Source organism: Sulfurisphaera tokodaii str. 7, from assembly GCF_000011205.1.
Lineage (GTDB): Archaea > Thermoproteota > Thermoprotei_A > Sulfolobales > Sulfolobaceae > Sulfurisphaera > Sulfurisphaera tokodaii.
On the sequence record NC_003106.2, the window covers coordinates 402845 to 458362 of the forward strand.

General features: G+C 31.9%; 74 protein-coding genes, 3 tRNA genes and 2 pseudogenes (1 of these 79 running past the window's edge). 18 read left to right on the plus strand and 61 right to left on the minus strand.

Annotated features, from left to right (window positions below):
* Nucleotides 1-1164, plus strand: partial view of a cobyrinate a,c-diamide synthase gene (locus STK_RS02210; RefSeq protein ID WP_010978353.1) — the 3' portion only. The gene continues 150 nt to the left of window position 1, outside the view; the window shows 1164 of its 1314 coding nt (coding positions 151-1314); its start codon lies beyond the left edge, outside the window; its stop codon occupies nucleotides 1162-1164.
* Here STK_RS02210 and STK_RS02215 read toward each other — a convergent pair.
* Nucleotides 1135-1902, minus strand: coding sequence for a DUF2208 domain-containing protein (locus STK_RS02215; RefSeq protein WP_010978354.1), 768 nt, complete (start codon nucleotides 1900-1902; stop codon nucleotides 1135-1137). The two genes, STK_RS02210 and STK_RS02215, sit on opposite strands and share 30 nt — an antisense overlap.
* A 597-nt stretch (nucleotides 1903-2499) precedes the next feature.
* Here STK_RS02215 and STK_RS02225 point away from each other — a divergent pair.
* The 5 genes from STK_RS02225 to STK_RS02245 are packed head-to-tail and all read left to right on the plus strand — an operon-like array spanning nucleotide 2500 to nucleotide 5829.
* Nucleotides 2500-3156: a 3,4-dihydroxy-2-butanone-4-phosphate synthase gene (locus STK_RS02225; protein WP_010978356.1), complete on the plus strand. Its 657-nt coding sequence runs from the start codon at nucleotides 2500-2502 to the stop codon at nucleotides 3154-3156.
* On the plus strand, nucleotides 3153-3617 hold the full coding sequence (gene ribC / locus STK_RS02230) for a riboflavin synthase (protein WP_010978357.1): 465 nt from the start codon (nucleotides 3153-3155) through the stop codon (nucleotides 3615-3617). The genes STK_RS02225 and ribC overlap by 4 nt, the downstream gene beginning before the upstream one ends.
* The gene (gene ribH / locus STK_RS02235) at nucleotides 3598-4065 is read left to right on the plus strand and encodes a 6,7-dimethyl-8-ribityllumazine synthase (RefSeq protein WP_052846879.1); all 468 of its coding nucleotides are present in this window, start codon (nucleotides 3598-3600) and stop codon (nucleotides 4063-4065) included. The genes ribC and ribH overlap by 20 nt, the downstream gene beginning before the upstream one ends.
* Nucleotides 4062-4739, plus strand: a complete 678-nt coding sequence (locus tag STK_RS02240; protein WP_010978359.1) for a GTP cyclohydrolase IIa — start codon at nucleotides 4062-4064, stop codon at nucleotides 4737-4739. The genes ribH and STK_RS02240 overlap by 4 nt, the downstream gene beginning before the upstream one ends.
* On the plus strand, nucleotides 4720-5829 hold the full coding sequence (locus STK_RS02245) for an amidohydrolase family protein (protein ID WP_052846293.1): 1110 nt from the start codon (nucleotides 4720-4722) through the stop codon (nucleotides 5827-5829). Before STK_RS02240 ends, STK_RS02245 begins: the two co-directional genes overlap by 20 nt.
* Here the strand turns inward: STK_RS02245 and STK_RS02250 are convergent.
* Genes STK_RS02250 through STK_RS02260 form a run of 3 tightly spaced genes read right to left on the minus strand, consistent with a single transcriptional unit; the run spans nucleotide 5796 to nucleotide 8560 of the window.
* Entirely contained in the window at nucleotides 5796-6542 is a 747-nt protein-coding gene (locus STK_RS02250; RefSeq protein ID WP_010978361.1) for a DNA polymerase sliding clamp, read from the minus strand. The genes STK_RS02245 and STK_RS02250 overlap by 34 nt on opposite strands.
* Nucleotides 6539-6886 carry an RNA polymerase subunit Rpo13 gene (locus STK_RS02255; RefSeq protein ID WP_010978362.1) on the minus strand — a complete coding sequence of 116 codons (348 nt, stop codon included), beginning with the start codon at nucleotides 6884-6886 and terminating at the stop codon, nucleotides 6539-6541. The genes STK_RS02250 and STK_RS02255 overlap by 4 nt, the downstream gene beginning before the upstream one ends.
* 12 nt (nucleotides 6887-6898) lie before the next feature.
* On the minus strand, nucleotides 6899-8560 hold the full coding sequence (locus tag STK_RS02260; RefSeq protein ID WP_010978364.1) for an ATP-binding protein: 1662 nt from the start codon (nucleotides 8558-8560) through the stop codon (nucleotides 6899-6901).
* Nucleotides 8561-8596: 36 nt separating this feature from the next.
* Between STK_RS02260 and STK_RS02265 the strand changes: the two genes are divergently transcribed.
* The 6 genes from STK_RS02265 (at nucleotide 8597) to STK_RS02290 (ending at nucleotide 13378) form a co-directional block, all read left to right on the plus strand.
* Nucleotides 8597-11332: a DEAD/DEAH box helicase gene (locus tag STK_RS02265; protein WP_010978365.1), complete on the plus strand. Its 2736-nt coding sequence runs from the start codon at nucleotides 8597-8599 to the stop codon at nucleotides 11330-11332.
* Between the two features lie 42 nt (nucleotides 11333-11374).
* On the plus strand, nucleotides 11375-11665 hold the full coding sequence (locus STK_RS02270; RefSeq protein WP_010978366.1) for a 50S ribosomal protein L14e: 291 nt from the start codon (nucleotides 11375-11377) through the stop codon (nucleotides 11663-11665).
* A gap of 1 nt (nucleotide 11666) precedes the next feature.
* Complete coding sequence (locus STK_RS02275) at nucleotides 11667-11921, plus strand: tRNA pseudouridine synthase A (RefSeq protein WP_010978367.1); 255 nt, start codon at nucleotides 11667-11669, stop codon at nucleotides 11919-11921.
* A 49-nt stretch (nucleotides 11922-11970) separates the two neighbouring features.
* Nucleotides 11971-12711, plus strand: a complete 741-nt coding sequence (locus STK_RS02280; protein WP_420825187.1) for an RNA-guided pseudouridylation complex pseudouridine synthase subunit Cbf5 — start codon at nucleotides 11971-11973, stop codon at nucleotides 12709-12711.
* Nucleotides 12704-13258, plus strand: coding sequence for a class I SAM-dependent methyltransferase (locus tag STK_RS02285; protein WP_052846295.1), 555 nt, complete (start codon nucleotides 12704-12706; stop codon nucleotides 13256-13258). Before STK_RS02280 ends, STK_RS02285 begins: the two co-directional genes overlap by 8 nt.
* 25 nt (nucleotides 13259-13283) lie before the next feature.
* Nucleotides 13284-13378: transfer RNA gene (locus STK_RS02290), tRNA-Ser, on the plus strand.
* A 143-nt stretch (nucleotides 13379-13521) separates the two neighbouring features.
* Here the strand turns inward: STK_RS02290 and STK_RS02295 are convergent.
* A complete protein-coding gene (locus STK_RS02295) occupies nucleotides 13522-14727 on the minus strand; it encodes a glycosyltransferase (RefSeq protein ID WP_010978370.1) in 1206 nt (401 codons plus the stop codon).
* Nucleotides 14724-15386: a DUF5752 family protein gene (locus STK_RS02300; protein ID WP_010978371.1), complete on the minus strand. Its 663-nt coding sequence runs from the start codon at nucleotides 15384-15386 to the stop codon at nucleotides 14724-14726. The genes STK_RS02295 and STK_RS02300 overlap by 4 nt, the downstream gene beginning before the upstream one ends.
* A 132-nt stretch (nucleotides 15387-15518) precedes the next feature.
* Here STK_RS02300 and STK_RS02305 point away from each other — a divergent pair.
* A tRNA-Gly gene (locus tag STK_RS02305) sits at nucleotides 15519-15594 on the plus strand.
* Between the two features lie 31 nt (nucleotides 15595-15625).
* On the opposite strand, the pseudogene STK_RS14735 reads toward STK_RS02305, so the two are convergent.
* Nucleotides 15626-15784, minus strand: a pseudogene (locus tag STK_RS14735) (putative integrase); the annotation flags it as partial.
* A gap of 436 nt (nucleotides 15785-16220) precedes the next feature.
* Here STK_RS14735 and STK_RS02310 point away from each other — a divergent pair.
* Nucleotides 16221-16311, plus strand: a tRNA-Phe gene (locus tag STK_RS02310).
* 23 nt (nucleotides 16312-16334) lie between these two features.
* Entirely contained in the window at nucleotides 16335-16868 is a 534-nt protein-coding gene (locus tag STK_RS02315; protein WP_052846297.1) for an archaemetzincin family Zn-dependent metalloprotease, read from the plus strand.
* Here the strand turns inward: STK_RS02315 and STK_RS02320 are convergent.
* The 36 genes and pseudogenes from STK_RS02320 to STK_RS02490 form a co-directional block, all read right to left on the minus strand.
* A complete protein-coding gene (locus STK_RS02320) occupies nucleotides 16845-17264 on the minus strand; it encodes an archease (RefSeq protein WP_010978373.1) in 420 nt (139 codons plus the stop codon). The two genes, STK_RS02315 and STK_RS02320, sit on opposite strands and share 24 nt — an antisense overlap.
* Nucleotides 17265-17378: 114 nt before the next feature.
* Nucleotides 17379-17534 (minus strand): Ced DNA import system-associated protein CedA2, encoded by a 156-nt coding sequence (gene cedA2, locus STK_RS15130; RefSeq protein WP_198429729.1) that lies wholly within the window; start codon nucleotides 17532-17534, stop codon nucleotides 17379-17381.
* Nucleotides 17535-17539: 5 nt separating this feature from the next.
* Complete coding sequence (cedA, locus tag STK_RS02325) at nucleotides 17540-18298, minus strand: DNA import protein CedA (protein WP_010978375.1); 759 nt, start codon at nucleotides 18296-18298, stop codon at nucleotides 17540-17542.
* 3 nt (nucleotides 18299-18301) lie between these two features.
* Nucleotides 18302-18535, minus strand: coding sequence for a DNA import protein CedA1 (gene cedA1, locus STK_RS02330; protein WP_052846299.1), 234 nt, complete (start codon nucleotides 18533-18535; stop codon nucleotides 18302-18304).
* 41 nt (nucleotides 18536-18576) lie between these two features.
* Nucleotides 18577-19119 carry a (d)CMP kinase gene (gene cmk, locus STK_RS02335; protein ID WP_010978376.1) on the minus strand — a complete coding sequence of 181 codons (543 nt, stop codon included), beginning with the start codon at nucleotides 19117-19119 and terminating at the stop codon, nucleotides 18577-18579.
* Entirely contained in the window at nucleotides 19116-19379 is a 264-nt protein-coding gene (locus tag STK_RS02340; RefSeq protein WP_010978377.1) for a 50S ribosomal protein L34e, read from the minus strand. The genes cmk and STK_RS02340 overlap by 4 nt, the downstream gene beginning before the upstream one ends.
* A 23-nt stretch (nucleotides 19380-19402) precedes the next feature.
* On the minus strand, nucleotides 19403-19837 hold the full coding sequence (locus STK_RS02345; protein ID WP_010978378.1) for a hypothetical protein: 435 nt from the start codon (nucleotides 19835-19837) through the stop codon (nucleotides 19403-19405).
* A 6-nt stretch (nucleotides 19838-19843) separates the two neighbouring features.
* A complete protein-coding gene (locus STK_RS02350) occupies nucleotides 19844-20428 on the minus strand; it encodes an adenylate kinase (protein WP_052846302.1) in 585 nt (194 codons plus the stop codon).
* A 1-nt stretch (nucleotide 20429) separates the two neighbouring features.
* Nucleotides 20430-21821: a preprotein translocase subunit SecY gene (gene secY / locus STK_RS02355; RefSeq protein WP_010978380.1), complete on the minus strand. Its 1392-nt coding sequence runs from the start codon at nucleotides 21819-21821 to the stop codon at nucleotides 20430-20432.
* Nucleotides 21822-21837: 16 nt separating this feature from the next.
* On the minus strand, nucleotides 21838-22272 hold the full coding sequence (locus STK_RS02360; protein ID WP_010978381.1) for an uL15 family ribosomal protein: 435 nt from the start codon (nucleotides 22270-22272) through the stop codon (nucleotides 21838-21840).
* Entirely contained in the window at nucleotides 22273-22749 is a 477-nt protein-coding gene (locus tag STK_RS02365) for a 50S ribosomal protein L30 (RefSeq protein ID WP_010978382.1), read from the minus strand.
* A 1-nt stretch (nucleotide 22750) separates the two neighbouring features.
* A complete protein-coding gene (locus tag STK_RS02370) occupies nucleotides 22751-23395 on the minus strand; it encodes a 30S ribosomal protein S5 (RefSeq protein WP_010978383.1) in 645 nt (214 codons plus the stop codon).
* Complete coding sequence (locus STK_RS02375) at nucleotides 23395-23985, minus strand: 50S ribosomal protein L18 (protein WP_010978384.1); 591 nt, start codon at nucleotides 23983-23985, stop codon at nucleotides 23395-23397. Before STK_RS02375 ends, STK_RS02370 begins: the two co-directional genes overlap by 1 nt.
* Nucleotides 23986-23988: 3 nt before the next feature.
* Nucleotides 23989-24444, minus strand: coding sequence for a 50S ribosomal protein L19e (locus STK_RS02380; protein WP_010978385.1), 456 nt, complete (start codon nucleotides 24442-24444; stop codon nucleotides 23989-23991).
* Nucleotides 24445-24451: 7 nt separating this feature from the next.
* Nucleotides 24452-24847, minus strand: a complete 396-nt coding sequence (locus STK_RS02385; protein WP_010978386.1) for a 50S ribosomal protein L32e — start codon at nucleotides 24845-24847, stop codon at nucleotides 24452-24454.
* On the minus strand, nucleotides 24831-25391 hold the full coding sequence (locus tag STK_RS02390) for a 50S ribosomal protein L6 (protein WP_010978387.1): 561 nt from the start codon (nucleotides 25389-25391) through the stop codon (nucleotides 24831-24833). The genes STK_RS02385 and STK_RS02390 overlap by 17 nt, the downstream gene beginning before the upstream one ends.
* 9 nt (nucleotides 25392-25400) lie before the next feature.
* A complete protein-coding gene (locus STK_RS02395; protein ID WP_010978388.1) occupies nucleotides 25401-25802 on the minus strand; it encodes a 30S ribosomal protein S8 in 402 nt (133 codons plus the stop codon).
* Between the two features lie 6 nt (nucleotides 25803-25808).
* Nucleotides 25809-25973: a 30S ribosomal protein S14 gene (locus STK_RS02400; protein WP_010978389.1), complete on the minus strand. Its 165-nt coding sequence runs from the start codon at nucleotides 25971-25973 to the stop codon at nucleotides 25809-25811.
* Nucleotides 25974-25978: 5 nt separating this feature from the next.
* The gene (locus STK_RS02405; RefSeq protein WP_010978390.1) at nucleotides 25979-26515 is read right to left on the minus strand and encodes a 50S ribosomal protein L5; all 537 of its coding nucleotides are present in this window, start codon (nucleotides 26513-26515) and stop codon (nucleotides 25979-25981) included.
* Nucleotides 26512-27243: a 30S ribosomal protein S4e gene (locus STK_RS02410; RefSeq protein ID WP_010978391.1), complete on the minus strand. Its 732-nt coding sequence runs from the start codon at nucleotides 27241-27243 to the stop codon at nucleotides 26512-26514. The genes STK_RS02405 and STK_RS02410 overlap by 4 nt, the downstream gene beginning before the upstream one ends.
* Before the next feature lies 1 nt (nucleotide 27244).
* Entirely contained in the window at nucleotides 27245-27658 is a 414-nt protein-coding gene (gene rplX, locus STK_RS02415) for a 50S ribosomal protein L24 (RefSeq protein WP_052846306.1), read from the minus strand.
* A complete protein-coding gene (locus STK_RS02420; RefSeq protein WP_052846308.1) occupies nucleotides 27659-28075 on the minus strand; it encodes a 50S ribosomal protein L14 in 417 nt (138 codons plus the stop codon).
* A gap of 5 nt (nucleotides 28076-28080) precedes the next feature.
* Nucleotides 28081-28422 (minus strand): 30S ribosomal protein S17, encoded by a 342-nt coding sequence (locus tag STK_RS02425; RefSeq protein ID WP_052846880.1) that lies wholly within the window; start codon nucleotides 28420-28422, stop codon nucleotides 28081-28083.
* Nucleotides 28422-28655: a ribonuclease P component 1 family protein gene (locus STK_RS02430; protein WP_052846311.1), complete on the minus strand. Its 234-nt coding sequence runs from the start codon at nucleotides 28653-28655 to the stop codon at nucleotides 28422-28424. Before STK_RS02430 ends, STK_RS02425 begins: the two co-directional genes overlap by 1 nt.
* Entirely contained in the window at nucleotides 28652-28918 is a 267-nt protein-coding gene (rpmC, locus tag STK_RS02435; RefSeq protein WP_010978395.1) for a 50S ribosomal protein L29, read from the minus strand. The genes STK_RS02430 and rpmC overlap by 4 nt, the downstream gene beginning before the upstream one ends.
* Complete coding sequence (locus tag STK_RS02440) at nucleotides 28915-29592, minus strand: 30S ribosomal protein S3 (RefSeq protein ID WP_010978396.1); 678 nt, start codon at nucleotides 29590-29592, stop codon at nucleotides 28915-28917. The genes rpmC and STK_RS02440 overlap by 4 nt, the downstream gene beginning before the upstream one ends.
* Nucleotides 29593-29595: 3 nt before the next feature.
* Nucleotides 29596-30066: a 50S ribosomal protein L22 gene (locus STK_RS02445; protein ID WP_010978397.1), complete on the minus strand. Its 471-nt coding sequence runs from the start codon at nucleotides 30064-30066 to the stop codon at nucleotides 29596-29598.
* Between the two features lie 3 nt (nucleotides 30067-30069).
* Complete coding sequence (locus tag STK_RS02450) at nucleotides 30070-30492, minus strand: 30S ribosomal protein S19 (protein ID WP_010978398.1); 423 nt, start codon at nucleotides 30490-30492, stop codon at nucleotides 30070-30072.
* A 37-nt stretch (nucleotides 30493-30529) separates the two neighbouring features.
* Nucleotides 30530-31246, minus strand: coding sequence for a 50S ribosomal protein L2 (locus tag STK_RS02455; RefSeq protein WP_010978399.1), 717 nt, complete (start codon nucleotides 31244-31246; stop codon nucleotides 30530-30532).
* Between the two features lie 10 nt (nucleotides 31247-31256).
* Complete coding sequence (locus tag STK_RS02460) at nucleotides 31257-31505, minus strand: 50S ribosomal protein L23 (protein WP_010978400.1); 249 nt, start codon at nucleotides 31503-31505, stop codon at nucleotides 31257-31259.
* Nucleotides 31502-32302: a 50S ribosomal protein L4 gene (gene rpl4p, locus STK_RS02465; RefSeq protein WP_052846313.1), complete on the minus strand. Its 801-nt coding sequence runs from the start codon at nucleotides 32300-32302 to the stop codon at nucleotides 31502-31504. The genes STK_RS02460 and rpl4p overlap by 4 nt, the downstream gene beginning before the upstream one ends.
* A gap of 5 nt (nucleotides 32303-32307) precedes the next feature.
* Complete coding sequence (locus STK_RS02470; RefSeq protein WP_010978402.1) at nucleotides 32308-33339, minus strand: 50S ribosomal protein L3; 1032 nt, start codon at nucleotides 33337-33339, stop codon at nucleotides 32308-32310.
* 50 nt (nucleotides 33340-33389) lie between these two features.
* Nucleotides 33390-34133, minus strand: a complete 744-nt coding sequence (locus tag STK_RS02475) for a putative RNA uridine N3 methyltransferase (RefSeq protein WP_010978403.1) — start codon at nucleotides 34131-34133, stop codon at nucleotides 33390-33392.
* A pseudogene (gene ileS, locus STK_RS02480) lies at nucleotides 34066-37276 on the minus strand (isoleucine--tRNA ligase). The gene STK_RS02475 and the pseudogene ileS overlap by 68 nt, the downstream one beginning before the upstream one ends.
* A gap of 68 nt (nucleotides 37277-37344) precedes the next feature.
* Complete coding sequence (gene leuB / locus STK_RS02485) at nucleotides 37345-38358, minus strand: 3-isopropylmalate dehydrogenase (RefSeq protein WP_010978405.1); 1014 nt, start codon at nucleotides 38356-38358, stop codon at nucleotides 37345-37347.
* 17 nt (nucleotides 38359-38375) lie between these two features.
* On the minus strand, nucleotides 38376-38966 hold the full coding sequence (locus tag STK_RS02490) for a DUF447 domain-containing protein (protein WP_010978406.1): 591 nt from the start codon (nucleotides 38964-38966) through the stop codon (nucleotides 38376-38378).
* 3 nt (nucleotides 38967-38969) lie between these two features.
* Between STK_RS02490 and STK_RS02495 the strand changes: the two genes are divergently transcribed.
* Nucleotides 38970-40316 carry a M28 family peptidase gene (locus tag STK_RS02495; RefSeq protein ID WP_010978407.1) on the plus strand — a complete coding sequence of 449 codons (1347 nt, stop codon included), beginning with the start codon at nucleotides 38970-38972 and terminating at the stop codon, nucleotides 40314-40316.
* On the opposite strand, the gene STK_RS02500 is transcribed toward STK_RS02495, so the two are convergent.
* A complete protein-coding gene (locus STK_RS02500) occupies nucleotides 40299-41024 on the minus strand; it encodes an HAD family hydrolase (protein WP_010978408.1) in 726 nt (241 codons plus the stop codon). The two genes, STK_RS02495 and STK_RS02500, sit on opposite strands and share 18 nt — an antisense overlap.
* A 6-nt stretch (nucleotides 41025-41030) precedes the next feature.
* The gene (locus STK_RS02505; RefSeq protein WP_052846316.1) at nucleotides 41031-43244 is read right to left on the minus strand and encodes an elongation factor EF-2; all 2214 of its coding nucleotides are present in this window, start codon (nucleotides 43242-43244) and stop codon (nucleotides 41031-41033) included.
* Nucleotides 43245-43377: 133 nt separating this feature from the next.
* Here STK_RS02505 and STK_RS02510 point away from each other — a divergent pair, with 133 nt between their 5' ends.
* Nucleotides 43378-44385 carry an NAD(P)/FAD-dependent oxidoreductase gene (locus STK_RS02510; RefSeq protein ID WP_010978410.1) on the plus strand — a complete coding sequence of 336 codons (1008 nt, stop codon included), beginning with the start codon at nucleotides 43378-43380 and terminating at the stop codon, nucleotides 44383-44385.
* Here the strand turns inward: STK_RS02510 and xpf are convergent.
* The 14 genes from xpf to STK_RS02580 form a co-directional block, all read right to left on the minus strand.
* Nucleotides 44371-45072 (minus strand): 3'-flap repair endonuclease Xpf, encoded by a 702-nt coding sequence (gene xpf / locus STK_RS02515; protein WP_198429778.1) that lies wholly within the window; start codon nucleotides 45070-45072, stop codon nucleotides 44371-44373. The genes STK_RS02510 and xpf overlap by 15 nt on opposite strands.
* Nucleotides 45073-45118: 46 nt before the next feature.
* Complete coding sequence (locus STK_RS02520) at nucleotides 45119-45496, minus strand: prefoldin subunit beta (protein ID WP_010978412.1); 378 nt, start codon at nucleotides 45494-45496, stop codon at nucleotides 45119-45121.
* Entirely contained in the window at nucleotides 45474-45719 is a 246-nt protein-coding gene (locus STK_RS02525; protein ID WP_010978181.1) for a KEOPS complex subunit Pcc1, read from the minus strand. The genes STK_RS02520 and STK_RS02525 overlap by 23 nt, the downstream gene beginning before the upstream one ends.
* Complete coding sequence (locus STK_RS02530) at nucleotides 45694-46224, minus strand: Brix domain-containing protein (protein ID WP_198429731.1); 531 nt, start codon at nucleotides 46222-46224, stop codon at nucleotides 45694-45696. The genes STK_RS02525 and STK_RS02530 overlap by 26 nt, the downstream gene beginning before the upstream one ends.
* Complete coding sequence (locus tag STK_RS02535; protein WP_010978414.1) at nucleotides 46205-46417, minus strand: 50S ribosomal protein L37ae; 213 nt, start codon at nucleotides 46415-46417, stop codon at nucleotides 46205-46207. Before STK_RS02535 ends, STK_RS02530 begins: the two co-directional genes overlap by 20 nt.
* 15 nt (nucleotides 46418-46432) lie before the next feature.
* On the minus strand, nucleotides 46433-47260 hold the full coding sequence (gene rrp42, locus STK_RS02540) for an exosome complex protein Rrp42 (RefSeq protein ID WP_010978415.1): 828 nt from the start codon (nucleotides 47258-47260) through the stop codon (nucleotides 46433-46435).
* Between the two features lie 2 nt (nucleotides 47261-47262).
* On the minus strand, nucleotides 47263-47994 hold the full coding sequence (rrp41, locus tag STK_RS02545; protein WP_052846320.1) for an exosome complex exonuclease Rrp41: 732 nt from the start codon (nucleotides 47992-47994) through the stop codon (nucleotides 47263-47265).
* A complete protein-coding gene (gene rrp4, locus STK_RS02550) occupies nucleotides 47960-48703 on the minus strand; it encodes an exosome complex RNA-binding protein Rrp4 (protein ID WP_010978417.1) in 744 nt (247 codons plus the stop codon). Before rrp4 ends, rrp41 begins: the two co-directional genes overlap by 35 nt.
* Nucleotides 48704-48710: 7 nt before the next feature.
* A complete protein-coding gene (locus STK_RS02555) occupies nucleotides 48711-49412 on the minus strand; it encodes a ribosome assembly factor SBDS (RefSeq protein ID WP_010978418.1) in 702 nt (233 codons plus the stop codon).
* A gap of 19 nt (nucleotides 49413-49431) precedes the next feature.
* The gene (psmA, locus tag STK_RS02560; RefSeq protein ID WP_052846326.1) at nucleotides 49432-50160 is read right to left on the minus strand and encodes an archaeal proteasome endopeptidase complex subunit alpha; all 729 of its coding nucleotides are present in this window, start codon (nucleotides 50158-50160) and stop codon (nucleotides 49432-49434) included.
* 93 nt (nucleotides 50161-50253) lie between these two features.
* Nucleotides 50254-50676, minus strand: coding sequence for an Rpp14/Pop5 family protein (locus tag STK_RS02565; protein ID WP_052846328.1), 423 nt, complete (start codon nucleotides 50674-50676; stop codon nucleotides 50254-50256).
* A complete protein-coding gene (locus tag STK_RS02570; protein ID WP_052846330.1) occupies nucleotides 50663-51208 on the minus strand; it encodes an RNase P p30-like protein in 546 nt (181 codons plus the stop codon). Before STK_RS02570 ends, STK_RS02565 begins: the two co-directional genes overlap by 14 nt.
* On the minus strand, nucleotides 51183-51626 hold the full coding sequence (locus tag STK_RS02575; protein WP_010978422.1) for an RNA-binding domain-containing protein: 444 nt from the start codon (nucleotides 51624-51626) through the stop codon (nucleotides 51183-51185). Before STK_RS02575 ends, STK_RS02570 begins: the two co-directional genes overlap by 26 nt.
* On the minus strand, nucleotides 51623-52270 hold the full coding sequence (locus tag STK_RS02580; RefSeq protein ID WP_010978423.1) for a 50S ribosomal protein L15e: 648 nt from the start codon (nucleotides 52268-52270) through the stop codon (nucleotides 51623-51625). Before STK_RS02580 ends, STK_RS02575 begins: the two co-directional genes overlap by 4 nt.
* Nucleotides 52271-52331: 61 nt before the next feature.
* On the opposite strand from STK_RS02580, the gene STK_RS02585 reads away from it, so the two are divergent.
* On the plus strand, nucleotides 52332-53534 hold the full coding sequence (locus tag STK_RS02585) for a redox-regulated ATPase YchF (protein ID WP_010978424.1): 1203 nt from the start codon (nucleotides 52332-52334) through the stop codon (nucleotides 53532-53534).
* Here STK_RS02585 and spn read toward each other — a convergent pair.
* Both spn and STK_RS02595 read right to left on the minus strand, forming a co-directional pair.
* A complete protein-coding gene (gene spn, locus STK_RS02590; RefSeq protein WP_010978425.1) occupies nucleotides 53524-54729 on the minus strand; it encodes a bifunctional sugar-1-phosphate nucleotidylyltransferase/acetyltransferase in 1206 nt (401 codons plus the stop codon). The genes STK_RS02585 and spn overlap by 11 nt on opposite strands.
* 206 nt (nucleotides 54730-54935) lie before the next feature.
* Nucleotides 54936-55517: a 30S ribosomal protein S3ae gene (locus tag STK_RS02595; RefSeq protein WP_010978426.1), complete on the minus strand. Its 582-nt coding sequence runs from the start codon at nucleotides 55515-55517 to the stop codon at nucleotides 54936-54938.
* Nucleotide 55518 lies beyond the last annotated feature (1 nt).

The following is a 55518-nucleotide window of genomic DNA, read 5'->3' on the forward strand; positions in this document are numbered from 1 at the left end:
CTAGCTGCTAGAGTTCCTTCGATTAATTTAGACTTATGGTTAATGGGAATTGAGGGAGTAAAGAAGAGTTTAATAAGATATGGGAAAGGCTATGATATTGGAATAATTGAGGGAGTAATGGGATTATATGATGGAATTAACGTGAATTATAGCACTTATGAACTTTCTGAAGTTACTAAGACCCCGATAATTCTAGTAGTAAACTGTAGTAACGTTAGTAGTACTGTAGGAGCTATAGTAAAAGGATTAAAAGATTATAGAAACGCAAGAATTAGAGGAGTAATTTTCAATCAAATAGGGTCTGAAACGCATTATAATTACTGTAAGAGTTCTATAAAAGAAGTTCAAGTTTTAGGTTATATAAAATACGATAGAAATTTCTCTGTCCCTTCACGGCATTTAGGGCTTTTTACAACTGAGGATTTCAAAGAGACTGAAAATGTTTTACAATCCGTATCTAAAGCTATAGAAGAGTCTGTTGACATAGATAAAATTATTGAAATTGCTAACTCAGCAGAAGAATTACAGGAAGTAGATGAGGCTATATCTAATGATGAATTAGATACTAAAAAAGGAATAGCTGCAATAGCATATGATTCAGCATTTAATTTTTATTATTCAGAAAATATAGATTTATTAAGATATAAATATCAAATAGAATTTTTCAGTCCTTTATTAAATGAAAAAATTGATAATCCAAGTTTAATTTATGTTGGTGGCGGCTATCCAGAATTACATCTAAATGAACTTGAGAAATCTAGTAGTACCATAAGATGGATTAAAAAAGAAGCCGAAAAAGGTACAAAAATTTTGGCAGAGTGTGGGGGTCTAATGTATTTATCGAAAGAAATTATAGCTGATAAAAGCTATAAAATGGTTAATTTGTTTGATATTAGCATTAAGGCTAAGGACAAACTCACGATTGGTTATACGGAGCTAGATGTTTTATCAGATAATATACTAGGAAGGAAAGGAGAGGTTCTTAGAGGTCACGAATTTCATGTATCTAAAGCTATTAATTTAGGTAACGATGTAAAATTCTCTATGAAAAATAGAATAGGGAAAGGAATATGGGAAAACAAAGATGGAGCCATTGTCTATAATACATTAGCGTCTTATTCTCATTTTCATTTTTCAAGTGCTAGAGGATTGTTGTCTTTTTAATTCAAGTTTCTTTACTCTATCTAGTACTTCTAATAACCTATCTATTTCTGTGGTGTATAGTCTAATTCTGTATGGCAATTTAGATGTTTGAGAATGAATTTCTATATATCTCTTTTCTCTATTTTCTTTTATCTCTGCATTAACTAGATGCCTAGAGTGTAAAAATATTCCACTTTTATCCGTTGATAATATACCCTTTTCTGTAATTTTATAACTTTGTGGTGCCATTACTTCCATAGCTTGGAATTTTACTAATCTTCTATACACGAACATATTGAACAAGAATAATGCTTCAAAATAAATAATGTATACTAAGAGTCTTTCATATCCAGATATACTTCCAACTATTTTAAGCAAAACTTCATCATAAAACACAAATATTGCAATAATATATATTATCATATACATAAAGGATTTGAAACTAGCCATAGCAAACTCTTGCATTTTCTTCATATATTCTTCATCTTTCTGGACAAGTTCTCCTGCTTTTTTCTCCTCAAAAAGGGTTCTTGAGTTCGATATATCTGATAAATATTTTCTTTCACTAAGTATAGGATTACTTCTCATTGTCATAACGCTAGTAATTCCGAGAATTACTATGATATAAAGAATATAAACGGGGAGGAAATATTGAGGATATAGTGATAATACAAAAGACATTAAAATCATTAGTGCTTGTGAGATCAGTATCATTTTCCAGTTATATGGATTAGGATATCCTTGGGGATAGGTAGACATGACTAATATTAATATCTCTAAAACCTTAATAAATATGTGTTTGATTTTACTAGTCCTAACATCTTTAGTATCATATTCCTTTACATTAACAAGCCGATATACTTATGTATTACCATCAACTAATTGTGAGTTAAACATTTATATAATACAAACTTATCAGAAGACTCCTCTAGAAATTAATATAAGTTTTAATTTAACTTACTCTCCTTATATTTATGTTTACATACATAATAGCTCTTTTTTAAATATATCATTTAGTAACAATTCTGAGATCTTTGTACCTATAATTGTATATAACTCTTCTAAGAAAATAACTTTGATAGAAATTAATTATTTATATGTAAGTAATATGACTATATTTATATTATCTTCTAAAGGACAATATATAAAAATTGTTGGAAATGTAAGTTATATAAATGATACTCGTACTGATATCAGTAACTTTATATCTAATAGTAATTCTTTCTCTAAATATAATTTGATGTACATTTTATATATACTAATATTACTAATTTCAGTAATCGTATTTATTACATTGAAAAGATATAAAGGCCATTAGTACATACGCTTTTATATTTTTGATTAAAATTCTATCTGATGATTCAAAAGTCTGAGATTAGGAAAAACCTTGAGAGTGGATTGCCTATACTAATCTATGATTTTGATGGTAGAGAAGAAGAAGTTGATATGATGTTTTATGCTGGGAAGATATCATGGAAAAGCATTAACTTATTAAGGAAAGATGCAGGAGGGTTAATATGTTATGTAACATCTAAAGAATATGGACAAAAGTTAGGATTAGACTTTATGGCTAATATAGTGAGGGAAAAATATCCTTATTTAGCTAAAAAACCCTCATACGGTGACGAACCAGCCTTTTCTATTTGGTTAAACCATATAGATACAAAGACGGGAATAAATGATATTGATAGAGCAAAAACTATATCCGAACTTCATAACATTATCTCTTTACTTAATGAGGATGAAAAAATAGCTAAGGAAAAATTTGAAACCGAATTCTACTCACCGGGTCATGTGCCTGTATTGTTATCTAGGGGAATAAGATATAGGAGAGGACATACTGAATTAAGTATATCTTTACTTGAGTATGTAAATTTAGAAAAAAGTGCTGTTATAGCTGAAATGTTGGACGATGGATCAAGTCTTAGTAAAGAGAAAGCATTAAGATACGCAAGGTATAATGGATTTTTATTTATAGAGGGAAAAGAAATCTTAAAGGAGGTTCTAATATGAGAAAATACGGAGTAGTAGATACAACATTCTCGAGAATAGATATGGGAAGTATAGCAATAAAAGTTATAAGAGCAGAAGATCCTGATGCAGAAATAATTAGATATACTGTTCCTGGGATAAAAGATATGCCAGTTGCTGCAAAGAGACTATTGGATGAAGGCTGTGATGGTGTAATAACTCTTGGTTGGGTGGGGAAATCAATGTTAGATAAATACAGTTATCTTGCAACAAGCATAGGTTTAATAATCACACAAGTACTAACTTCTAAGCATATAATTGATGTTACAGTTCATGAAGATGAAGTAAATGATGAAGAAAAACTAAAAGATTTAGCAATAGATAGGGTAACTAAGCATGCAAAAAATCTAGTTATGCTAGTGAGAGATGGAAGAAATGCACTAACTCCTTATGCGGGGAAAGGATTAAGACAGGGGTATGAAAATGCCGGACCAATCGATTAACTTAGCTATAGTAGTTGCTGAATTTAATTACGATATAACGTATCTGATGTTACAAAGAGCAATAGCTCATGCTAAGTTCCTTGGTGCAAATGTAAAGGTTGTATTTAAAGTTCCAGGTAGCTATGATATGGCAATAGCTGTGAAAGAGCTACTAAAAAGAGATGATATAGATGCTGTTGTTACTTTAGGTGCAGTAATAAAAGGCGAAACAAAACATGATGAAATAGTAGCTACTCAAACTGCAAGAAAAATATTAGATTTATCAGTAGAATATGGAAAGCCTGTAACCTTGGGTATTATAGGTCACGGAGTTACGCATGAGCAAGCGGTGGAAAGAATAGAGGAGTATTCCACAAGAGCTGTTGAGGCTGCAATAAAATTGGCTAAGAGGTTAAGAGAACTAAGAAAAATACAAACATTAAATGAGGAAATGGTGGTAATTGAATGAAAATTATGCAAATAAATTTAGTAGACTATAAAGAATGGACTGAGAGTCTAGGGTATGATAGAGAGTGGAAAATTCAAAATTTTCAGCACGGTTTTTTATCTAGACTTAATGAAATAGCGGCAGAAATAAATTCATTTATAATAACATACAGATATGATAGTTATATAATGTTACTGGATGGTGTCTTAATTGGAAAAAATGATTATATTTTAACTAAAATAAAAGAACTTTCACCAGTTCCAATAGATATATGTTTTGGATATGGTAAAACTTTACTAGATGCAGAAAGAAATTGTTCCATTAATATGGATAATATCTTATTAGCCAAAGATGAAAAAGTGCTTGTGGCTCATTTTGATCTAGATGGATTTTCTAGGAAAAGATTTTTGTTTGATGCTTACCTAGAAGTTTATAAAATATATAATAAGTTATTTAACTATGCAATGGAACTTGGTGGTTTAGCTTATTATTTTGGTGGTGATAATATAGGAATCTTCTTAGGGGTTGACAATATTAATAAAGTAATAGAATTAGCGAATTCTTTCCCGAATATGAAAGTAGGTATAGGAATAGGTAATAATCCGAGAGAGGCTCTAAAGAATGCCGCTGAGGCATTACATATTATAAGAATATATAGGGATAGGAAGATCGAAATTGTCGACTCTAAAAATTAATTTAGGTGCTATTTTATCTGGAGAGGAACTAGAATATAAAGAAAGAGTTAATATTGAAATAGATGATAATAAGAGAATTTTACATATCGGTAATGGTTATGATTCTTCTGCTAAAAATTTTAAAGAATTCATACTTGTTCCGCCTCTTATAAATTTTCATACACATAGCGGAGATTTTACTTTCCCAGAAATAGGAATTGATAAACCTATTAACGAATTAGTAGGAGATCCTAATAGTGAAAAATATAAATATTTCAAGTTATATAAAAATAGGGTTAGTGAAGGAATTAGAGAATTTATTAGAAAATCTATTAATTTTGGTATAATAGGAATATTGGATTTCAGAGAAGAAGGAGTAGAAGGTGTGTTAAAAGCTAAAAAATCTGTAGATTTAGCAAATATTCATTATTTCTCTCTTGGTAGATTGGATAAATTTGATAAGAAGGAACTAGAAGAGCTAGCAAAAGTTGCAGAAGGATATGGATTGCCTAGTCCTAATTATCATTCTAGCAAAGAATTAAATGTTATTAAAAATCACTTTGCTACAAAGATTAGAGCCGTTCATTTTGCTGAGACGAAAAAACAATATTTAAGAGATGACCTAAAAGAATTAATTATAAGTTATTCTCCTAATCTCATAATCCATGGAACTCATTTTAGTATAAATGAATTTAATATCTTGAAAAATGAAAAAATTCCTTTAGTTGTTTGTCCTAGAAGTAATTTATGGTTTGGTGTAGGTATTCCTAATATTTCTGCAGCCTACGATGTTGGAGTTACTGTTTTTTATGGAAGTGATAATGGAAGCTGGATTTCACCAAATCTGTGGAAAGACTTAGAATTAGCTCTTCTTATCACTAGAATACAGAAACCAGGATCTAACTATGCAAGAGATATTTTATCTTCAGCTACTGTTAATGCATATAAGTATCTTCAACTTGATTTTGCAATAAAAGAAGGTAATAAAACATATCCAGTTTTAATAAGAGGGGATGAAATTTTTAGGGCAAACGATAAGTTTGTTGCAATAATTAAAAGAGCTTCGGATAATGGCATCTATAGTCTTGGTGCTATCCAGAATATAAGTTGACCACCAGAATCTGTAGGTACTTCAATTTTCATAGGTATGTTATTTCCAAATCCTACAGTTACATTTTGAGATATAGAAGTTACTTTAAATACATCTTTTAGAACTTCTATGCTATATACTGCTTTCGATGGAGATTCTACATTTAAGGATTTGAGGGGCTTATCTTGTTTTAGCAAAGACTTGTATGTTCTACCAGCCTCTTCTGTGGAGAGGGTAACAGTGTTTTCATCTGCAGATATTTCAACCTCTTCACCTACTAAGCTTAAATCTCTAGCAATATCCTTTAATACATCTCCATCAGTTGTAAATGTAACACTTAGGTTTACCTTAGGTTCTGTTAATTGGTCTATTGAAGTTTTTTCTCCTTTTATATAGATATTGCTTCTAGTCCCTGTTTTCTCATCTCTAACAGTAACTTTTAGGCCAGCCTCAGTCTCTTCTAAAGTAACTGTTGCACTTTTAGATTTAGCCTTTCCAAGAATTTTCTTCAAATCATTTATATTAATTTTAATTCCAAGTGGTTTGTCAATCGTATAATCTTCTAGGTATTCTTTTGGAATTTTAAATATAACCATGAGTACTTTATCATCTGTCAGATATCTTGAAAAAATACTGTCTTCAGTAAAGTTTAAAATTATTTCATCTGTAACCTTAAGCAGACCAGATAACAAGGAGTAAAAATCTTTCGCACTTGAATATGTAGCCTTAATCATTCTTCCTCATTTGTTTTTTGTTCTTTTACTTTTTTAGTCTTTTTTGCTACTTTCTTCCTTTTCTTCTTATCAGAGGAAGAATAATGAGAGGCTAATTCTTTAAACATTTTCTTTGCTTCTTCAATGCTTATTTTCCCATTAAGTAAATTGTCCCATATTTCAGTATTTTTCATTAATAATTCTATGTCGGCTACACTTAGTGCTGGTAGTTCTTCTTCTTCGCTTTCAGCTTCTACTTTCTCCTCATGCTCTTCTTCTTTTTGTGTAAATTCCTCTTCGCTTTCAGCTTCAGTGGATTCTTCCTCTTCTTCATTCTCTTTCTCATTCTCTTCCTCATCAAACATTATAATCCCCCTTTATGTCAAGTTTAGTAGATATATTTCACCCCTTAATAAATCTCTAGTCACGCAATATCCCCTTGGTAGTTTTTGTAATGTTTCATAAATTGCAGCATACAATTGAGTATCGGAACCTCCAAGCAGTTTACTCGCATAGTCTAATTCTTTGGGCTCAACTAAGTTAAATATAAAAAAGTAACTTGTATTAGCAAGTAGTTCCTTAATGTATTCACTAGTTTGGGAAATTATTATAAATCCAAATCCAAATTTTCTTCCTTCCGCAAATAATCTTTCTAATATCTGTTTACCGGATTCTTTAGATAATATAAAAGGGGCTTCATCTATAATAATTATTTTCTTTAAATTCGATATACCAGAAATATACATTGTATTTTGAATAGATTTTAATAACGTTTCTATTAAAACATATTTTATCTCATTAGTTGGTATTTTAGAAAAATCTATAATTAGATTATTTTCCAAAATCTCTGAAATATTCACATTTGAATTATTGAAGATTGATGATGATAGAAACTGAATATAAGGTTCTATTGATTGATATTTTATTATATCTTGACTTGTAGTAGCTAGTTTTTTCTTTTTTTCCAAAAGAATTAAAATATCCCTGAAAGTTGGTGGAGATAAATTCCATGTCTCACTATCATTTTCATCTATTCCTTTTTCTGCATAAGCTTCAATAATTAAGTTTGTTAGTTCGATAGTTTGTAAATTACCTAGATTAAAAAGACTTTTTATCATCAATGAAATTTCTAAGGCCCTTTCTTTTGGACTTCTACCAAATAAACTTAATGGATTTATTGTTACTTTAGAGGCATCAATTTTCTTTGCTCCTTGAACTTCGTATTCGCCATGTAAATCGAAAACTAAGTAAGATATGTTTAATGAATTCACAATCTTTTTTGCTAAAGTTGATTTTCCTACTCCACTAGTACCTATAATTATCACATTATAATTTTTACTAGAATTAAAATCCAAGTAATATATTCCATCAGTTCTAATCCATTTATACGTAGAATTTGAGGTATAAAATGCGTTATCTATTGAACTCCCCTTACCTATTTTTCCAATTATTTTTCCCACTAGGACTCCTTTGTTAGACAAACTATACGTTTTAGGGAAAATTAAGTAAGGTAATGTAATCCAATTAAATGTTATTAAGGGTAATTCGTAATAAAATCCGTAGAACGAGATTATTATGGAATCTAAAAGGCTTCCTAATAAGAAGAGAGGATTAAAGAATAATACCCAATAGAGGACTAATGATAAGCTAATGCCTATTACAAATTTTAAAGGTGAGAAGCTAAATTTCACTTTTTTGAGTTCATCAATTAGGAAATCATAAAAATTTCGTTTTACGAAAGAGTAAATAAAGAACGCAACTAATGTAACTACTAGATAGTATTCAGAATAATAGCTAATTAGTAATAATGTCTCATAAAAATTTAATCTGTTAATTATACTATAAATAGAGAAAAACGATGGTAATGAAATAATAGATAATAATACAGAATTAAATAAGATAAATGATATTACACCATTAATAACTATTACTAACGCAGTTATAGCTATAGAATATAATGAATTCTGTGTTATACTGATAAAATAAAGAATTATAGTCTCTAAAATGAGGACTGAAAGGAATATAATGTAAGACTTCACTTATATTAAACCCAAAATCTTAGTATTATTAGCTAAATGATAAGTGTTTCTCACGATTTTGTAAATAAACTTAGGGAATTAGGATATACGAGTCTTACTCCAATACAAAAAGTAGCTATCCCTATAATTCTAAAGGGTAAAAATACTTTAGTTATAGCACCTACAGGCTATGGAAAAACCGAGGCAGCTGTTTTTCCGGTGTTTTATAAGATTTATACCGAAAATTCGGTCCCTGTATCAGCGTTATATATTACCCCATTAAGAGCGTTAAACAGAGATATTGAGTTAAGATTAAAGAAGATAGGAGAAAAATTAGGTATTAAGGTTAGAGTAAGACATGGTGATTCAACTGAAAGTGAACGTAGAAGAGTACTCCTTGATCCCCCACAACTCCTTTTAACAACCCCTGAAACTTTATTATATCTAGTAATAAATGAAAAATATAGAAAATTATTTGAAAATTTGAAATGGATTATAATTGATGAACTCCAAGAAATGTTAGATGAAAAAAGGGGATATGAATTATTAATTGTTTTAGAACGTTTAAAAAGAATAAGTAAGAATCGAATACAGTTTATAGGTTTGTCTGCAACTATTGGAAATATAGAAATAGCAAAAAAGTATTTAGGAGAAGAAGTAGAAGTAGCAAAAATTGATACTAGAAAAGATATTGATATTTCATTAACAATCCCAGAACTAAAAAAGGAATATGTCGATTTATCCGTTAAGTTAGGATTAAATCCAGAGATAATAGCAAGATTCAAAAAGATAGAAGAAATCGTTAAAAACGAGAAGCCTGTTTTAATTTTTACAAATGTTAGAGAAACAACAGAATTCTTGGCCAATGAACTTTCTAAAATAACACAGCTTAAAATTTTGACCCATCATGGCTCATTATCTCGAGACGTAAGAGTTGAAGCTGAAAAAGACTTTAGAGAAGGTAACATTGATGCTTTAGTAGCTACATCTAGTTTAGAGTTAGGAATAGATATAGGTAAAATTAATGTTGTAATACAATACATGTCTCCAAGACAAGTAATACGGCTAGTTCAGAGAATTGGGAGAAGCGGACACTCTGTGAATAAATTATCTAAAGGCTATATAATACCATCAAATGATATATATGATATATTAGAATGTAAGGCCATTGTAGATAAATTGAAGGAAGGATACCTTGAAAAACCACTAATAGAATATAAGCCTTATGATGTAATTGCTCACGAAATAGCAGGTATGGTATTGGAAGGATATAGTAATCCTAAAGAGATATTTGATATAATAAGAAGTGTTTTCCTATTTAGTGATCTGACAGAAGAAGAATTTACTGAAATACTTGATATATTAGAATCTGCTAAAATTATAAAAAGGGAGAAAGATAGGATATCTCCTTCTTTCAGGCTTTGGAAGTATTATTATGAAACTAATATGATACCTGACTCATTAAGAGATTACTTGGTTATAGATCATGTAACTAACTCTAAGATAGGTACTCTGGATGAAGAATTTATTTCTGCGCTAGATGAAAATACAGTATTTGTTTTAGGCGGGAAACTTTGGAAAGTAGTTACTATTGAAGACGGAAAAGTATATGTTGAACAAGCACAATTAAAAAGTGGTATTTTACCTAGCTGGTTTGGAGAATCGATCCCAGTAGAAAAGGAGGTTGCGTTAAAAGTATATGAGTACATAAACAGAATAGCGAAAGGCGAAGAAATAGATTTACCTAAAGATACATTTAATAAATTAAGAGATCTAGTAGATAATCAATTAAAAAGAGGATATCCTTTGCCATCAGATAAAGAGATTTTGGTTGAAATAAATCATGACCTAATTGTAATTCACTCAGCTTTTGGAACCAGAGGAAATAATACATTAGGCGCAATAATTTCTGCTTTACTTTCTCGATTAAAAGGAATAAAAGCTAACTATAGGTCTGATTCGTATCACATAGCTATAGCAACCGTAATACCAATATATAAAGATGATATTATAAAAATTGTAAATATGATAAATTCATTACAAGAAAAAGATTTGGAAGAATTATTAAAAATAGCAATAAAAGAAAGTCCTCAATTTAAATGGAAATTATTAGTTGAAGCAGAAAGATTTGGAGTTATTGATAAGGGTAAAGATATTGATATTTCTTCTACATTATTGAGACCATTTATAGATACTATAGTTGGAGAAGAGGCAGTTAAGGAGCTTATTGTTAAGAACTATGATTTAAGTATCTTATCAAACGAACTAAGAAAAGTAAGCTGGAAAATATTAGAAGTACCCAGTTTTTCACCTCTAGCTAAAGAATTTTTAGATAAACTTTTAGTTTTCCGTTCTAGTGAAGATAAACCAATTATGCTAGAGGTTTATAAGAGAAAATTATTATCAAAAGAGGTAAAACTTATCTGTATGGTTTGTGGATGGAATAGCAATTTTAATGTGAGTCAGGTCCCTCCTAGATGTCCAAAATGTGGTTCTGTATTTTTGACAGTTGTTGATTTGCAAGATAATGAAAGTATTCAAATAGTTAAAAAAGCAATAAAAGGTGAAAAATTAAGTAAAAAAGAACTAAAAAAACTAGAGGAATTGAAGAGAATTTCATCGTTTTATTCTTACTATAATAAATATGTAGCAATAGGTCTTTCTGCTCCTGGAGTAGGTGTTACTAATATTAGTAAAGCGTTAGAAAAATTGAGAGAAGGAGAAGATAAGTATTATGAAGCGCTTTTAGATCTAGAGAGAAGGTTTATAAGGACTCGAAAATACTGGCACTAAGTTTAAATTTTTATGAATACGTTTTTTCATTAGGTAGTAGGTATGCCTGCGATAGAAATAGGAAGAATATGTGTAAAAACAAGAGGAAGAGAAGCAGGTAAAAAATGTGTTATTGTAGACATAATAGATGAAAATTTTGTCCTAGTAACTGGTCCTAAAGATGTTAATAAAGTTAAAAGAAGAAGAGTAAATATACTTCATTTAGAACCTACAGATAAAAAGATAGATATAAATAAGGGAGCAAGTGATGATGAAGTTAAGAAAAAATTAGAAGAAGCGGGTCTTATAGAATTTATGAAACAAGATGTTAAGCCAAAAATTCCTGTGATTTAATATGGAAATATATGATTTTATTTATAAAATAGATTCTTTTTGTAATTATAGTAATAACTGGAATATTATACAAGATTCCTATACTAATGAAAAATATGGTTACTTTGCTGATAAAAGACCCATAGAAGTTTTAATAAAAAACTCAATTATTAACGCTGATAAACCACCTGGACCTACAAGTCATGAAGTAGCTTATTGGATAAAACAAATGTTTAAGGTTTCAAAGGCTGGTCATGGGGGGACCCTAGAGCCTTGAGGGTTAAACCCTCAGGCGGGGAGACCCTAAAGTAACTGGAGTATTACCAATTGGGTTAGAAAATGCAACAAAACTAATGTCATATATTAGTTCTTCTGGGAAAGAATATGTATGCTTAATGCAAGTACATTGTGATTTTAATATAGATGAACTTAAACAAATAATTTCAAAATTTATAGGTATAATATATCAGAAACCACCCGTAAGATCCTCAGTGAAGAGAAGAACAAGAAAAAAGAAAATTTATGATATAGAGATACTTGATACGGATAAGAGATTTATTTTACTTAGGATATCCTCTGATCCTGGCACATATATGAGAAAATTATGTCATGATATTGGAGTAATATTAGGTTGCGGTGCACATATGAGAGAACTAAGGAGAATTAGATCTGGGATATTTACAGAGAAAAACTTAGTTACATTACAAGAGATTTCAGAAGCTCTTTATATGTGGAAAAACTGTAAAGATGAGAGTGATTTAAGAAAAATATTATTACCTATGGAATATGCTACTTGTGGTATGCCTAAAATATTAATTGATGATAATGCTGTTGATGCCATATCTTATGGTGCAATGCTTACAGCACCTGGAATAGTAGCTTATCAAAGGTTTAGGGTAAAGGATACTGTAGCGATATTAACACTAAAAGGAGAGCTAGTAGCTATAGGTGAAGCTGATGTAGATTCTCAAAAATTAGTAGATATGAAAAAAGGAATAGTAGTTAAGCCTAAAAGAGTTCTTATGCCTCGTGATATATATCCTAGATCGTGGAAGAAACATGGATGAATTTGTTGTTAATGATGTAGTAAATGGTATACCTTTATCATTGATAAGTAGTTATGGTGTTTTTTCTAAAAAGAAATTAGACCTTGGTACAAGAATGTTACTTGAAAATATAGTCCTCCCTGAGGAAGGAGTTGTAGCAGATATTGGTTGCGGCTACGGACCAATAGGGATTTATATTGCCTTAAAGAATCCCAATCTCAAAATTTATATGATAGATATTGATAAAAAGGCTGTTTATTTGGCTGAAAAAAATGTTAAGAGATATAAATTAGAAAATAGAGTTATAGTAATAAGAAATAATATATTAGAAAATCTTGATATACAATTAAATGGAGCATACTCAAATCCTCCTCTTAAGGCCGGTAAAGAATTTATTGAAAAGTTAGCTCAGCAAAGTTATGAGAGACTTTTACATAATGGTGTTTTAGAGGTAGTTGTGTACAAAGGAGAAAAGAATGTACTAGATATATTTGGAAAGTATTTTAATGAAGTTAAAATAATAAAAAGAGCAAAAGGTTACTCAATCATTTTAGCGGTTAAAAATTAATAGTATTAAATCATATAATTAAATTGCCGGGGTGCCCGAGTGGACTAAGGGGCTGGCCTTGAGAGCTTCAGGTTAGCCAGTGGGGATCTCCCCGCGCGGGTTCAAATCCCGCCCCCGGCGTCGTATAATATATTATTTTGAGGATAAGTCCTTATTAGTAGTTAGCTATTATATCATGTAGTAGTGAATTTTATACTCCTCTTTTATAATTTAAAGTTCCTTAATTCATAAAATCATACTTCTACTTTTCATTTACTGCATCGCTATGTTGGAGTTTGTTGACTGCCTGTTAAGCTTGCAACCATTAAATAATCTCTTAATTCTCTTGTTATAAGGAAGTTCTTTCTGACATGTTCTTTTCCATTTTTTCCAAGTCTCTCTCTTATGTTCGTATTTCTCAACAAATATAATGTATAATGGGCAGCTTCTTCTGGAGTAGTTACTAGGTAGCCAGTCACATTATTGATTACTTGTAAGGGTATACCACCTGTATTACCTCCGATTACTGGTTTTTCTTTCCATAAAGCTTCACTTACTGTTAAACCAAATCCTTCCTTTATTGACTTTTGCATAACAATGGTAGCTCCTCTCTGAAAGGCATTAATTTCTAGATCACTATTTGGAGGTAACATTAAGAGTTTAATATCCTTATCACTACCAGCTGCTTGAACGGTTTCATTATACACTATTTCACCTTCTGGATCATCAGAGGCAGGACTCCCTACATAGACTAGTTGAACATCGGTGTGTCTCTTCACTAGCTTATAAGTTTTTATCACACCTAAAGGATCCTTTGCTCTATCAAATCTTGAGACTTGAGTTATTATTGGTCTATCTGGGTCTACATCAAATTTGTAAAGGATCCTTCTCACTGTTATTTCGGGTATTGGTCTATTTTTAATACTTAGTGGATCTATAGAGGGTGGTACAATATATTGTGGTTTTATTAGATCGTCCCTCCCAAATACCGGTGAAGAAATTATTATACTATCATATTGTTGAACATATTGTTTTAAAAAGTTCCAGACGGGTTCATAGGGGTTAGAGATATCAATATGGCATCTCCATATCCATTTTCCCTTTTTTCTGAATTTTATTAGTCCAGCAGGCTGAGGATCATGGATAAATATTATATCATAATCTAAATCTAATTCATTCCCATTGATTTCTTGCCACTTATTATAAATTTCAAATGCTCCTTTAGGAAGTTCACCAAAACCATTTTGTAATGAATTATGAAAGGACTTTGTAACAGTAAAGAAATCTTTATCTCCTCTAATGACTTTCCAATCCGTTTCAATACCTAATTCTCTCATTAAGGGAACAAGTTTACTTAGTATTTCAGCTACTCCTCCTCCGCTAGGCGTAGAATTAATATGAAGAACTGATACTCCCTTTAGCTTTTCAGCTATCTTTACGATGCTATCTAACTCATCTTCACCAATTATTTCAGCGTACTTCTCGATCATGAGAATATCACCTCTTCAATCTTTCTTATTAAATCTTCTCTTAATTTTTCTTCATCAGTATAAGTTTGTGGATCAATAGAAGATAAGGAATCTGCCAACTCTTTTAACCCATAATTCTCCTCTATCCAGATCGAAAAATCATTTTTAGTAGTATATCCCATTACTCTTTTAAATATAAAGTGATATGCGATTGATCTCATAGAAATAGTAGCAATAATATCAATTAACTCACCTAAATTTCTAGCAACTTTTCCAGTTTTAAATATAACGGGATTACAAGAAACAAAATAAAATGGTCTAGATGCCCTTCCGCTTACCTTATTTTCTGTTAATATTTTAAGTAGATCTTCTCTTACATCTTCTACTGTCCTAGGTTCTTTTCCCTCAATATCAGATATTATCTGGGCTAGTCTTGAATCATGTATTTCATCTCTAATCCATACCGCAAAATCGTTGTGCATATCTTCTGGGATTACATGGCTTGAAAATAGAGGATGAAAGATATGATAGAATATTGAAAGCCCGTCTACTCTTTTAATTCCAGAAATTAATTCATCCACAGTATACGCCTTTATTCCAGCATACTTAGGTGGATAATAAGCTGCCTCAAATTCAAAAGGCTTTTGTGCAGGTTTATCTAATAACTCTCTGCTAATCATAGAAGTATTGTTATATGCAAAACATTTAAAACTCTTGTTTTAAAAAATCAGTTTTTCCAGCGTATATCATCGATCTTTCGACCCTCTTATCATCATCAAAAATTTTTATTCCCAATAGCAGATATATATGTTGCGGCCGTCGTCTAGTCTGGATTAGGACGCCGGCCTCCCAAGCCGGTAATCCCGGGTTCAAATCCCGGCGGCCGCACTGTGGGGGACACCCCCACACTCCCGCTTTCTTTCAATTTTATGTAAGTCTCAACGACGTCAATTAACGGGGCGACGTAACGCTCTTTTACCTCACCGTTTATCGTTTCCAGCTTATAGACATAATACCGACCTTTCCTCTCACGTAAAATATATTCACCGAATTTATATCTACGTTGTTTATCCGCCATTTCGCCTCACAGTATTGTGGTTGCCAATTCACATTTAAAAGCTTTGGCAACTTTTTTTTTAAAAAAAAAAAGTTGAATTGACAGAAGACGAAAAAAGATTCCGTTACTTTGCAAATAATTGAATTTCAGAGACTACTGTAGCTGGTAAAAATTTAGCGCCTTAAGATTCCTAAATAGCGATAAAGTTTCTGTTTTACTAACACTTTTAATTTCTTGGTTTTTACTTTACTTAGTTCTAGTTCCGTTACCTATAAATTATTAAACAGAGTGTAATTTTTCCGAATTTTTCTCAATTGCTTAAATTTGTATTATTTGTAGGGACCTCTGGAGACCCTATCTCATCGAACCCAATTAGGGTCTCTCAATAGAGTGTCGCCAGGTCCCCATATAAAAAATAACCATTAAACCTTTAAATTCATGTATCATATATTATAATGCCGCCGTAGCTCAGCCCGGGAGAGCGCCCGGCTGAAGAGTAGATGCACGCAGTGACCGGGTTGTCCGGGGTTCAAGTCCCCGCGGCGGCACTTATTACATAAGGTGTCTCCTGTTGTATAGAGTACTTATCGTAAAAATAACTAGTATTGATAGAAGTGTAATTAATGAAATAACTAATCATCTTTCACAACTAGGTTTTCATGTAGATGTATTAAGTCAAATAGAACATATAAACATATCTTATTTTGATTGGCAAAGATCACAATATGATGCTGAAAAAATACTAGAGTATGTTTCTTCTAAGTTTGATAAATTCCCATATGATGCAATTATAGCTATAGGAGAAATAGATGCTTATGCAAGAGGTTTGAATTTTGTTTTTGGTCTTTCTACTAAAAAATTTGGTACTGTTTTTCTTGTAAGATTAAAAAATGATTTTTATAAGAAAAAATGTAATTTCGAACTATTTATAGAGAGAGTTAAAAAAGAAGTAACGCACGAATTAGGCCATACGTTAGGTTTAGGCCATTGTTCGAATCCTACATGTGTAATGAGGTTTAGTAATTCCATTGCAGAAGTAGATAATAAATCAGCATCTTTCTGCGAAGAATGTAGAGCAAAATTAAATATCAACAACAAAAGTTAAAATGTAATAATTTCCTTTATTTTCTATTTTCATCTCATGATAAGTCATAGCTTTAACTACAGTTCTTCTTTCATGTTTGTTTGGGTCGAATTTTTCACCCCAAGCTTTTCCTTCAAGAGTTAAGTTTTTTTCATCGATATTCACATAAAACTTACTAAATAACATAATTTCAGAATCGTAGTACACTAATAAGCTCTCAATCCATCTATATAATAAATTCTCCAAATCATATCCATCTATTTTAACTTCTCTCATTTCTTTGGGTTCAACTTTACTTGTGTCAGTCATAACTTCAAAAACAGCTACCGCTGCATTTTCAAATGCCTCATTTAAATTTCTTCCGTAAGCTCGTATACCTATATCAGCAGTGTGTTCAAAGAACTCAAATTTTTGCATAAAAATATAAAGGCTAGTAGGAATTTATTTTTAATTGATGTGTAATGGGTGGAAGACAAAGAACAACTCTATTTATGACAAAAGAAGTAAAAAAAGAAGCTAAAAAAGGAGTTACTACGCAACAAACTTCTCAAAAATAAATTTTATTCCAAGTAGTATTGCTAAAGATAAGAAAATTCCTGTAATTAAATATTCTATATTTTTTGTATAATAGTATACTATTGCTGAGTTAATTAATACGAGGAATGATACTACTTCATAGCTTTTCATCTTTATCACACTATATCAATTAAAAATGGTACTCTACTTCCATAACCTCCTATTGTATTTCCTAAACCAATGCTTAGTCCGCTCAATAATATGATATAACTTGTGGGTGCGAGTAGATTAGCTATAAAAATCTCTGGGATTTCATATTGTAATACTATTGAGATATTAGGAGACGATGATAGATGAATATTAAGAATATTCAAGTCCAACTGCGTAAGGAAAATAGGCAAATAGGGTAATCCTATATAGAATATTATTGAAGATGCTATAAATGAGGCACCTATAGCTCTACCTATCCTAAACGGTATTGCCATTAATAATATTCCCATGGCTATAAATAATCCAGAATATTGATATATCATTTGAGAGATTATAGTGAGAAATTCAATAAATGATGTAGCCATAGACAGGAGAAAAGTAAATAGCATAAAAGGTGCAAAAGTACCAGAAACATACTGCGTAGCGTTAACAATTGCCTCTATAATCTCATATTGGATAATATCATAATTCTCCACTGCATATAACCACTGAAAATAAGAACTCCATGACGCACCTAGTAGACTTAATAATTGTTGCATAAGGCTTAGAACAACTGTGTATATTGTAATCCACACTATAATATAAATAGAGTCTGTTATCATTCTTGGACCCCATTTCTTTACACCGTATATTGGTATAGGTAAGGCATAGAATAATGCTCCTAATGAGTAAGTGAGTGACGCTAGGATTTGAGCATAAAATAGGAAATCAAATATATTCCACATTTTTTACACCTGTGATGCTATATAAGATATGAAATAGAATATAGTACTGCCTATAGCTAAAAAGAAAGCTGCGATTATTGCATCTTCTATGAGGTCTTGTCCTCCTCTCTTAATTCTGAAAATTGGAATTGGGGATCCTCGTAAGGCCCATCCTACAGCCCAAGCTAATACAAATATACTCCATGCCACTTCAGTTATAGTACTATTTAGATTCTCGATGAAACTTAAGAGCGTCATTTTTGTTCAATTATATTGCTCTCTTAATAACAAGAGAGAGATTAATGAATATTTTTTGCTAACATAAAATTGAGGTATGCTTCTATTATTTTACTGATTTCATCTGGTTGTAAATTATCTGTATTTATAACTAAATCAAAAACAGATAAATCTGATAAATCAATACCATAATAAGCTAAAAATCTTCTAGAATGACTTTCTTCTCTCTCAATGATTTGTTCTATTGCTTTAGTAAAAGGAATATTATCACGTTTTGCAATTCGCATAGCTCTAATTTCTATGCTAGCATTTAAATATACTGTAATATCAGCTATATCTTTTAATAACCAACCTCCTATATGAGATTCAATAATAATATTCTTTTCAGTAGATGCTATTCTAAAAATTTCTCTATCAATTTTCTTATCTATTTCAAAATTTTCTTCAGCTTTTTTATTAAGTTCTAATAAGCTTAATCCCTCTTTTTCAGCTAATTCTCTAAATATATGCCCTGCAGAAATATATTTCAAGGATAGATTCTTGGACAAGATTTTAGCTACTGTAGACTTTCCACTACCTGGAGGACCGCTTATAACAATAATCATGAACTTCCTCTCAAAGTTTGCTTGATTAAGTTCTCAAGACATTTATAACAAATATAACCTCCATACATTCTTTCTGGTCTTTTTTCAGTTTTAGAATACTTATATAGTAAATTTGTCTTTACACCCTGAAGAGGTTTTTTGCATATAGCACAAACTGCCCTATTATTTTTTCTTCTTTCGTAATGTATCGTTGATTTTCCAGAGGGTAGTTTTGTATGAATTTTTCTATAAGATGTAGAACGATAATGAGGGTTAGGCATATATAAAAATTTGAGCAGAGGTTTTAAATAGTCTTCGGTCTCCTTAACGATAATGGAGTAAATAGTAAAAAGGATAATATATAGATGAATAAACTACTTATTATGTGTTTTCCACTATATGTTACAGTTAATGGGATACTGTAAGGAAAATAAATTGGCACATTTACAAAATCTAGAATAATAAATAGTCCTACCATGTAGACAAAAATAAGCGTTAATGATTGAATAAACATATAATTTCTTAGTTTCGCCGTATAATAATCAACCTCCTTTGATATCTTTTTTAAGGTCTTATCTCTTCTTTTAGGAGAAGAAATTTTAACTACTCTATCCTCATATTCCCTTATTTTTTCTATTGTAATATTCATCTTATTTAATAAATAAAATTTATATTCTATGTACATAAGAAAATTAAGTAAGAAAGAAATACCAATTATGTAAAAAATACCTAAATTCATGAAAATTCACAGCATGGAGTTAATTATCTCGTTTGCTGCAACAGCAGGATCTCCTTCTACGTTTATTACGATTTTTACTGTAGCACCTACTAATACCGCGGATGCCATAGCTGCATATCTGGCAAAATTAATTGTCTCAGAAATAATTCTCTCATCGCTATAATCACTCCTACTTCTTGAAGTATCTCTCTTTTGCCTATCCAGAATAACTTTTGGATCAGCTTCCAATAAGAATATAACTCTTGGATTAATTTCTTCTATTACATACTTAGGTAATCCAGGCAAATAACCTGATGGAGTCCTTATAACAGCGTGTGTGTCAATAAAAAGTAAACCATCTCCACCTTCTTTAGCTTCATTCGCTATCCCTCTTGCTGCCTCAATTTGAAGTTGTTTTTGTTTCTCTACGGGAAGCTTTCTCATTTCATCTCTGTTATTTACATATCCTAATTTCATAGCAGTCATTAACATATAGTCTCCATAGTTAACAATCTTATTATTTATCTTTTTTTCTTCTAGTATTTCTTTAACTTTAGAAAGAACAGTAGTTTTTCCCACACCAGGTATTCCAGTTACTATTCCAATTTTCATTTTACTCACCGATTATTCTCTTTAATAGTGGGTACATTTCTAACGTTCTCTCATAAGCTAATAAATTATAGTACTGAATAGCTATAGTTACTGCTAGCAAAATTCCTACACCAGTTCCATATACTCCTAGAAAAGTTGCTAACACAGCAATTACTCCTACTATAAGAGAACTATAGAAACCTAACGGATATATATACCTAGCCAGAATTCCTTCTATTACTTTAGGACTATTTCTCATTCCCGGTATTTCCATCCCAGCTTCAACCATTTGTTGCGCTTGTGTTGCTGGATCAAGACCAGCGACATCAATCCACAGAATACCGAATATAATGGATAATACAATAAATACGACTGCATAGATTACTGCTCCTATTGGGTCAACTACTAAAGCAAACACACTATGTGGGACATTAGCTGGAGGGAAGAAAAACGCATTTGCAATATCTGTTAAGACTGTAGAGGCAGGAGATGATATATAGGAAGCTAACGATGCAAATAATTGGAAATCAGCACCTAAAACACTTACAAATATTACTGGGATGCTACTAACATATAAGAAGTTTAATGGAATTGTAGTCTTTATCCCTCTTAATCGCTGTGTAGTTACTGGGATTTGTATATTTATGTTAGTTAGATATATTATTAATATAATTAGTCCAATGGTAGAAATAAGTCCTACTAGATCTGGTTGAAATGGTGTAGTTGTGCTCGTATTTACTATTAATGATAGTATGTTCTTTCCACTTACTATGTCAGATATTAACACGGGGAAGAAACCTACTGGTAAGTTTTGATTACTAACTGCTGCAATACCAAACATATCCCAAAACATAATTTTAGTTACACCAGCTAATATAAACAGACTTATTCCAGATCCTAATCCCCATCCTTTTTGAATCATTTCATCTAGAAGTAAAATTATATATGTAGCAACAATTAATTGTATTGTTACAATAGCTGATAGTTCAATATTACCAGCAGTTCTTGTAAACACGTAACCAAATAAGGCAGATTCTACTAGAATGAAAACGAAAGCTAATCCTTTTTCTGCTTCAGTAAATCTAGCTTGATCTTCTTCTTTAGCTAAATCCATTTGAATTAGTTTTGAACCTACTAATATTTGCATAATTAAACCAGAAGTAATGATAGGACCTATTCCTAGTTGAGCTAATGTACCTTGAGTTGAGGCAAAAATAATTTCTTCAGCCAAAAAATTGCTTAAGAACGAATTTGCTGAGGTAACTCCATAAAGTGGTATTGACGCCATTACTAGATAAACAATAACAGCTATAAACGACCAAAGGAGTTTAGTTGCCAAAGAAGGTCTATCTTTAGGTTTAGTTACAGCTGGTAAATATTCTCCTAGTGTAGCAAGAAAATCAACAAAACCCATACTACTCTAAAAAAGCCTATTCACTTGTGGTTAATATAATTTGTCCTCCTAATTCCTTAACTTTTTCAATTGCTTTTTTACTGGCCATATTCACCTTAATTACTAGTGGTATTTTTAGTCCAGATGAGCCTATAAGTTTATCATATCTATATTCAGTTAAATCAACTACTTTCTTTCCATTCTCATCCTTTATTTTTATTTCGCCTTTTTCAATAAGTTCTTGAAGCTTTCTCATTGTAATAACATTATACACTTTACTTGTAGGATTAACAAATCCATGCTTTCCATACCATCCTTCTCCATATTTTACTAACCATGACCATTTTTCCTTATGCATTCCAATTTGCCTACTTCCTTGTGCACCTCTATCTCTATGTTGTCCTTTTGTTCCCCAACCATGAGTCCTATATCCTCTATATTTTCTGCTTTTCTTTTCTTTTCTCACAGTCATTTATACCATCCTCTTAATTAGTTCATTAATTTTTTCTCCTCTATAACCAAATTCACCTTTAACACTAAAAGGTCTATTTATTTTTCCTTTAAAACCACCACTTGGTGGGTGAAGTCGTATAGGTAATTTGAAATAATCATCAAGTTTATGCAGTTTTATTTCTCCGTCCATAATCTTCTTTACAAATAAATTGTAACTTTCTATCTTTAATTGACTTTTAAGTATGTCATCTGTTATTTTAAGATTACCTATTTTAGTATGTAATCTAGTTAGAAGTAATTTAAGTCCTTCTTCATTTAGCTCTCCCCATGTTATGTAAGGTTCAGCTATTTTCAACATCCCTCTAATGGATGATGAATCTTCATACACCATTGCATTAAATCTTCTTGGTAATCTTAGCATTTTCAATGTATCCTGGATATACCAGGGAGTGCCTGCATATCCTCTTATTCTAATAATTCCTAAAAGTCTAGTCATATTACTTCCTCCTCATCCAATCCACTGGAGTAACAAACTTATATGTATTATAAAGTGCATTATATCCAGCCTTTATAAAGTTCTCTGTAGTATATGTAGATCCTCTAGTTAAAGACCATGCATCTTTAATTCCTGCATAAGTCAATAAAGTTTTTAGAGCTGGACCAACTACCAGCCCAGTACCTTTTGGAGCTGGCATTAGCAAAACCTCAACACTCCCAGCCTTTCCATAGACTTTAAAAGGTAAACTATGAGCTTCACCACAGGTACACTCCCAACTTCCACATCCTCTTCTAACTGGGATTATGTTCATTTTAGCATTCTTTATGGCTTTTTGGATAGCTACTCTTAATTGTTTAGCCTTGCCAGTACCATAACTGACATAACCATCCATATTTCCCATTACGATTAAAACCTTGTACTTAGATATTTCACCAGCGTCAGTTTGCTTTTGCACTATCTTTATGTCCATTACTTCGTATTTCAATTTAGGTAATAACACGTCCACTATTTCTGGCTCTGTTATTGGATAATTTTTCTCAAAGATTTCTTTCATAGATGTTATTTTTCCTTCTTTAACTAACTGACCTACTTTTGTTCTAGGTTTCCATTCTTCTGGGTTAATTACAGGAACCTCTTCTGCCATTATGCTCCACCAGATTTAATTTTATTTAATATTTCTTCAAAGTGTGAAGGAAGATCTTTAGGATGCAATCCCCTTTCTAAATACTTAGAAAATAATCTCTTGAATAATTCAGGATTTTCAGCTTCTAATTTCTGGGCATAAGATGCTATATGAACTCCTTTTATTCTATCCTCTTTTATACCCAGATCTCCTACTGGGATGCTGAGACCAGCGTCAATAGCCCCTTTAATAGCTGTAAATATCCTACTACCTTTTACAGGCACGAAAAGTCCAATGTCAGCCACAGCTTCTTTTATACCAGCCTTTAAGGCCCTAACACCTAATAAGTATCCAGTTAAATAGGCAGCAGGTGTGTTGTTCAGATCTCCTTTCCAGCCAAATTTCTTAGCAAGCTCCATAGAATGTGCTGCTACTACAATAACATCTCCTTTTGGATTAAACTTAGCAATTTGTGCTATTATGTATTTGTTCGTTAATCTTACTACTAACCTTGTGGTGTTGTTTATAACATATGTATATCTCTTATAATAATTAGTTTTTCCTTCTCTTCTTCTCCTATACTTTACTCTATAATTAGGACCATGTGCCATATTTCACTCCACCTTCACGCCTAATTGTTTAAGATAATTTTTTACATCAGAGAGATTCCTAAAAGAGTTTCCTTTAGCTTTTCTATATGCTAATCTATATGTTTTCTTATCTATAACATCATTATCTCTGAGCCATTTCAAGTATGTTCTTATTTTTCTAATCTTTAGAACCCATTGCTCTTTCTTACCTCTTCTTGCGCCAGCTGGTCCTTTTCTACTTCCACTCTTCCTTTTTTCTCCTCTTTTTCTCCTCTTTTCTTTCTTTTCTTTTAGTCTCCCACTACTAATACCTTTCTTTTTCTCTATAATAATTTTTCCTTCTTTTATTAATTTTCTAATCTCATCTCTAGTTATAGCTGAGGCTATATCATCTAAGTAATTTGTATTAAATTTCACATTATTTTCTCCAACATTAGTAAGCTCTGCTGCAAGTCTTCTTTGAAGAGCAAACTCTGGCATCTAACTCTCACCCATTGGCTATTTTTAATCCCATTTTTTTAGCCTCTTCAACTAATTCTAATTTCTTTTTTAAACCTATCGTTGATGAGAAGACCACTATTACTTTATCTTTCATTTGTGATGCTTTTTCCAAGTCTTTCTTATTATTAACATAGAATGGAATTAAACCCGAGGGATGTAAACCTCTAATTTCCCTTGGTGATCTGAAGCCTATTTTTACTTTTGGCTGATATCCTTTTAGTTCTAATCTTACTGGATTATCTATACCTTTAGGCTTTCTCCATGTCTCTTGCCTGCCTATTCTATAAAACTTATCCCAATCATACCTTAGAAACTTAATTTTCTTCTCTCTAATTTTCTTTATTTTTTCTTGTATTTTCCTAATGTTAATCTGTTTGTTCACTTCCAATCACCTCTTTTTTATAAATATAAATGCCATCTGCAAAAACTCTTCTATCATAACCAGTAATTTTTGATGCAAGTTCTATGTTAGCCGCGGTTTGTCCTACTTTTTCAATATCTTGACCTTCTACAATGATATCCTCTCCTTTTACATTCACTTTTACACCGGTCATTATTTTTGCTCTTCTAATATTTTTCTCTCCAATTAAGTTTTGAATTTGGACTTCATTGCCAGAAACTTTAACCGTAACTGGGAAATGTGTGTAAATAATTTTTAAGTAATATCTATAGCCTTTAGTAACACCAGTAAACATGTTTTCTATATGTGCAATTATAGAGTAAAACTGAGCTTTTTTTCTTCTATCAGCAAAAGTAGTCTCTACAACTATTTTATTATCTTCTTTTCTTATTTCTATGCCACTAATATGACTAAAGTCTTTTTCTATTTCTCCTTTAGGTCCTTTAACTTTTATCTTCATTCCTTCAATATTTACATTAATGCCTTGTGGAATTTCTATTTCCTCATATAGATGAACTGCCTTCATGTTTTCACCTCAATAAACATAACCTAAAGCTACTCCACCAATTCTTTCTCTAATGGCATCTTTATGAGTCATGACACCTTTATTTGTAGAAATTATTAGAACACCAATTTCCTTTGATGGTAAGTATCGTCTTACATAGTCCGGCAAAGTTAGTAAATCTTTATATTTAAGAGGATATCGTGGTGCTATTGGCCCGCATTTGTTTATTCTGCCCAAAAGTTGTACAACTATTTTTCCAGATCTACCATCATCTATAAACTCAAATTCCCCTATATATCCCTCTTTTTGCATTGCTCTTAATACATTAATAATAAGTTTTGAAGCAGGCATAATTATGGCTTGCTTATTTCTTCTCATCTCATTATTGTAGATTGTTGTTAATGCATTTGCTAAAGGATTTAGATTAACCATAATTATTCACCTCGTTTTCTTAAATCCCATTTCATAAGCTACTTCTCTAAAACATTGTCTACATAAGTATAATCCATATTTTTGAATAACAGAATCTCTACTACCGCACCTTCTACAAACTTGTACTCCTCTTCCATATTTTCTCTCAGCTGGAGGCTTATATTTACCCATTTCTCTCACCCTTCTACAATAGTTACATTAAAGTTTTGCTTAAGGAATTCCATTGCTTCTTCTTTACTAACTGTTCTATGTCTTTTTGGAATATGAGCTTTTTTTCTCCTTCTTCTTGCTACTCTAAATCCTGGTCTTACTAAAGTTATAGCGACATCCATTCCAAATATTCCTATCTCTGGATCATATCTAGTACCTGGTATAAGAACATGTTCAGCAATTCCGAAACTTACATTACCATACTCATCAAAACTGGATGCTTTTATTCTGTGACCTACAGCAGCTAATACTTTATTAAGAAATTCTTCAGCTTTTTTACCCCTCAATGTTACCTTAACTCCTATAGGTGCTCCTTTTCTAACTCCAAATTCTCTAATTGTTCTCTTTGCAATAGTATAAACTGGCTTTACTCCAGTAAGTTCTTGAAGAAGTTGATATGCTTTTTGTAATCTTTCTCCAGCTTCTCCTACACCGATATTGACAGTAACTTTCTCTAGTCGTAGTTTTCTCATGGGATTAACTGTTTGGGTTTCTGCCATCATCTCACCCCTACATTAGGATCGATTTCGCTATCACCTATAACCATAACATTTTGTAAATTAGTTTGTACAGATTCTCCATTTTTCTGTTCAATAGTAACAATACTGTATTTCCTTTTCTTATATTTAGCATATTGAATAGTTTTTATTACTCCATGTAATCCTACGTTTCTACCACCAATAATTATAGCATACTTTCCTTCACTTAGCTCATAACTTTTAATTATGTTTTGTGAAGGAATTTCAATTTTTAGTGTTGTTAAAGTAGGATAGTTCATTTCTGGTACTTTTTCTTTCGGAATTAGAATATTTCTTCCATCTTCTAAATTCAATTGTATATTTCCATTTTTATTAGTTGTTTTATTTACTATTCTAACAAATTTATATTTTGCATCTTCTTTACTAATTTTTACTGGCATTAAGTATTTTATGTTATCTGGAACAATCCTAAAGTACAAATCTGAGGAAGGAATTGAAATAACATCCATTAATCCTACAGGAAACTTATAATCTTTTCTAACTCTTCCATCAACCATAATCTTTCCTTCAACAACTAACCTCTTCGCTTCTCTTGTTGTTTCGGCAACATTTAAGTAATGTTTCAATAATAAGGCTAAGGGAATACTTTCTGATAGTTTGTGAGGACCTGGATTAGCTCTTATTGTCCACTTATACTCTTTTTTACTTAAATTTAAGAACCAAGGAGCTTCAAATCTTGTTATGTGGGCCAATTCATTTCGCCTCCGTAGTTTGTTCTTTCTTCTTTAAATATTCTTCTCTTGCTTTTCTTTTCCTTTCTATGATTTCTTTCCTTTTTGCATCAGATAGGTCTAATTTAGTAATTATTACTTTTGAAGCGTGAATCCATCTATAAACTGGGGTTCCATCAGCTTTTTTTCTTGTTAATCCTTCAATAGCTATCCTTCCAGTTTTTCTATTAACCTCTACTACTTTTCCTTCAAAATTTAGTACATCTTTGTCTCCTCTCATAACTTTAACAGTGTCTCCTTTTCTAATTGCTAATCTCTTTATGCCATATTGTTGTTGTAGTTCCTTAGATAATTTTGCTGTTAATAATTTATGCCTTTGATGTTTGGGTAAATTATAGAGTAGTAATCTTTGTTTTGATGGTTTATGAGAGACCAATTAAATCACCATTGTCGCAATACTTGCAACTTTAGGCCATCTTTCTGCAGCTTCTTTTGCAATCGGTCCTCTTATCTCAGTACCTTTAGGTGTTCCATCGGGGTTTACTATTACTACTGCATTATCTTCAAAAGCAATCCATGTTCCATCTGGTCTTCTAAATGGCATTCTTTGTCTAACTATTACAGCTTTAAATTTCTGTTTTCTAACTTCTGGAGTACCTTTTCTAACTGAAACCATCACTAAATCAGCTATATTCGCAAAAGGTATTCTTCTTAATACTCCTTTGTAGCCATAAATACCTATAATCACAGCTTCTTTAGCACCACTATTATCTGCAACAGTTACTGTAGTATAATGTTGTAATCCGGGTGTAAGTCCTTTTCTACTACCTAAAACCTGGAGTTTTTCGGGCATCTTATTCACCTCTTACCTATAACCACAAATGAAACTGATTTAGCTATAGGTCTACATTCAGCAATTATAACGTTATCTCCTTCTTTGACATCTAAACATGGAGGTATGTGAACATGGATTCTGCTTCTTCTTCTTTCATATCTCTTATACTTTGTATCATAGAATAAATAATCTCTTTCTACTACACCCGTTTTTTCAGCTCTATATCTTATTAGTCTTCCTTCTAGTATTATTCCTCTCACTCTTAGGTTTCCATGAAATGGACAATTTATATCATCACAAGTTTTAGAGGGTGGATTTACTCCTTCAATTCCTATATTTTTTACTAAGGCACCTTTTTTACCCATTATAACCACCTTTTTTCTATTCTACCAACAAGTTTAGAACCAGGTAAAATGACTTTCCTATTTTCAGAATATATTTCGAAAATTCCATTACTTTTTAATACACGAATTATTTTATTTTGTGTCTGAATTAAAAAAGTTTTTTTAGTTTCAAATAAAATAATCCCTTCTCTACCTATTAAAGAAGGATCAGAATGACCTAAAACTTTAATTTTACTACCTATTAAATCAATCATTTTTTACTCTCCTTCTTTTTATTTTCTATTTCTTTATTTATAATTGAAAGTAATGTTAATATTCTAGCTATATCTTTTCTTAAATTCCTGATAGAAGCAGTATTCTTTAGAGTCCCCATTCTAGCTTCAACTTTTCTTTTTAATAATTCTTGTTGTAAATCATTTAGCTTTCCTTGCAATTCTTTTTTCTTCTCTATTAATTGTTCCACAGTTTGGTTGCTAATCTCTTTTATATCGTAACCTAATATTTCCTTACTCTTCATTTCTGTTCACCACTTTTCTGAGACTCTTCAATGAAACTTACATTAGTCACAGTTACCATATTCTCGCCGGGTCCTTTAGGTTGTTCTCTTAGTTCAATTTTATCAACACTTTTCATTGGTTTTGTGATTAATATTTCGACTCCATATACACCTGGTTTTAACATAGCTATTGCAACAGCTCTATCTACAATCTTATCCAGGAAAGCACCACTCTTATAAACAACTCCTTCTTTAAGTTTTTCGTACTTAGCTCTTTCAGAAGTAAGCTTTCCGCTAATAATTACTTCTGCTCCTAATGCACCAGCATTCATAATTCTTCTTATGGTTATAAAAGCAGCTCTCCTAAAATGATAACCTTTTTCTAGTGCTATTGCTAGTCTAAAAGCCATAACCCTTGCATTTAACTCTGGATTTTCTACGCTAGTAACAGTTATTTGAGGATTATCTAGACCGAAATACCTCTCTAACATTTGAGCTAATTGTTTAATAGTTTTACCACCTTTTCCTATTATGAGGGCTGGTCTTCCAGCATAAATGATAACTCTTGTGCCTATTGGTGTTTTAACTATTTCTACACCAGCATATTCAGCATTGTAAAATTGTTTAGCTAAATATTCATCCACCATTACTTTTGTCATAGATCTTTGAAGGAAATATTTCTTTACTAAAACCATATTTTACACCTCTCCCAAGATAACTTCTATATGAGAAGTGTATCTATATTTACGTGTAGATCTTCCAAAAGCTCTTGGCATGTATCTCTTTAATATTATCCCCTTATGTGCAGCAATATGAACTATTTTTACATTCTCTAGATCTAATCCTTTAGAATTTGCGTTATTTTCAGCATTTTCTAGAACTTTAAGAACATATTTTATTGCCTTCTTGGGATATCTACCACTTTTTACTTTCCATTTAGGAGAAATATTAGATCTATGTGAAGCTCCATGAGAGTGTTTCCAAAATGGTAATGCTTCCTTTTCCTCTAATACATTATTTAAAAATTGCTTTGCATCATTAAGCTTCATTCCCCTTATAGCTTTACATACATTATAAAGATCTCTTATTGAAGCTGGAACATTTTTTATAACAGCTTTTGCTAACTTGTTTTCATCAATATCTAATTTAGGGTAAGTCCAACCAGCCATTTTTCATCCCTTCATAGCTAGGAATAAGCTTGATCTTGTAGCCTTAAGTCCAGGCTCTCCATGTTCTACTTTCTTCGTAGTTATCGAGAATTCACCTAGATAATGTCCTATCATCTCTGGGACTACCTGAAATTCCACGAATTCTTTTCCATTATAAACAGCGAATTTTAACCCTACCATTTCTGGTAAAATTATCATATCTCTCACATGAGTCTTTATAGTTTTACTATACTTTCCTTCTCTCACATACTTTCGGATTTTTTCTAGTAATCTTCTCTGCTTGTCTGAAAACCCTTTCTTTAATGATCTCCTTTGTCTTGAAGGTAATAATTTAATAAATTCGTCCATAGGCATATTTAATAATTCATCTAATGATTTTCCTCTATATCTAAACTTTTTCCATTCAGGTGGGATTTCTAATGACATCGTATCACCTTATCAATATATATACAAATTTAAAAATTCATGCACCTTCTTTTCTACCCGTTCTTCTTGCTGCAATATGGCCTACTTTTCTGCCTGGAGGGGCATTTCTTGACACTGTTGACGGTCTGCTTACACTCTGATGTAAACCACCACCATGTGGATGTGAAACAGCGTTCATTGCAACTCCTCTTACGTGCGGCCATTTCTTAGCTTTTACTTTATATTTCCAATAATTGTTACCAGCTTTTAATAATGGTTTTTCAGTAACTCCTCCTCCAGCTACAACTCCAACTATAGCTCTTGCATTACTACTAACTTGAGCTATTTTCTCTGATGATAATTTCACTAGCACTTTATCACCTGTCTTTCCAACAACTACTCCATATGTTCCAGCAGATCTGGCAAATTTTCCTCCATCGCCCCTAGTTTTTTCAATATTAGATATTATAGTTCCTTCTGGTACATTTCCTACTTCTACTATATTACCATTACTTATTGCAGCATTTTTACCAATCTGGATCTTTTGCCCTACTACTAGTCCTTGGACAGAAGGAACATAAAACTTTGTTCCATCATCTAATTTAATCAATGCCAATGGAGCATTTGTCCCAGGATTGTGTACAATATCAATTACTTTTCCTATATGTTCCCCTTCTATATTTGGTATTTTAGCCTTACCCACTCTTCTCCAGCTAGGGCTTCTGAAATTAATACCTCCTCTTCCTGCCCTTTGTTGTAATAATTTCTTACCCATAATTTTCACCTCATAATATTCCTAGTCTATGAGCTATATCACTTGCATTAAATTCTTTTTTAAGCTTTACATATGCCTTCTTTTCTCCTCTAATCGTTATTAAGGTATTTACTTTATCTACTTTCACATTAAACATTTTCTCTATTTCTCTTTTTATATCAGCTTTTGTTGCTTCTTTATTTACAATAACTGTTAACGTATTTTGACTTTCAATAAGTTTTATTGCTTTTTCTGTAGTAAGAAATTCTTTTATTATCATAATGCTAACCTCCCCTCAAACCTTTTACGTAATACATCAATAGAAGATTTAGTATAAATTGTTAATCTACCTGGATGCCCTCCAGGTGCAAGATGTATTACACTTAAATCACTCGCTAATATTACATCAACTCCGGGGATATTGCTTGCGGCCTTGACAAATACAGGATTATTCTCATGAATTACAAATAACGGTCCTTTAGGCTCCTTATATCTTCTTCCTCTCATCTTACCTTTACCAGATCTAATTCTAATTCTATCCTTAACCCTCTCCACATCTTCATAGACTTTTAAAGATTCTAATACCTCAATTATTTCCTTAGTTTTAGTTAGCTTTGTAATATCGTCAACTACAATTATGGGAAGAGTATCAATTGAAAATACATGACCTCTATTCTTTACAAAGTTCATATTAGCAGTAGCACTTAATGCACTTATAATTGCTAGTTTCTTTTCTTTCTTATTTACCTCTTCTACTAATTTCTTTTCAACCGTTGGTGGAAAAGCTAGTCTTCCTCCCACAGTATTTGGTGCTAAAGCTGCTTCACCAGTTGTCTTTACTCTAGGGACTCTTGCTAAACCTAAATTAATACCAAAGCTTAAAGCTGAAGTTCTTTTACCAGCCATAGGATCTCTTCCTTTTGGTTGTAGAGCCTTTGTGAATTCTGAAATGAATACCCTTCTAATTAGATCTTTCCTAACAGGATAACTAAAGAAAATAGGTAATTCTATTTCTTCTACTTTATTTCCTTTTAGATCAAAAATATGAGTTTTTTTAATTTGAAGCTCTAAATACATATATTTCACCCTTGCTGACTATATAAATTAACGTATGTTATCTTAGGTGCAGACTGAGGTATCCAACTAGGTCTTATAGGATATCTGAGGAATAGTGGCCTTTTCTTTGCCCCAATTATTGAACCCTCTATAATTAAATATGTATTTCTAACAATACCATAATTCACAAACCCTCCTTTAGGATTAATTTCATTTGGATCATCAGAAATTTTTAGAATTCTCTTATTATATTCTGTTCTTCTATGGTATCCCATTTGACCTGGTTGTGGCACATAGCTTGGTGTGGAGAATGAAGGGCCCCTAGCTCCTACTTTTCTGCTACCTTTTCTGTGCTTATGCCATCTAGGTAGCTCTACAACTCCATATCTTTTTACTACGCCTTGAAATCCTTTTCCCTTAGTAACACCAATAATGTCAATTAGTTGGCCTTCCTTAAACACATCTTTAACACTTAGAGGTTTGCCAAGAATATTTAAAACGTAATTTAATTGTGATTTTATATCTCCTCCTCCTACTTGTACTTCGACTATTTCTGGTTTCTTTTTACCTAATGAAGGGACCAATTTAGGTTGTGTCGCTATAAGGACTCTTAAATACAGTATATCATTTAACTTATTATTTATTTCATCTAATTTTCCTTTCATCTTTTCTTTATCTATTTTTAATCTAGTTACTTTTCTTTGTTGGATTAATTTTAAAAGATCTTCACTGATATCTCCCCAATATTCAGTTAATGTTGTAGGTTCGCCCTTAGGCCCCATTACATAGGCTCTAATAGCTAATGGAATGACTGGGGGTGTCTCTATAACACTAACTGGAACATAAATTTCTTTTCCATAATTAGGAGAAGTAGGCTTATCGTCAATCATAAAAATATGACTCATGCCAACTTTGTAACCTACAAAGCCTAACAATTTAGGTTCATTAGATTGTATAGTAGGCCAGCTTCTAGGCGTAGGCAAAATTTCGCTAGCTCTCTTTCTTGGTCGTACACCTGCGGAACCTCTCCTTGGCGAAGCAAGCTTACGATGACCCATTAATTTTCCCTCGTTCTCTCATTTTTAAAAATCTCCGTATAAAAATGTATCTATCCTAAGATGAAATTAAGTATCGAAAGAGATGAAATAAGAGCTTCTTCGACTCTGATATCTTTTACCCCCTGATTTGGTAAAAAATTGTAAACATGTATATAGTCACTCAATTGTTTTAATAATCCACCTGATGGGGGACCTATAATTAATGTTATTCCTTTTTTCTCGTACATATCTTTTATTTCACTTGAGTATTTTATTGGATCTTTTCCAGATCTGCTTGCAATTAGAAGATTTTCAAATTTTCCAAGAATATTATTTTTATTTAAAAAATAAAACTTAAATCCATTATAGTAAGGGTAAAAATTGTACTCTTTAATTCTTACGGGGTTAGAGTTTACTATTAAAATAACGTTAGATTTTGTATTAATCTTACTTTCTAACCCAAAAAAACCTTTAGAGCCGATTCTATATTCTCCTTCTATAGCTTCTTTTTCCACTATGTGAGAAGGGATATTTATAGGATTAAGTAGACCTACTTTACTAAGCGTTTTTCTTATTTTTATTTCTTTCTTTAAATATGGTGGTTTAAGTGCATAATTAATTATATCAATAATAACTCTTTTTATATATTTATTTCTTAAATCATCTATCCAAAAAAGCTTTGAAACTCTAAAAATAGTTAAGGTTCTGAGTATGAAGGACATTTTTAACGTAATTTCGGTTAAGCTTTTATCTGTTGAAAAAATTGATGTAAAAAGAATCACGTTTAACTCTTTTCTTCTTGGATAAGGAAACATCAAGATTTACTTACACCAATAATATATTCTTCATCCTCTATTTCCCATGGTAATATTAGGTCTCCTTTTACTTCTCCTATAATAACTTCTTTAGCCCTAGTCTCTGATTTGATGTAATCAGTCCATTTCTTTAACATTTCTGTTCTTTCCTCTGGTGCTTTTATATACAACAGAATATAATCATTAATTTGCACATTAAGTTGCTTTCTCATAAACTGGATTCTTCTTATAATATCTCTAACTATTCCTTCTTCTTCCTCTTCTTTACTTATTTCTTTCTTTAGAACTACTACTCCCTTGTTAAACCTAGCAGATATGTAACCTTCTTCAGTTTCTTCTAGTATATTAACATGATTAACCTTGATTTGAACTGGTTCTCCTTCTATTACAACTTCATGGTAACCTTTAGCTATAATATCCGAAGCTACTTTTTCTGAGTTATTTTCTATATATTCTACTATTTTGTTAGTAAGCCTTTTGAAATCGGGTCCAATTGTACCTCTGTTTGGTGTGGCCTTAATTTTACTAAACCTTCTATAGCCTTCTATTCCTCCAATTTCTACGTCTTTAGTATTTAATAAGAACTTTATTACTTCTTTTACATTATTGGCCATTTCAACGTCTATATCCGAGACTAGAAATACATATGCGTTCTTTATTGGCCATCTTAATTTAATTCCAGCCTTGGCTCTAGCATTTAATCCAGCTTCTGCAATCTCTTTGCTTAGTTCAAATTCTTTCTCAATTTTATCATTTATGAATTCTTCTTTTACTTCTGGTAAGCTTTCCATGCTAACAGAATCCTTCTTATCTACTACAAAATCCTGGTATATTCGTTCAGTAGTAAACGGAATTACCGGGGATAAAAGTACTAGTGATCCCTTGAGAACTTCATAAAGTACATAATACATTGCTATCTTATCTGGGTCATTACTTTCGTTCCAAGCTCTTTTTCTGACTAATCTTAGATAGAACCTACTTATATCATCTATGATGAAACTTGTCATTTTATTTGCTAACTCATGGACTTTGAAATCGTTCATGCTTTCCTTTACTTCTTTTACAACTCTATTATATCTAGATAATAACCATAAATCTTCTATCCTCAGGTATTGTTTTAAGTTGTCTAGGTTATATATTCTTGGATCGAAGTTGTCTAAGTTCATATATGTTGATGCGAAAACATACACATTCCATATAATGTTTAAATCTCTTTTTGTTTGATCAAGTGCTTTCCAAGAGAACTTTGCATCTTCCCATGTTGTATTTCTGAGTAACCATAATCTCAAGACATCTCTACCATATTTTTCATTTTCAGTTACTTGAGATGGCTCTACATAATTTCCAAGACTCTTATGCATTTCTCTACCTTGTTCATCTAACATAAACCCATGGACTAGAACTGCATTATATGGTGCTCTATCTAATAATATAACACCAGCCCTTAGTAGGCTAAAGAACCATCCTCGTAATTGATCGTGTCCCTCTAATACTAAATCAACGGGACCTATTTCTTTCCACTTTTTTTCCCAATCTTTACCTAGGCTAGCGAAGAAAGCTACCCCACTATCAAACCACACATCAGCCACATCTGGAACTCTATGAGCTTCTCCTCCACATTTATTACATCGGACAACTACTTTATCTATCCATGGTCTATGTAAATCCTCTGGTACTTTTGTTATTGCTACTTTTTCTAACTCATCTCTACTTCCTATAACAATTATGTTTCCACAATTCTTACATATCCATATTGGTAATGGTGTTCCCCAAAATCTCTGTCTGCTAATTACCCAATCCCTAATCTCTCTTACCATATTTCCTATTCTTGTCTTACCCCAGTCAGGTACCCATTTAACATTGTCAATCTCTTTTAACAATTCCTCTTTTAGTTTAGATACTCCTATAAACCATTGCTCTATAGCCCTCAAAATTAGAGGTGTTTTACATCTCCAACATACAGGATATCTATGGACAACCTTGCCAGAATGCAGTAAGGCATTTCTCTGTTTTAAGTCATTAATAATTTCTTCAGCGGCACTTCGTACATTTTTTCCAACATATTTTCCAGCTTCTGGTAAGAATTCACCTCTATCATTAACTAACATAACTACTGGTGCTCCAATTTTTTTGCCTATTTCAAAGTCAATATCACCATGACCTGGAGCAGAATGAACAAGACCCGTTCCCTCAGTTAACGTTACTTCTTCTCCAGCATCAACGACTATATGATAATTGTCAAGCCCTTTCTGAGCTGTGACTATATCTGCCAAAGGGTGTATATATTGTAATCCAACTAATTCCACTCCTTTAAATGTCCTTACTATCTTATAGTTTTTAATTCCTGCTTCTTTCATAACATCACTTACTCTATCTTTTGCCATAATTAGTATCTCATTATTGACCTCGACTTCAGCATACTCATAATCTTTATTAATCATAACAAAGACATTTGCCGGTAAAGTCCATGGTGTTGTAGTCCAAATAACTAAATACCTATTTTCTGAGCCTTTTACTTTAAATTTCACATAAATTGATGGGTCTTCAATTTCTTTATATTCTGAAACCTCATAATCAGCTAATGTTGTTTCGCATCTAGGGCACCAATGTAAAACATGTACTCCTTTATATAATAATCCTCTTTCATATGCTTTCTTGATTAGCATCCAAGAGTTAGAAATATAGTCATTATGTAATGTCATATAGGGGTTGTTCCAGTCCATAAAAATTCCTATGTTCTTAAAGTTTGCAGTCAAAGAAGATGCGTTATTTAATGCAAATTCCTTACACTTATTAACAAAATTATCAACTCCTATTTTTTCTATTATATCCGATTTCTTTTGTATTCCAAGTTGTTTTTCTATTGCAACTTCTATAGGCAAACCATGAGTATCATAACCAGGCTGATCATAGGTCCTAAATCCTGCTAACCTTTCATATCTTAGTATACAATCCTTTATTACCTTATTCCAAACGGTTCCTATATGTGGGATTGGGCTTGAAGGATAAGGTGGCCCATCTATAAATAGGAATTTTTTCTCAAATTTACTGTTATATTCTTTTAATTTTTCATAGATTTTATTTTGCTCCCAAAACTTTAATATTTCTTTTTCTGTAGAAAGAGGATCAAATTTAGATGGCAAAGGCTTTATTGTAGGGGAGGATAATCTAGATCACCTCGATAATAGATAAAGTAGTGATTTAAAAACTTTTAGCCTAGCTTATTATAAATTTCATTTATTAAGTCATCAGTTGTCGCATTACCACCTACATCTGGGGTTAACGCTTTTCTCTCTTTGTAGACTAAGTATATAGCGTTTTCTAAAGCTCTTGAAGCTTTTATATATCTATCGTCATTAGATAGCTCATACATTCTTTCATACATCATACTTACAGAAAGTAAAAATGCAGTGGGATTACCTATATTCTTTCCAGCAATGTCAAACGCTGCACCGTGTACTGGTTCAAATAAAGCTTTTTTATCTCCTATATTCGCAGAGGGTGCTATACCTAAACTACCCGCAATTTGACTAGCTTCGTCACTTAAAATGTCTCCATATACGTTCTCAGTTACAATTACATCAAACATTTGAGGATTTCTTACTAAATTAGCCGCTGCTGCGTCTACATACATTTCTGAATATTCTACTTTTCCTTTTAATACAGATCTGCATGCTTCAGCGAATAAACCATCAGTAATTCTCATTACGTTAGCCTTATGAACACAAGTTACTTTCTTTCTCCTTCTTAATGCAAAGTTTAGCCCTACTTTTGCTATTCTCTCAGAAGCAAATCTAGTTATGATTTTCATGCCAACGGCTACTCCATCAGAAACAATATGTTCAAAACCTTTGTATAAATCCTCAGTATTTTCTCTCACTATAAGTATATCAACATTACCATATTTAGTATCTATTCCCGGGATAGACTTTGCTGGTCTAATATTGGCATACATATCATAAATTTGTCTTAACTTGACAACAACGTCTGCAGCGGATTCTCCTACTGGACCTTTCAAAATTATATCGGCCTTATCAATGATTTTTAAGCTATCTTTTGGCAATGCTTCACCATATCTTGCCAATGCACGATCACCAGCTTCTACTTCAATATATTCGATAGGCAAAGAATAAAGCTCATTTATTTTGGCTAATATTCTCTTAGATTTAGATACTATTTCTGGTCCAATTCCATCTCCTTGTATTAAAGCAACAGTAAAGCCCATGTGGGGGGTTTTTGAAATTAAATTTTTAACCCTTTCTGTAACATAAGTTCCTTAATTTTTTCAATAATTTTTATGTCATTTGGCATAGTTTTACGTATAATGTCAATCTCATATTTTATTATAGGTAAATATTTTTCAATGTCTTCTTTGCTATATATATCCAATCTAGAAACGTGTATTAACAGATCAATTAACATAGAATTTCCTCTGTTGAATGCATGGTAAAACTCTCCGTATTTTTTATAATCAATCAAATCATAAAAGAAATAAGTAGGATTTTCTAGTTTTTCATAATAACAATTAGCTAAAAAGACTACTCCTACGGGAATTATAGGAATATTATCTATATAGTCCTCTATTTTAAGCTCATTAAAAAATGCTTCAAAGAACACTCTTGAATCAGTTATTATATTTAGAGAACACTTTTGATATTTAATTAAATTAGAAAAAGTAAGTGTGTCTTTATAAACTTTTGATTTCAAAGTATTTCCATCCTTAATTATACCTATTGGAGCTAAGTTTGGTTTAACTCCATTTGATCCTAAAATAACTTCATAAATTCCATCATATGGAAAAACAAAATTTATGATATTTTTTACTGAGTCCATATTATGACATTAAGAGAAAGAGTTAAAGAGTTATCAAAATACGGAGAATTAATAGCTGGTGATAAAAAGGAAAGATTGATAGTTGATAAAATAAAGGAATATTTTGAGGTTAATAAAATAACAACTTACATTAATCCTCAAAATGTATTAAAATGGGAGGAGAAGGAAATAGAGCTAGAATGTGAAGGAATAAAAATCGAGGCTATCTCTTTACCTTACTCTCCTTCAATAGATGTAGAAACTTCAGATTATCAAGTCATTAAAATTAATAATATCTTAGATATTAATAAATATTATAGAAATAATAGTAATAAAATTTTAGTCTTTACACAAGATGATTTAATGAGAAAAATTGTTCTGAAAAACGGGACTCCTCTTTCTCACTTACCTCAAAATCCGCCCAAGTTACCAGCATTTTATATAAGGTATAAAGATGCAAATCAAATAAAAGGAAAATGTAGATTTTTCTTAAAATCATCTTTTGAGGATTCAATAGGATATACAATTGAAGGAATAATACCAGGTAAAACTGAGGATAAGATCTATGTGACCGCTCATCATGATCATTGGTTTAAGGGGGAACATGATGATTTAATTTCAGTCTCCATATTACCAGAATTAAAAAGTGAAAAATACGAATTACACTTAATTTCTTTTACAGCAGAAGAAAGTGGATGTTTTTTCAGTAGTTTTTCGTGGGCTTGTGGTTCATATAATTTTTTGAGGTCAAATAAAATAGATGCAAAATTATCTATAAGTTTAGATAACTTAACCTTAAATTCAAAATTTTTTGTAACTCCAGGTCTTTTTAAGTATTTTAAAAATGCTGTCCAGTACCCTTCACCTTATACCGATTCTTATAACTTTTTAAAGAGGGGAATTCCTACAATTTCGATGTCGGATATAGATTATCCATATTATCATTCAGAAGCTGATGAGATCAGTGAAACTGAGAATTATGAAGAAATAGTAAAGCTTTTAAATGTATTTCTCTCCAACGAGATTACAATAAATCCACAAGAGCTTGTTAACGTAATATTTGATACGCCATTACCTATAGAAATTAAGGAGTTAGCATTAAATTTGATAGAGCGTGGAAAGTATAATGAACTTTTAAAATTTTACGGAAGTGTATTAGATTTAAGCAAGAATACAATACAGACTTATTTATTTCATAAACTTGTTGGCATCAATAAAGCATACCAAAATAGTGTAGCAATAGAAGATTTTGTGGAATTAAGAAATTACTGTGAAGATGAAATATGCAGCAAACTTTATGAGAAATTTCTGTATTACTTACAAAAAGAAATTACAAATGAATATCTAATTCAACTAAAAAATCTCTTCTAACTGTTTTAGATTTTGAATTACAAAATCCGCATAAAGTTCTGCGAATTTGACTTTTCCTTCTCTATCAACCAATATGGAATATAAACCAGCCTTCTTGGCAGCTAAGCAATCTTTAATTGGATCATCTCCAACCATAAGACACTGGTTTACTGAGAGATTGAGTTTTTCACAAGATAATATAAATGGTTGCACATTAGGTTTAGGTTTTATGTTGTTTTCACCACTTATAGTGATTATATCAAAATATGATACTAATGGAAATCTGTTGATTCTCTGTTTTTTATTACCCCATTCTCCGTCACTATTAGTTATTATACCTAATTTGAATCCCTTTCTTTTTAAATATTCTATTGCATCCAAGCTATCTTCATAAGGTGTATTGTTTCCAGCTATACTCCAGTATATTTGAGTCCACTCGTATAAATCTTCCATCTCTGCCTTTACACTATATTTCTTTAATACTTCCTCCCACCATAGTCTTCTGTCATAAACCCCTTCTTCATCTAGTTTTTTCGCTATTTCTATAAGCGTCTTTGAGAGCTCATCACGATCTACATTTACATTAGGATAATTTTCTCTAATGTAATCCAATATATCATCTGCCACCTTAAGTAAAGCTTGATTAGAAAGGTTATCAAAAGAAACTAAAGTGTTATCAAAGTCAAAAAATATAGCCTTAACATCCTTAAATATGTTGAACTCTTCCATGCAATTTCACGCTAAGAAGTCCTCTACCTTAGGCAACTCCTTAGGCAGGCCTTTTCTCTCTCTTATTTTCATAATTACATCTAATAATAGGCTATCTGGAACTGGAGCCCATCTACTAAATTCTGTACCCCAGAACGCTCTGCCTGCACTTGCTGCTCTAAGCTCGCTTGCAAGTTCAAAAGATTCAGAAACTGGAATTTCTGCTGTAATTCTGGCTATACTACCCATCTGAGTCATATTGAGTATTTTTCCTCTTTTCCTAGTTATAACGCCAGAGACGTTTCCAACGAAATCCATTGGAACTCTGATATCTAGCTTTTGTAAAGGTTCTAGTAATGTTGGTTTAGAAGTTAAGAACCCAGCAAATATAGCATTCCTAACGGCTGGATATAACTGAGCTGGTCCTCTATGAGCTGGGTCTTCATGGATAATAGCATCATGCAATACAACTTTTAATCCTCTTATTGGTTCATGAGCTAATGGTCCTTCTTTCATCGCTAATCTAAACCCTTGAAGTATGGTATCCATTACTTCCCTTAGATGTTGTACACCGCTTGTAGCATTCACAAATACATTTATGTTTTCATCTATAGCAACTATCTTCTTAGCTTCATCGTAGTCCCAGTCTGCTTGTTCTTTAAGTATTCTTGCCATTTCTTTAGAATCCATATCCTCTTTTATAGTTCCATTAGCGATTAACTCAATTGTCTGTTCATTTAATGGTTCAACGCTGATATATAGTTTATTATGTTTATTAGGAGATTTGCCTTCGAATACTTGGCTCTTAGTTCTTATGCTTTCTCTATAGACTACAATTGGTGGTGAGGTTACAACATCTACACCGTAATTTTCTTTCAATAATTGTAATGAAACTTCAAGATGTAAGAATCCCATACCTGAAAGCAAATATTCACCAGTCTCCTCATTAATCTTTACAAGTAAGTTTGGATCCTCAATACTTAGTTTTCTAAGTGCATCAATCATCTTATTAAGATCTTTTGGATTCTTTGGCTCAACAGATATTGTTACTACAGGTTCTGATACATAATGTAGAGATTCAAATGAACCTACATTCGCATCTTTATACTTTATATCTACTGCTGTCTCTCCAGATCTAGCTTGATCTAGTCCTAAAGCTGCAGCTATATTACCAGCAGGAATCTCTTCAGCTAATTCTCTTGTTGGTCCCATGTAAAGGCTTACTTGTAAAACTCTTTGTTGTCTTTTTGCGTTTACTAACCATATTTCTTCTCCAGCTCTTAATGTTCCAGAGAATACTCTACCAGTAGCAACTAAACCGGCATGTGGATCAACTTTCATATCACTTATCATAAGGACAATAGGTCCGTTAGGATCTGCGTTTATCATTGCTTTTGCTATATCGCTATCTAGATCTCCTTTCCAGATTTTAGGAATTCTATATTTTTGTGCATCTCTAGGATTTGGAACAAATTTAATAACAGTTTCTAATAATGCTTCATGTATAGGAACTCTGTTAGCTAGTTCTTCTACTTTTGATTTATCCCCACTAGAATATGCATTTACTACATCACTGAATTTAACTCCTTTTTTCTGTGCTATTGGTACGCTAAATCCCCACTTATCTTTTGCTGATCCAAATACCACATTACCTAATTCTGGTTTTATTTTCCAAGCGTCCTTATATTCGGGTTCTGCATACATTTCGATTAAGTTATTTATCTCTACTATCATATCTATTAGTTTCTTCTGTATTTCTTGCGGGCTTAACTTTAGTTCTTTAACTAATCTATCTACTTTATTAATGAAAAGTATAGGTCTTACTCTTTCTTCAAGGCTTTGTCTTAGTACAGTTTCTGTCTGAGTCATTATTCCCTCTACTGCATCAACAACAACAATAGAACCATCTAATATTCTAAGGCTTCTAGTTACTCTACCGCTAAAATCAACGTGACCAGGAGTATCAATTAAATTAATTACGTAACCTTTTCCTTCTATTTCGTGGTACAAGCTTATGTTTGCTGCCTTTACTGTAATACCTCTTTGTTGTTCTACGGAAAGGTAGTCTAATGCTAATGCCTCTCCAGCAACTTTTTGTGAAATTATACCGGCTGCAGCTAATAAAGTATCACTAGTTGTAGTCTTTCCGTGATCTACATGAGCAATTATTCCAATATTTCTTACTCTAGTAATATCTTTCATTAAACTAAGAACTTGCTCAACTGTCTTATATCGGGGCAAGGTTTAAATCACCACATTTAGTATTTAGTAACTTAACTTCAGAATATTAAAGTGTAATGGATATCCTACATCAATAATTGATACAATCTTTTTAATAAACAACTTTTTATCATAAGATTTAAAATAAGTAAATATGCAACAATTGAATCAACATAATGAAATATATGATGTAATCATAGTAGGAGCAGGAATTGCTGGGCTAAGTGCCGCTTTATATACCTCAAGGCAAAGAATGAAAACGTTAGTTGTCTCAAAAGATTTAGGAGGACAACTAACATTAACTGATCTCATAGAGAATTATCCTGTAGTTGAGCCTTTAAGTGGACTTAGTTTAGCGCGAAAGGTAGAGTCGCAGGCAAAGAGGTTTGGAGCTAAATTCATCTATGGAGAAGAAATATACAAGATAGATAAAAAAGGCGATATTTTTGAACTTCAAGGTATTTTAGGAAGTTATAAGGCTAAGACTGTTATTTTAGCGTTCGGTAAGACACCTAGAGAACTTAATGTGCCGGGTGAGAAAGAATTTAAAGGTAAAGGTGTATCGTATTGTGCAATTTGTGATGCTGCATTTTTTAAAGATAAGCCAGCTGCAGTTGTAGGAGAAGGAGAGCCTGGCGTAGAAGCTATAGAACTTCTTTCAAAATATGCAAGACCTGCTTATTATATTTCTATGTCTACTCAGTTGGTTGGAGGAGATGAGGGCACATTAAAGTCAATATTGAACAATGAAAATATAAAAATGTTTTTAGGATATAAAGTGATTAGAATTATTGGAAATTCTAAAGTTGAGGGAATAGTTATACAAAATTCTAAGACAAAAGAAGATAAAATTCTAAATGTAGATGGAGTAATAATAGAAATGGGTTATGTTTTACGAACAGAGTTCTTAAAAGATTTTATAAAACTCAATGAAAAAGGAGAAATAATAGTAGATGAATTAGGAAGAACTAATGTAGAAGGAATATTCGCTGCTGGTGATGTTACAAATACTCCATACAAGCAAGCTGTTGTAGCTGCTGCAGAAGGAGTGAAAGCTGCACTTTCTGCGTACAACTATTTAAGGAGCAAGTCTGGCTTACCTCCAGTAAATGTTGATTGGAAAGCAGAAAAACAGAAAGCTGTAGTTTCATTTAGGCTCTAAGAAGTCAAGCAAAGAAGTTTTATTATTTCTTTCCTCCTTTTTATTCGTATATGTTGTATGTATAACTTTATATATTTCCTCAGCTTTCTTTCTACTCTCCAGAACTTTTTCTAGCTCGGATACACTTGCATTACAAATTCTTTCTATGCTTCCAAATTTTTCTAATAATCTCTCTGCTAATTTACTCCCAATTTGAGGAAAAGCTTCAACTACATATAGCTGCATATCCCTTAAACTCTCAAATTTTGGTTTTTCATGAAGGTTTAATATTTTTTTATTCTGAGAGGTAGAACTTTTCTCAGCTATTTTGTAAATGATTTCAGCAGATTCTTTCCTATCATTGGAGTACACTACTCGTAGATCAAACTCTAAAATAGCACTTGTTAAGGCAGAATTTATAGCCTTCCATCTAGAGGTAATTTTTCTAACTTTTTCCATATCACCTTCAATTAGTATGAAAGGTTTAGCGTAAGCTTCACTTAATCTACTTAATTGATCAAAGAATCTTTTATCAAATACAGAGTTAACCAAGTCCTCTACGCTTTTTCTTTCTATTGCTATTTCATCAGATATAACATAATCTCCTACACTCAAATTATCAAAAATTACAATAGCACCTAATTCTTTAATAATATCTGGGACTCCGCTGTTCTTTTCACGATAATCAGCATAAATTCTAAGCATCAAGTAATAAATTGAAGTTAATATAATATAAAATACTTGGTTCAAAAAATTATGCCTTTATAGCTCCCCCACTTTGGGGATAATACTTTGCAAGTAGTTCATTTACTTTTTTCTGCAAATCTTCTAGTTGCGTTCTCAGTAAGTTTTCTTGTTTCTGATAAGTTCTAGATCTTAATTCTAAAATTTCTTTCCTATCATCTAACTCCTTTTGTACTGTTTCTTTATCTGTTTTAACTAGTAAATTTCCAACTATTTTGTAAACTGTCGTACCAGCTGGTAATTGAGAGAGCTCTTGAAGTATTTTATTTACTTCTCTTAATTCACTATCTATTACATTTTTTTCAGTAAGAAGTCTATTTAATTGATCTTGTAATTGTTGTAATTTTACTAATTGTGTTTGAAGTTCAGGGGGAATTCTCTCTGTCATCCTTATTCACCCTTTTTATTGTCTCCAATATTGTGTATATCCAGGATATATAAGAGTTCATTATAGCTCTACCCCTACTTATTGTAGGTGCTTTTATTATAATTTCCGAGTTCTCTCTATCTATTCTGATATACTTAGTGTCTATACCCTCTGGTAATACAGAATTAAATATAAGCTGTCTTTCTTCTTCAGTAGAGTTAATTAATATTTTTATTTCTATCATATAGCTGAAATCTAATGACAGGTCCTAATATTTTATCATCTTTCGTGAATTTCAGTTCAAATACATAATTATTGTCTTTTATTATGTAATCTCCATTAGCATATACATCGCAATTTTCAATATATATGTAACCTAGATCAATTAACATATTTTTTATTTTCTGATCTTCAATTTTTCCTATACATCCTCTTTTGATTAATGTTCTATGTAATTTTAATTCTGTAAGTAATGTTACACCATAAATTATAAAGTTATATTTAAGCATTTTTGATGTAAGGTCGTATACTCTAAATCTACCTGGGTTTCCCTTTATGACATCGATTATAACTAGATATTTTGAGTTTAAATAAATTGATTTAGCTATAATATCTTTAAGACTTTGTCTACCTCTATTAATCTTTATGGAATTAGGAAAAACATAAGTCAACTCATTTAAAAAAGTTCTTACTCTTAATGGAGCGTCACGACTTGAAGTAAAAACTATTTCAATACGGTGTATAAGCAAGACCTGCCCACTTAGCACCACACTTTTTACAATACCATACCCCAGAAGCTATTCTAACCACTTTTCCGGTTGTTTTACATACGGGACATTGATGATCTTGATACCGTTTTTCCATTATCTCTTTCCATTTCTTCCTGACTGAAGAGCCGTATCGTGCACCAAATCTACCAGCAATTCCTGTAACTTTTCCCATTTCTAATCACCATAATTACATATTAATTTGCTTTTTAAGCTCTTCGAATAATTTCTGTGAAGCTGATCTTGCTAAACTTTCTGCAACATCTACTTCTTGTAAGCTTAAGCTTCCAAAATTACTCTTTTGCATTCCTACTATTCTACCATCTTGTACGTAAGAGAATGAGATTTTTACATCTGCAATACTTTCTTCATCTAAACTTGGATCTACAACAAGATACTTACCTATTTTAGCAACAGTAACAGTGACTACTGGATAAGCAATTGGAGTTACATCAGTTTTTTCCTCTTTTATTATTTTTACATTATCTCCTTCTATTTCAACTTTAGGAAGTTTAGTATTATATAGAGCCGCAACTGCTGCTAAAGTACAAGCATCTAATACATTTCCTCCATAATCAAGAACATATACATCGACCCATGCAGTCCATACTTTTTTACCTGGTATAATAACTAATTTAGATAGATCAACTGCTTTTGAATCTCTAAGGCTTCTATCCACAACTCTAGCTAATTCTATAGCATTTTCATCTGGTGGTCCTGGCTCAAATGTCTCGTAAGCTAAAGGAAGGAGTTCTACGTTAACTACTAAGTTTCCCTGGTTTGGAGTATCTGGAAACGGTTCTTCCTCCTCTAATTTTACACCGGCTAAAACCATTGTATCTCCTAGTTTTACCAAAGCTGAACCTTCGGCTTTTTTAGCATAATTGAGTGTAACAGAAATTGGTCTATAATCACTATTCTTTCTTCCATCTAATCTAATACCTCTTTCTAATGCGTTTAATATACTTTCTTTTTTAAGCAAGGAAGTTATGTTTTGATTAGAAGGCGTGATTGACATTTTTATTCCTCCTTTAATTCTGCATATTTGCTCCTAATGGCTTCTTTTTCTAAATTATATATTGTTTCAATTCCTTTTTGAGCCATCTCTAATGCTTGTCTAAACTCTTGTGGTGTCATATTTCCATTTAGTTGGAGTAACGCAACTTGCTTAAGTGACGGCATCATAGCTACTGGCATATCAGCTTCTCCCCACATATCTTCTGGCTCGTTTAAATCTAATACTAAAACTCCATCCGCTTTTCCTACTGCTACACCAGCTATTAAGTCTCTCATAGGAATTCCTGCATCAGCCAAAGCCATAGATGCAGCCATTAAAGAAACTAATCTTGTTCCTGCATCTGCTTGTAAAACTTCCATGAATACATCTATAACAGTTCTTGGAAATAATTCTACTAAGATTGTTGATTCTAATGCTTCCCTTATTACTTTAGACAGTTCTATTTCTCTTCGACTAGGAGCAGGATTTTTTCTTTCGTCAGTAGAGAAAGGAGTCATATGGTATCTAACTCTTAATACGGCTCTATCTGGCAAAGCTAAATGTCTAGGATGCATTTCTTTTGGGCCATAAACTGCTGCAATAACTTTTGTATTTCCCATTTCGAATATTGCTGAGCCGTCAGCATTCTTCAAAACGCCCAATTCTATCTTTATAGGTCTCATTTCATCTGGCTTTCTACCGTCTAATCGTAGTCCATTATCAAGTATTAGCCTCGGTTTTTGTAGCTGAATCATTTTTTGTCTCACCTAATTTTTCTCTCAAAAACTTTCTTATTTTTTCCGTTAGTCCTTTTATATGAGATTCTTTTTCTATAATCTGAATAGCTTCAACTAAAGCTTCTTCAATCATCTTAGTAGCACAATTAGCTAGTATTCTTCCATTTTGAGCAACAAGAATTTCACAGCCTGTTTCGCTAGTTAATGTGTCAAGCATGCTTCTGTTTTTCCCGATTACTCTCGGGACTTTTACTGGAGGTATATCAATTACTATTCCGCTAGATACTCTTCCTAAACCTTTCCCTTTTATAGATAAAATAGGATTTATCGTTCTATCATAGGTTTCTATTTTAGCAATTACGTAATCTCCCAAATTAAGGTATCTACGCAAGTCCTCTCCTGGGCTAACTGGCCTACCTAAGAATGAAGAAGCTGGTAAGTATGCAGAATAAGGTGATTTTATATCCAGAACCCATCCATAAATTTCAACATCTTCTATTAATCCAATAACTGTATCACCAACTTTCGGGATATATCTATGTCCTTCTAATGGAACTATCTCAAATAAATTTTCCTTGACTTCTATTAAACCTGTTATGGACGAATAATATTTATTTCCTATCTTATAATAATATGGTGACCATGGTATTTGAAAGTCTCCTTCGGCAATTAAATCTCCTGGGGTGACTATGCTTCTATCTTCAAAATATATCTTACTATTAGACATTTTTATCTCACTTCACTTGAAGAATCTTTACTTCAACTTCTCCTTTAGTTAGAGAATTTAACTTATCTATAACCTCCTGTTGCATTCCTGCTGGGATTTCTAATTCAGCTATTAAAGTGCCATCACCTAGCCAATTAGTCTTCTTTACTTCACCCAAATTATGGAGTTGTGACTTTACTTTCGAACTATGTTTTGGATCAACTTTTATTTCTATTAACGCTTTAGCAACTTTTATAGGAATCACTTTAGCTATTTCTTTTATTATTTGCAATGCTTGTCCCTCTACATCTTTATTAGGATCTATTTGGACTCTAGCTTGCTCCATTGCCATTTCAATTCGAGTTCTAGGTATAGGTAAATGAGTTTTAGGATCTATAGCGTTTCTTGAAATATAATCTATTATTTGTTTCTTTTTATTCTCTATCATTTCTTTTCTTTGCTCTGCAGTCACTTGAATTTCTCCTTTAAGAATTATTTGCCGTGCGATTTCCTCAAAGTCAGTGGTTCCAAAAACTTTTTTTAAAGCTGAAGGAGACGCTTTAAGCCCTTTTTTTACATCCTTATATATTTCATCGGATACAACAACATCAGACAAACTTATACTTTTCCCACTTTTTAATTCGTTAGCTTCTTTAGGTTTTACTAGTATTTCAAATCTTTCACCACCATGCTCATATCTAGCGATAACATATTCTTCTTTCTTGGTCATGAAATTATTTTCACCCCAATTATAATTTTTGTAATATTGATGCTCTTTCTTCGAAACTCATCTTTCTAAACATTCCGGAATCTACATCTGCAAATCCAACTTCAATATTAGAAGGTGCAAGTTTTTCTCCGGGTTTAAGAGTAGATGCTAAGGCTCTAATTCCTAGTAATATTGTATCTTGCATATTGAGATCTTCTCTATAGTTTTTCTCAAAGTATTCTGTTGCGGTATACCCACCTTGTCCAATAGCTACAGCATAGTAAGGCATAAACTGACCGCTTGGCTCTGTCATTAATAATTTTGGAGTTTTTCCTCTATCAATACCACCTATAATTAAAGCAACACCAAAGGGTCTTACTCCACCGTGTTGGGTATACATTTGTTTTACATCTGAAACTAATTTTGTAAGATAGTCAATATTGATAGGTTCATCATATATTAACCTATGCTGAAGTGCTTGAGATCTAGCATAATCAATTAATATTCTTCCGTCTGAGGCTAATCCAGCAAAGCTACATCCTACATGGTCATCAAGGATAAAGACTTTTTCTATGCTATCAACATCAAGAAGTTGGGTGGCTTTTCTTTTTTCTCCAATGAGAACAACTCCAGCTTTTGTTTTTACCCCTAAAGTAGTCCAACCTTTCTTTACTGCCTCAAAGGCATAATCTACTTGATATAATGATCCATCTGGAGAAAATATTGTTATAGCTCTATCATATCCCATTGCTGCTGGTCCAAATGCCAAATTTCTTCTCCCAATATCAGTAGATATAATAAGTGTTAAAAAGTGTTATCAGTTCGTCGCGTGTTCATCATGATACAGTCTGGGACGGCATCATCACTCAATTCCTATTAATCGTTTAGCCCTTTTTAAACTTCCTGTAGTTCTTCTAGGTACAAGAAGAACTTCCTTATTCTTAATCTTTTTTATTAAAGGTAAGCTTGCTATAATAATCTTATAGCCTATTCTATTAGTAGATATAATACCACGATTATTATATATCATAATAACTTTAGGATTTGAAAGATCTAGCCAAATTTTTCCTCCTAATTCCTTTACTGAGTTTCTCACTGCTTCTTCAATTTCCCTTATTTCGAAGTTATCTTCACTGATTATATCAAAAATAACATATCTTTTAGCTCTTGTATCCCTCTTGTTTTTAATTTTTTTAATATAGATTATTCTAGTTCTATATGAGAAAATAACCATAACAGTAAGAACTAAAAGCCAGATGAAAAGTAGTAAGTTAAGAATGTTCATACTTTGAAATAAGTCTTTGTGGTGAAAAATAAATCCAATCAATCGCCTCTTCTTCGTCTGCTCCATGAATAACTAGTAAGTTTATTTTAGACAAAGGAGGCCAGATCTCTCCTAAAGAACTTGCACAAGAAGATATTAAAGGGACAGATATCCACTTGTAGGACCATATTATAAATTTTCTTAAAACAAATGAATTTAAGTGGCGTAATTGGATTTCTACTGGTTTTTCATATTCTCTGATTAAATTGAGCATTGTCTTTTTGAATATATGAATATTTTCTATGGATAATATAACACCACTTATTTTATCATCTATAATAGAATATTTCAACGCATCCACGCTTAGTGGTTTTACAAACACTAGACTCTTAGGATTTGATTTAAGAAAATTTACAATGCTCTTAGAATTCTTAGCTTCTATACTTATCCTTCTATGTCCCATTAAATGATCCTCTGATAAAAAGTAATCATATCCTACCTTTTTTAGATAGTTAAAAAGAGCTGAATTAAGTATGCAAGTTTCTATTAGCAATTTGTTTCAACTCTTCTTTAAGTTGCTCCGTAACTTTTCCTTTAAAGCTCATTATTATTTTAATTATATCATCACCATCTTTTAAGCTAATTTTCTTCTCTGCAATAAATCGTTGTTTATCTATTCTTAAATGAAGTTTACTTCCTTCCATTCTTTCATCTAATGTCGATAACAAAAGTATTAAATCAGCATAATCAAAAGAGTTAAATATCTTATTTGCAACCTCAGTGGCATTTTTTCCACTCAGTTTATATTCTATGATTTCAATAGAATTACCATAATGGCCTTCGGCTTTCGTTTCTATTAACTCTGAGGATTTTAAAATACTTCCAAAAAAATCTCCCAAAGCCACTAAAATTTTATCTTTATTTTCAGTCTCATGACAAAAAATTATAATAGATAAGTTTGAGAGTTTCATTTCCCAGGTAATTTATCGTAGTTTTGAAGCCTATAATACTTAGTTGCTTCATGTCTCTTCTTTTGTTCTCTTTCTTTTTCTTTTTTCTTCCACTTATGCTTTACAGTACCCTTAAGTCCTCTACTCTTTAATAAACCTCTAGCTTTCTTTCCAGCACTAGTTAGACCTCTAAATACTCTCTTTCTATTAGCAGGATCTTGTAACCACTTTAAGTTTGGATCCGACTTTATTACGGGGTGATTTGGATCAACCATAATAATCTCATAATATTTATACATTCCATCCTCGCCAACGTAATAACTACCTAAGACTTCTAAATTAGGGAACTTTCTTGCAGCTTTCTCCTCTGCTATCCATCTATATCCTTTAGCTGGAGAATAACCATAAACTCCCATTCTTTTTGGCCTTCTCCCACTGTTTGGTCTAGGCTTATTTAGTCCTCCTCTTCTTACTCTAACTCTGACCACAACGAAACCTTGTTTAGCCTTATAACCTATTGCTCTAGCTCTATTTAACCTTGTGGGCTTGTCTATTCTCTCAACAGCTGGACTCTTTCTCCACTCTATTAATCTTTGTCGTAACACTTTTTTCCACTCATCAGACTGCCATGTTTGTTCTATATAATTATACATAGATGATGTCATTATTCTCCTAATGTTAAAATGAGCAACTACTTAATAAATGTGTTTCTCCACATTATCATGAATGATAACTATTGGTTTAATTGGAAAAACCAATGTAGGTAAAAGCACATTTTTCTCTGCAGCTACATTAATAGACGTACCTATTGCAAATAGACCATTTGTAACTATAGAGCCAAATGTAGGAATAGCATATGTAAAGAAGAAATGTGTTCATGTAGAGTTTGGCGTAAAATGTAATCCTAAAAATTCTATATGTATAGGAGATTATAGGTTTATTCCAGTAAAACTGGTTGATGTAGCTGGTTTAATTCCTGGTGCACATGAAGGAAGAGGGCTTGGAAATAAATTTCTAGATGATTTAAGGAAAGCTGATGTTTTGATTCATGTAATAGATGCTAGTGGTTCTACTAATGAAGAAGGAATACCTGTAGCACCTGGCTCAAGAGACCCAGAAGAAGATATATCTTTTATAGAGAAGGAAATTGAAGAATGGTTCTATTCAATTATAAGTAAAGATTGGCAGAAGTTTGCAAGGACGGTAGATCTTTCAAATAAAGATCCAATAGACGAATTATTATCAAAACTCTCTGGATTATCTATTAATAAATATCATATAATAGAAACATTAAGGGAAACTAAACTAGAAAATTTAAAATTAATGCAATGGAGTGAAGAAGATTTAAGAAACTTTGCGAGAAAGTTAAGAGAAATATCAAAGCCCATAGTTATAGCGGCTAATAAGGCCGATATTCCAGAATCAAGAAAATTTATCGAGAAGTTAAAGCGAAAATATAATTATGTTATTCCTACTAGTGCTGAGGCAGAACTAGCTCTCAGAAAAGCAAGTAAAGCAGGAATTATAGAATATATTCCAGGAGAGAAAGATTTTAAGATATTAAAGGAGTTAAATCCTAAACAGAAAGAAGCATTGGATTATATAAAGAAAAATGTACTAGAAATTTACGGAAGCACGGGTGTTCAAGAAGCACTAAATACGGCTGTATTTGGTGCTTTATCTATGATAGTCGTATACCCCGTGGAAGATGAAAAGAAGTTAACCGATCATAATGGTAATATATTACCCGATGCAATCTTAATAAAGAAAGGATCTTCGCCCAAGGACTTGGCAAGTGTTATTCATTCTGAATTGGCCAAAGGTTTTCTCTTTGCGATAAACGTTAAAAAGAAAGTAAGAGTAGGTGAGGAATATCAATTACAAGATGGGGATGTAATAAAAATAGTGTCATCAACTGCTAGACCTTGAAAAACTCACCATAGCCGACATCTCTGTTTACAACCGCACCAGGATATATTCTAGCATAAGCACCAATTTTTACGCCAGGCAATATGGTAACGTTTATTCCAGTTCTAACATGCCCTCCAATAAATGCCCCTAGTTTTCTTCTTCCACTACTTATTCTTTTTCCTTTTACATTAACCTTAACTTCTTTTTCGTCAAACCTTAAGTTAGCTATTAAAGTGCCTGCACCAAAATTTACATCTTCTGCAATGACAGAATCACCAACATAGCTAAGGTGCGGAATCTTAGATCCTTCCATAATCACACTTTCTTTTACTTCAACTGATGCTCCTATTTTGTTTTTCTCAACTAGTATAGTATAAGGTCTTAAATAGGAATTTGGTCCAATTTCGCTTCCTTTTCCAATATAAACTGGTCCTTCTATGTAAGTTCCAGACTTAATTTCTGCGTCTTCCTCAATGATAACTTTTCCTTTTATCTTTACGTTATCTTCAACATTACCAAGATTTTGACTAAATACAAGATTATCTAAAGCCCATTTATTTACATCAATTATGTTCCAAGGTTTTCCTATATCCATCCAATATCCTTCATATTCTATTACCTTTACTCTATGATCTTTTGCCATAAGGTTTATGGCATCAGTAAGTTCAAGTTCTCCTCTTTCCGAGATAGATATTTTATCTAGATATGTAAAAATATCAGAATTGAGTTTGTAAATACCAGCGTTTATAAGATTTGATGGAGGTATCTCTGGTTTTTCTATAATTTTAGATAAGTTATTCTGATTGTCTAATACAAGTACACCGTAATCTTTTGGATTACTAACTTTAACACCTATTATTGCATTTTCTTTTAGAGTTATTATGTTACATATTTCTTTCTCGTTTGAAAAGAATAAATCTCCATAAATTATAAGTGCTTCATCGTTAAACTTTGCAGACAATATGGCCGCACCTGTCCCTTTTATATCATCTTTCTGAGTAACTATAGATATTTCTTTAAGTTTTTTCTCAAAATATTCTTTATTTTTAGAAGAAACTATTACAGTTATATCTCTGATTCCACATTTTCTTAAATACTCTATCTGGTACTCGATTAACGGCTTTGAGAGAATTGGAACAAAAGCTTTAGGCCTTGTATGCGTTATTGGTTCTAATCTTTCACCAGAACCTGCAGCAAGAATAAATGCCTTCATCCACTATTTATAAGTTAAACCTATTATATTTCATTAATCCTAACTTGAACTACGGGTTTATAGTAATCTTTACCTAGCTTTCATCTAAGGTTTTAAGAGACTATAAGTAACATGACTTTTCTTAAAGAAAATAAAATATTTAAAAACGACTTTTACTATAATATAACCTAATATAACATAGAAAATTTTATAATATAAAAATATATTCAAGCTGGTGCTTTTAATAGTTTGGTTTTTTCTACTTCTACTTTTCTTAAGGGATAGATTTTTTTAGCTTGCTGGAAAATATCGTTGGAAAGTTTTCCAAATACAATGTCTTGTACAAACTCATCAAACGTAGTTTCAGATGCTCTAGTTGAAAGAATATTCCAAATTATTTTTCTAATCTCTGTCTTTTGCGACCTATGTGCTCTATAAGTGGTTAATGCTAATCCTTTAACTCTTAATACATAACCATCCTTAGTTGTTACATCAGTAATAGCATCTATTTTTGAACTTTTTCTTCTAACTAACGACCTGATATAATCCCTTGAGAGTTCATGACCAGCAAATCTTGTTAATAATCTATCTCCTTCAACCCCTATTACTCTAAAGTATAAGTGTACATACACTAAACTATAATCTCCAGTTAGATCATAAAGTGTAGTTTCTACTTTTCTGTTTAAAGCTTGGTTAGCATCAAATGCGGGTGTTGTACCTAAAACTACTTCTCCAAAAGTTTTAGGTGCAACTATTGTAAACCATTTCTTCAATTTCCACTTGTCCTTGATTGCTGTCTTTGACGACATG

Coding starts and splice junctions, on each gene's coding strand:
- STK_RS02215 (WP_010978354.1), bottom strand. CDS start 1,902: ATGTCTACCTATCCCCAAGGATATCCTAATCCATATAACTGGAAAATG.
- STK_RS02225 (WP_010978356.1), top strand. CDS start 2,500: ATGATTCAAAAGTCTGAGATTAGGAAAAACCTTGAGAGTGGATTGCCT.
- ribC (WP_010978357.1), top strand. CDS start 3,153: ATGAGAAAATACGGAGTAGTAGATACAACATTCTCGAGAATAGATATG.
- ribH (WP_052846879.1), top strand. CDS start 3,598: ATGCCGGACCAATCGATTAACTTAGCTATAGTAGTTGCTGAATTTAAT.
- STK_RS02240 (WP_010978359.1), top strand. CDS start 4,062: ATGAAAATTATGCAAATAAATTTAGTAGACTATAAAGAATGGACTGAG.
- STK_RS02250 (WP_010978361.1), bottom strand. CDS start 6,542: ATGATTAAGGCTACATATTCAAGTGCGAAAGATTTTTACTCCTTGTTA.
- STK_RS02255 (WP_010978362.1), bottom strand. CDS start 6,886: ATGTTTGATGAGGAAGAGAATGAGAAAGAGAATGAAGAAGAGGAAGAA.
- STK_RS02265 (WP_010978365.1), top strand. CDS start 8,597: ATGATAAGTGTTTCTCACGATTTTGTAAATAAACTTAGGGAATTAGGA.
- STK_RS02270 (WP_010978366.1), top strand. CDS start 11,375: ATGCCTGCGATAGAAATAGGAAGAATATGTGTAAAAACAAGAGGAAGA.
- STK_RS02275 (WP_010978367.1), top strand. CDS start 11,667: ATGGAAATATATGATTTTATTTATAAAATAGATTCTTTTTGTAATTAT.
- STK_RS02285 (WP_052846295.1), top strand. CDS start 12,704: ATGGATGAATTTGTTGTTAATGATGTAGTAAATGGTATACCTTTATCA.
- STK_RS02295 (WP_010978370.1), bottom strand. CDS start 14,727: ATGATCGAGAAGTACGCTGAAATAATTGGTGAAGATGAGTTAGATAGC.
- STK_RS02300 (WP_010978371.1), bottom strand. CDS start 15,386: ATGATTAGCAGAGAGTTATTAGATAAACCTGCACAAAAGCCTTTTGAA.
- STK_RS02320 (WP_010978373.1), bottom strand. CDS start 17,264: ATGCAAAAATTTGAGTTCTTTGAACACACTGCTGATATAGGTATACGA.
- cedA2 (WP_198429729.1), bottom strand. CDS start 17,534: ATGAAAAGCTATGAAGTAGTATCATTCCTCGTATTAATTAACTCAGCA.
- cedA (WP_010978375.1), bottom strand. CDS start 18,298: ATGTGGAATATATTTGATTTCCTATTTTATGCTCAAATCCTAGCGTCA.
- cedA1 (WP_052846299.1), bottom strand. CDS start 18,535: ATGACGCTCTTAAGTTTCATCGAGAATCTAAATAGTACTATAACTGAA.
- cmk (WP_010978376.1), bottom strand. CDS start 19,119: ATGATTATTGTTATAAGCGGTCCTCCAGGTAGTGGAAAGTCTACAGTA.
- STK_RS02340 (WP_010978377.1), bottom strand. CDS start 19,379: ATGCCTAACCCTCATTATCGTTCTACATCTTATAGAAAAATTCATACA.
- STK_RS02345 (WP_010978378.1), bottom strand. CDS start 19,837: ATGAATTTAGGTATTTTTTACATAATTGGTATTTCTTTCTTACTTAAT.
- STK_RS02350 (WP_052846302.1), bottom strand. CDS start 20,428: ATGAAAATTGGAATAGTAACTGGAATACCTGGTGTGGGAAAAACTACT.
- secY (WP_010978380.1), bottom strand. CDS start 21,821: ATGGGTTTTGTTGATTTTCTTGCTACACTAGGAGAATATTTACCAGCT.
- STK_RS02360 (WP_010978381.1), bottom strand. CDS start 22,272: ATGACTGTGAGAAAAGAAAAGAAAAGCAGAAAATATAGAGGATATAGG.
- STK_RS02365 (WP_010978382.1), bottom strand. CDS start 22,749: ATGACTAGACTTTTAGGAATTATTAGAATAAGAGGATATGCAGGCACT.
- STK_RS02370 (WP_010978383.1), bottom strand. CDS start 23,395: ATGGCAGAAGAGGTTCCTGTAATTAACCCAGAAGAATGGAAACCTAGA.
- STK_RS02375 (WP_010978384.1), bottom strand. CDS start 23,985: ATGGCACATGGTCCTAATTATAGAGTAAAGTATAGGAGAAGAAGAGAA.
- STK_RS02380 (WP_010978385.1), bottom strand. CDS start 24,444: ATGCCAGAGTTTGCTCTTCAAAGAAGACTTGCAGCAGAGCTTACTAAT.
- STK_RS02390 (WP_010978387.1), bottom strand. CDS start 25,391: ATGAAGGCAGTTCATCTATATGAGGAAATAGAAATTCCACAAGGCATT.
- STK_RS02395 (WP_010978388.1), bottom strand. CDS start 25,802: ATGGTTAATCTAAATCCTTTAGCAAATGCATTAACAACAATCTACAAT.
- STK_RS02400 (WP_010978389.1), bottom strand. CDS start 25,973: ATGGGTAAATATAAGCCTCCAGCTGAGAGAAAATATGGAAGAGGAGTA.
- STK_RS02405 (WP_010978390.1), bottom strand. CDS start 26,515: ATGATGGCAGAAACCCAAACAGTTAATCCCATGAGAAAACTACGACTA.
- STK_RS02420 (WP_052846308.1), bottom strand. CDS start 28,075: ATGCCCGAAAAACTCCAGGTTTTAGGTAGTAGAAAAGGACTTACACCC.
- STK_RS02425 (WP_052846880.1), bottom strand. CDS start 28,422: ATGGGTAAAAAAGGTGCCTTAGTAAAAAATATAGGAATTGAAGGAGTA.
- STK_RS02430 (WP_052846311.1), bottom strand. CDS start 28,655: ATGATTGATTTAATAGGTAGTAAAATTAAAGTTTTAGGTCATTCTGAT.
- rpmC (WP_010978395.1), bottom strand. CDS start 28,918: ATGAAGAGTAAGGAAATATTAGGTTACGATATAAAAGAGATTAGCAAC.
- STK_RS02440 (WP_010978396.1), bottom strand. CDS start 29,592: ATGGTTTTAGTAAAGAAATATTTCCTTCAAAGATCTATGACAAAAGTA.
- STK_RS02445 (WP_010978397.1), bottom strand. CDS start 30,066: ATGGCTGGTTGGACTTACCCTAAATTAGATATTGATGAAAACAAGTTA.
- STK_RS02450 (WP_010978398.1), bottom strand. CDS start 30,492: ATGTCATTAGAAATCCCACCTGAATGGAAAAAGTTTAGATATAGAGGA.
- STK_RS02455 (WP_010978399.1), bottom strand. CDS start 31,246: ATGGGTAAGAAATTATTACAACAAAGGGCAGGAAGAGGAGGTATTAAT.
- STK_RS02460 (WP_010978400.1), bottom strand. CDS start 31,505: ATGATAATAAAAGAATTTCTTACTACAGAAAAAGCAATAAAACTTATT.
- rpl4p (WP_052846313.1), bottom strand. CDS start 32,302: ATGTATTTAGAGCTTCAAATTAAAAAAACTCATATTTTTGATCTAAAA.
- STK_RS02470 (WP_010978402.1), bottom strand. CDS start 33,339: ATGGGTCATCGTAAGCTTGCTTCGCCAAGGAGAGGTTCCGCAGGTGTA.
- STK_RS02475 (WP_010978403.1), bottom strand. CDS start 34,133: ATGTTTCCTTATCCAAGAAGAAAAGAGTTAAACGTGATTCTTTTTACA.
- leuB (WP_010978405.1), bottom strand. CDS start 38,358: ATGGGCTTTACTGTTGCTTTAATACAAGGAGATGGAATTGGACCAGAA.
- STK_RS02490 (WP_010978406.1), bottom strand. CDS start 38,966: ATGGACTCAGTAAAAAATATCATAAATTTTGTTTTTCCATATGATGGA.
- STK_RS02495 (WP_010978407.1), top strand. CDS start 38,970: ATGACATTAAGAGAAAGAGTTAAAGAGTTATCAAAATACGGAGAATTA.
- STK_RS02500 (WP_010978408.1), bottom strand. CDS start 41,024: ATGGAAGAGTTCAACATATTTAAGGATGTTAAGGCTATATTTTTTGAC.
- STK_RS02510 (WP_010978410.1), top strand. CDS start 43,378: ATGCAACAATTGAATCAACATAATGAAATATATGATGTAATCATAGTA.
- STK_RS02520 (WP_010978412.1), bottom strand. CDS start 45,496: ATGACAGAGAGAATTCCCCCTGAACTTCAAACACAATTAGTAAAATTA.
- STK_RS02525 (WP_010978181.1), bottom strand. CDS start 45,719: ATGATAGAAATAAAAATATTAATTAACTCTACTGAAGAAGAAAGACAG.
- STK_RS02535 (WP_010978414.1), bottom strand. CDS start 46,417: ATGGGAAAAGTTACAGGAATTGCTGGTAGATTTGGTGCACGATACGGC.
- rrp42 (WP_010978415.1), bottom strand. CDS start 47,260: ATGTCAATCACGCCTTCTAATCAAAACATAACTTCCTTGCTTAAAAAA.
- rrp41 (WP_052846320.1), bottom strand. CDS start 47,994: ATGATTCAGCTACAAAAACCGAGGCTAATACTTGATAATGGACTACGA.
- rrp4 (WP_010978417.1), bottom strand. CDS start 48,703: ATGTCTAATAGTAAGATATATTTTGAAGATAGAAGCATAGTCACCCCA.
- STK_RS02555 (WP_010978418.1), bottom strand. CDS start 49,412: ATGACCAAGAAAGAAGAATATGTTATCGCTAGATATGAGCATGGTGGT.
- STK_RS02565 (WP_052846328.1), bottom strand. CDS start 50,676: ATGAACATTCTTAACTTACTACTTTTCATCTGGCTTTTAGTTCTTACT.
- STK_RS02575 (WP_010978422.1), bottom strand. CDS start 51,626: ATGAAACTCTCAAACTTATCTATTATAATTTTTTGTCATGAGACTGAA.
- STK_RS02580 (WP_010978423.1), bottom strand. CDS start 52,270: ATGACATCATCTATGTATAATTATATAGAACAAACATGGCAGTCTGAT.
- STK_RS02585 (WP_010978424.1), top strand. CDS start 52,332: ATGATAACTATTGGTTTAATTGGAAAAACCAATGTAGGTAAAAGCACA.
- spn (WP_010978425.1), bottom strand. CDS start 54,729: ATGAAGGCATTTATTCTTGCTGCAGGTTCTGGTGAAAGATTAGAACCA.
- STK_RS02595 (WP_010978426.1), bottom strand. CDS start 55,517: ATGTCGTCAAAGACAGCAATCAAGGACAAGTGGAAATTGAAGAAATGG.